49 protein-coding genes (1 of these 49 cut by a window edge) are annotated in these 40,967 nt (G+C 70.8%); 11 read left to right on the forward strand and 38 right to left on the reverse strand.

The window, feature by feature from the left end:
* A protein-coding gene (locus ACIBTV_RS27100; protein ID WP_396709320.1) for a hypothetical protein crosses the window boundary here: on the reverse strand, positions 1–332 show its 5' portion. 121 nt of this gene lie to the left of the window's left edge; 332 of the gene's 453 nt are visible here — the first part of the coding sequence; its start codon is at positions 330–332; its stop codon lies off the left edge, out of view.
* A complete protein-coding gene (locus ACIBTV_RS27105) occupies positions 332–823 on the reverse strand; it encodes a hypothetical protein (RefSeq protein ID WP_396709322.1) in 492 nt (163 codons plus the stop codon). Before ACIBTV_RS27105 ends, ACIBTV_RS27100 begins: the two co-directional genes overlap by 1 nt.
* Before the next feature lie 780 nt (positions 824–1,603).
* Between ACIBTV_RS27105 and ACIBTV_RS27110 the strand changes: the two genes are divergently transcribed.
* From ACIBTV_RS27110 to ACIBTV_RS27150, 9 genes are all read left to right on the forward strand, one after another.
* A complete protein-coding gene (locus ACIBTV_RS27110) occupies positions 1,604–2,629 on the forward strand; it encodes a tyrosine-type recombinase/integrase (protein ID WP_396709324.1) in 1,026 nt (341 codons plus the stop codon).
* Between the two features lie 3 nt (positions 2,630–2,632).
* A complete protein-coding gene (locus ACIBTV_RS27115) occupies positions 2,633–2,863 on the forward strand; it encodes a hypothetical protein (RefSeq protein WP_396709326.1) in 231 nt (76 codons plus the stop codon).
* A gap of 136 nt (positions 2,864–2,999) precedes the next feature.
* The gene (locus tag ACIBTV_RS27120; protein WP_396709327.1) at positions 3,000–3,269 is read left to right on the forward strand and encodes a hypothetical protein; all 270 of its coding nucleotides are present in this window, start codon (positions 3,000–3,002) and stop codon (positions 3,267–3,269) included.
* A 10-nt stretch (positions 3,270–3,279) separates the two neighbouring features.
* Positions 3,280–3,558 (forward strand): hypothetical protein, encoded by a 279-nt coding sequence (locus ACIBTV_RS27125; RefSeq protein WP_396709329.1) that lies wholly within the window; start codon positions 3,280–3,282, stop codon positions 3,556–3,558.
* A 75-nt stretch (positions 3,559–3,633) separates the two neighbouring features.
* Positions 3,634–3,822 carry a hypothetical protein gene (locus tag ACIBTV_RS27130; RefSeq protein ID WP_396709331.1) on the forward strand — a complete coding sequence of 63 codons (189 nt, stop codon included), beginning with the start codon at positions 3,634–3,636 and terminating at the stop codon, positions 3,820–3,822.
* Positions 3,823–3,889: 67 nt separating this feature from the next.
* Positions 3,890–5,407 carry a hypothetical protein gene (locus ACIBTV_RS27135; protein WP_396709333.1) on the forward strand — a complete coding sequence of 506 codons (1,518 nt, stop codon included), beginning with the start codon at positions 3,890–3,892 and terminating at the stop codon, positions 5,405–5,407.
* Positions 5,404–5,562 (forward strand): hypothetical protein, encoded by a 159-nt coding sequence (locus tag ACIBTV_RS27140; protein ID WP_396709334.1) that lies wholly within the window; start codon positions 5,404–5,406, stop codon positions 5,560–5,562. Before ACIBTV_RS27135 ends, ACIBTV_RS27140 begins: the two co-directional genes overlap by 4 nt.
* Before the next feature lie 127 nt (positions 5,563–5,689).
* Positions 5,690–6,712: a hypothetical protein gene (locus ACIBTV_RS27145; protein WP_396709336.1), complete on the forward strand. Its 1,023-nt coding sequence runs from the start codon at positions 5,690–5,692 to the stop codon at positions 6,710–6,712.
* A 33-nt stretch (positions 6,713–6,745) separates the two neighbouring features.
* Complete coding sequence (locus ACIBTV_RS27150; RefSeq protein WP_396709338.1) at positions 6,746–6,976, forward strand: hypothetical protein; 231 nt, start codon at positions 6,746–6,748, stop codon at positions 6,974–6,976.
* Positions 6,977–7,051: 75 nt separating this feature from the next.
* Here the strand turns inward: ACIBTV_RS27150 and ACIBTV_RS27155 are convergent, their stop codons facing one another.
* Both ACIBTV_RS27155 and ACIBTV_RS27160 read right to left on the reverse strand, forming a co-directional pair.
* Positions 7,052–7,312 (reverse strand): hypothetical protein, encoded by a 261-nt coding sequence (locus ACIBTV_RS27155; protein ID WP_396709340.1) that lies wholly within the window; start codon positions 7,310–7,312, stop codon positions 7,052–7,054.
* A complete protein-coding gene (locus ACIBTV_RS27160; protein WP_396709342.1) occupies positions 7,309–7,581 on the reverse strand; it encodes a hypothetical protein in 273 nt (90 codons plus the stop codon). The genes ACIBTV_RS27155 and ACIBTV_RS27160 overlap by 4 nt, the downstream gene beginning before the upstream one ends.
* A gap of 33 nt (positions 7,582–7,614) precedes the next feature.
* Here ACIBTV_RS27160 and ACIBTV_RS27165 point away from each other — a divergent pair, with 33 nt between their 5' ends.
* On the forward strand, positions 7,615–7,950 hold the full coding sequence (locus ACIBTV_RS27165) for a hypothetical protein (protein WP_396709343.1): 336 nt from the start codon (positions 7,615–7,617) through the stop codon (positions 7,948–7,950).
* A gap of 21 nt (positions 7,951–7,971) precedes the next feature.
* On the opposite strand, the gene ACIBTV_RS27170 is transcribed toward ACIBTV_RS27165, so the two are convergent.
* The 34 genes from ACIBTV_RS27170 to ACIBTV_RS27335 all read right to left on the reverse strand — a co-directional run bounded on the left by ACIBTV_RS27170 (position 7,972) and on the right by ACIBTV_RS27335 (position 39,292).
* Positions 7,972–8,511: a hypothetical protein gene (locus ACIBTV_RS27170; RefSeq protein ID WP_396709345.1), complete on the reverse strand. Its 540-nt coding sequence runs from the start codon at positions 8,509–8,511 to the stop codon at positions 7,972–7,974.
* Between the two features lie 40 nt (positions 8,512–8,551).
* On the reverse strand, positions 8,552–8,923 hold the full coding sequence (locus tag ACIBTV_RS27175) for a hypothetical protein (protein ID WP_396709347.1): 372 nt from the start codon (positions 8,921–8,923) through the stop codon (positions 8,552–8,554).
* Positions 8,924–9,361 carry a hypothetical protein gene (locus tag ACIBTV_RS27180; RefSeq protein ID WP_396709349.1) on the reverse strand — a complete coding sequence of 146 codons (438 nt, stop codon included), beginning with the start codon at positions 9,359–9,361 and terminating at the stop codon, positions 8,924–8,926. It lies immediately after the preceding gene.
* Positions 9,361–10,266, reverse strand: a complete 906-nt coding sequence (locus ACIBTV_RS27185; protein WP_396709351.1) for a hypothetical protein — start codon at positions 10,264–10,266, stop codon at positions 9,361–9,363. Before ACIBTV_RS27185 ends, ACIBTV_RS27180 begins: the two co-directional genes overlap by 1 nt.
* 92 nt (positions 10,267–10,358) lie before the next feature.
* Positions 10,359–10,625, reverse strand: a complete 267-nt coding sequence (locus ACIBTV_RS27190; protein ID WP_396709353.1) for a hypothetical protein — start codon at positions 10,623–10,625, stop codon at positions 10,359–10,361.
* A gap of 72 nt (positions 10,626–10,697) precedes the next feature.
* Positions 10,698–13,733 carry a N,N-dimethylformamidase beta subunit family domain-containing protein gene (locus tag ACIBTV_RS27195; RefSeq protein ID WP_396709355.1) on the reverse strand — a complete coding sequence of 1,012 codons (3,036 nt, stop codon included), beginning with the start codon at positions 13,731–13,733 and terminating at the stop codon, positions 10,698–10,700.
* Positions 13,733–14,524, reverse strand: a complete 792-nt coding sequence (locus ACIBTV_RS27200; RefSeq protein WP_396709357.1) for a hypothetical protein — start codon at positions 14,522–14,524, stop codon at positions 13,733–13,735. Before ACIBTV_RS27200 ends, ACIBTV_RS27195 begins: the two co-directional genes overlap by 1 nt.
* A gap of 10 nt (positions 14,525–14,534) precedes the next feature.
* Positions 14,535–15,473, reverse strand: a complete 939-nt coding sequence (locus ACIBTV_RS27205) for a hypothetical protein (RefSeq protein WP_396709359.1) — start codon at positions 15,471–15,473, stop codon at positions 14,535–14,537.
* Positions 15,474–15,483: 10 nt separating this feature from the next.
* Positions 15,484–17,319 carry a siphovirus ReqiPepy6 Gp37-like family protein gene (locus tag ACIBTV_RS27210; RefSeq protein ID WP_396709361.1) on the reverse strand — a complete coding sequence of 612 codons (1,836 nt, stop codon included), beginning with the start codon at positions 17,317–17,319 and terminating at the stop codon, positions 15,484–15,486.
* A 35-nt stretch (positions 17,320–17,354) separates the two neighbouring features.
* Positions 17,355–18,302, reverse strand: a complete 948-nt coding sequence (locus ACIBTV_RS27215) for a phage distal tail protein (RefSeq protein ID WP_396709362.1) — start codon at positions 18,300–18,302, stop codon at positions 17,355–17,357.
* 32 nt (positions 18,303–18,334) lie between these two features.
* A complete protein-coding gene (locus ACIBTV_RS27220; protein WP_396709363.1) occupies positions 18,335–23,797 on the reverse strand; it encodes a hypothetical protein in 5,463 nt (1,820 codons plus the stop codon).
* A 42-nt stretch (positions 23,798–23,839) separates the two neighbouring features.
* The gene (locus ACIBTV_RS27225) at positions 23,840–24,115 is read right to left on the reverse strand and encodes a hypothetical protein (protein ID WP_396709365.1); all 276 of its coding nucleotides are present in this window, start codon (positions 24,113–24,115) and stop codon (positions 23,840–23,842) included.
* 176 nt (positions 24,116–24,291) lie between these two features.
* On the reverse strand, positions 24,292–24,633 hold the full coding sequence (locus tag ACIBTV_RS27230; protein ID WP_396709367.1) for a hypothetical protein: 342 nt from the start codon (positions 24,631–24,633) through the stop codon (positions 24,292–24,294).
* Positions 24,634–24,662: 29 nt separating this feature from the next.
* The gene (locus tag ACIBTV_RS27235; protein WP_396709369.1) at positions 24,663–24,860 is read right to left on the reverse strand and encodes a hypothetical protein; all 198 of its coding nucleotides are present in this window, start codon (positions 24,858–24,860) and stop codon (positions 24,663–24,665) included.
* Between the two features lie 135 nt (positions 24,861–24,995).
* Positions 24,996–25,655: a hypothetical protein gene (locus tag ACIBTV_RS27240; RefSeq protein ID WP_396709371.1), complete on the reverse strand. Its 660-nt coding sequence runs from the start codon at positions 25,653–25,655 to the stop codon at positions 24,996–24,998.
* A 66-nt stretch (positions 25,656–25,721) separates the two neighbouring features.
* Entirely contained in the window at positions 25,722–26,129 is a 408-nt protein-coding gene (locus ACIBTV_RS27245; protein ID WP_396709373.1) for a hypothetical protein, read from the reverse strand.
* Positions 26,126–26,518, reverse strand: coding sequence for a hypothetical protein (locus tag ACIBTV_RS27250; RefSeq protein ID WP_396709375.1), 393 nt, complete (start codon positions 26,516–26,518; stop codon positions 26,126–26,128). The genes ACIBTV_RS27245 and ACIBTV_RS27250 overlap by 4 nt, the downstream gene beginning before the upstream one ends.
* Positions 26,519–26,531: 13 nt before the next feature.
* Complete coding sequence (locus ACIBTV_RS27255; RefSeq protein ID WP_396709377.1) at positions 26,532–26,846, reverse strand: hypothetical protein; 315 nt, start codon at positions 26,844–26,846, stop codon at positions 26,532–26,534.
* The gene (locus ACIBTV_RS27260) at positions 26,830–27,537 is read right to left on the reverse strand and encodes a hypothetical protein (protein ID WP_396709379.1); all 708 of its coding nucleotides are present in this window, start codon (positions 27,535–27,537) and stop codon (positions 26,830–26,832) included. The genes ACIBTV_RS27255 and ACIBTV_RS27260 overlap by 17 nt, the downstream gene beginning before the upstream one ends.
* A 66-nt stretch (positions 27,538–27,603) precedes the next feature.
* Positions 27,604–27,939, reverse strand: coding sequence for a hypothetical protein (locus ACIBTV_RS27265; RefSeq protein WP_396709381.1), 336 nt, complete (start codon positions 27,937–27,939; stop codon positions 27,604–27,606).
* A gap of 14 nt (positions 27,940–27,953) precedes the next feature.
* Positions 27,954–28,976, reverse strand: a complete 1,023-nt coding sequence (locus ACIBTV_RS27270; RefSeq protein ID WP_396709383.1) for a major capsid protein — start codon at positions 28,974–28,976, stop codon at positions 27,954–27,956.
* A 14-nt stretch (positions 28,977–28,990) separates the two neighbouring features.
* The gene (locus tag ACIBTV_RS27275; RefSeq protein WP_396709385.1) at positions 28,991–29,383 is read right to left on the reverse strand and encodes a head decoration protein; all 393 of its coding nucleotides are present in this window, start codon (positions 29,381–29,383) and stop codon (positions 28,991–28,993) included.
* A gap of 61 nt (positions 29,384–29,444) precedes the next feature.
* Entirely contained in the window at positions 29,445–30,317 is an 873-nt protein-coding gene (locus ACIBTV_RS27280; protein WP_396709387.1) for a hypothetical protein, read from the reverse strand.
* A gap of 92 nt (positions 30,318–30,409) precedes the next feature.
* Positions 30,410–30,556, reverse strand: a complete 147-nt coding sequence (locus ACIBTV_RS27285) for a hypothetical protein (RefSeq protein WP_396709388.1) — start codon at positions 30,554–30,556, stop codon at positions 30,410–30,412.
* Entirely contained in the window at positions 30,553–31,593 is a 1,041-nt protein-coding gene (locus ACIBTV_RS27290; RefSeq protein ID WP_396709390.1) for a hypothetical protein, read from the reverse strand. The genes ACIBTV_RS27285 and ACIBTV_RS27290 overlap by 4 nt, the downstream gene beginning before the upstream one ends.
* Before the next feature lie 3 nt (positions 31,594–31,596).
* The gene (locus ACIBTV_RS27295) at positions 31,597–32,001 is read right to left on the reverse strand and encodes a hypothetical protein (RefSeq protein ID WP_396709392.1); all 405 of its coding nucleotides are present in this window, start codon (positions 31,999–32,001) and stop codon (positions 31,597–31,599) included.
* Between the two features lie 95 nt (positions 32,002–32,096).
* Complete coding sequence (locus ACIBTV_RS27300) at positions 32,097–33,332, reverse strand: hypothetical protein (RefSeq protein ID WP_396709394.1); 1,236 nt, start codon at positions 33,330–33,332, stop codon at positions 32,097–32,099.
* Between the two features lies 1 nt (position 33,333).
* Positions 33,334–34,944, reverse strand: a complete 1,611-nt coding sequence (locus ACIBTV_RS27305; RefSeq protein ID WP_396709396.1) for a phage portal protein — start codon at positions 34,942–34,944, stop codon at positions 33,334–33,336.
* A gap of 17 nt (positions 34,945–34,961) precedes the next feature.
* Positions 34,962–35,354, reverse strand: coding sequence for a hypothetical protein (locus tag ACIBTV_RS27310; protein WP_396709398.1), 393 nt, complete (start codon positions 35,352–35,354; stop codon positions 34,962–34,964).
* 13 nt (positions 35,355–35,367) lie between these two features.
* Positions 35,368–37,062 (reverse strand): hypothetical protein, encoded by a 1,695-nt coding sequence (locus tag ACIBTV_RS27315; RefSeq protein WP_396709400.1) that lies wholly within the window; start codon positions 37,060–37,062, stop codon positions 35,368–35,370.
* Between the two features lie 3 nt (positions 37,063–37,065).
* Positions 37,066–37,548, reverse strand: coding sequence for a hypothetical protein (locus tag ACIBTV_RS27320; protein WP_396709402.1), 483 nt, complete (start codon positions 37,546–37,548; stop codon positions 37,066–37,068).
* Positions 37,549–37,627: 79 nt separating this feature from the next.
* Positions 37,628–37,996, reverse strand: coding sequence for a hypothetical protein (locus ACIBTV_RS27325; protein ID WP_396709403.1), 369 nt, complete (start codon positions 37,994–37,996; stop codon positions 37,628–37,630).
* Positions 37,993–38,559, reverse strand: coding sequence for a hypothetical protein (locus ACIBTV_RS27330; RefSeq protein ID WP_396709405.1), 567 nt, complete (start codon positions 38,557–38,559; stop codon positions 37,993–37,995). The genes ACIBTV_RS27325 and ACIBTV_RS27330 overlap by 4 nt, the downstream gene beginning before the upstream one ends.
* Positions 38,560–38,917: 358 nt before the next feature.
* Positions 38,918–39,292: a hypothetical protein gene (locus tag ACIBTV_RS27335; protein WP_396709407.1), complete on the reverse strand. Its 375-nt coding sequence runs from the start codon at positions 39,290–39,292 to the stop codon at positions 38,918–38,920.
* Positions 39,293–39,668: 376 nt separating this feature from the next.
* Here ACIBTV_RS27335 and ACIBTV_RS27340 point away from each other — a divergent pair, with 376 nt between their 5' ends.
* On the forward strand, positions 39,669–40,520 hold the full coding sequence (locus ACIBTV_RS27340) for a hypothetical protein (RefSeq protein ID WP_396709408.1): 852 nt from the start codon (positions 39,669–39,671) through the stop codon (positions 40,518–40,520).
* Positions 40,521–40,967: the final 447 nt, after the last annotated feature.

Genomic DNA, 40,967 nt, shown 5'->3' on the forward strand with positions numbered 1-40,967 from the left:
AACGCGCGCAGGCAGGGCCAGCAGATCCGATCGTCGAGGAAGGTGGGCAGTAGACCGCCCCGGAGCGCGGGCATCGACAGGGTGTGCCCGCACACGGTGCGGAACCGCTTGAACAGCAGCTGCTCGACCACGTCGCCGCGCTGCGGCTGGTCCTCGTCCGGGCCGACGACGTGAACGGCGCCGCGCTCGTGTGTCGCGACGAACTCCAGGATCCGCCCGTGCTCGTTCTTCTCGGCGAGGAGCTTGGCGACCCGGGCGGCCGGGGACCAGGTGGACGGCCGCAGCCACGGCATGTCGTCGGTGAGCGATCTGCCGGGGGAGGTGTCGGTCATCAGAAGCTTCCTTCGGCGACCTGGAAGACGGTCAGGCCGTTGGCGCGCCACATCCGGACGACCTGCTCGCGGTCGTCGAACACGCCGAGGACGTCGTACTGCTTGCGGATGTGCTCGTTGAAGAACTCCTGCTTGACCACGGAGTCGCGGCGGCCGTCGCCGAGCCGGCGCATGTACAGCGCGAGGTACGGCACCTGGACGTGCCGGTCCAGCCAGGTCATGGTGTCGGCGCGGGCGGACTCGTCCCGGCCGGAGCAGAAGATCACGCCGTAGCCTGCGGCGTGCATGGCGCGGACGACGAGGATCACCGGTCGGTTCGGTCCGTCCTCGAGAACCCGAGTCATGTCGTACGGACTCCGGTCCACCTTCAGCGCGACGGTGCCGTCGATGTCGACGAGCACGACCACGGGGGTGCCGGGAACCGGTCGGTACGGGACCAGGGTGTCGACGATCGTGACCTTCGGCCGCCGCCGCGTCGCGGGTGTCTGCATGGCGCTCTCCGGAATCCGAATAGGGGAGAGGAGTGTAACGCATTGTAGCAGGCAATGCGTTACGATACGTTGCATGGGTAGGCGCCAGGGAACTTCCGCCGCGCCTCCGCTGCACGGACGCACCACCACCGTCCTGGCCCTCCGGATCACTCAAGGAGTAGCGGTGAACAGCGACATGCTCCGGGCCCAGCTGGCAGCAGCCGAGGACCGCAGGGCGCGAGCCGCTATGCGGCTGGCGGAGGCACAGAGGGTGCTCGACAAGGAGGCCCGGCGCATCAGCCTGATCACGGGACACATGACGGCCGGGCCCGGTCACGTCTTCACACCGAACCCCGACCTTGACGCATGGCGGGCTACTTTTCCCTCCTGTCGGTTCTGCTCCCTGGACATCACGGCGATCAAGACCGCCAAACCATGCGCCGGGGACCAGCACGTCTGCCCAACTGCGGTGACCGAGGGCGCTACAGCGACCGCCTACCAGGTCTGGGGCAGGGAGGGGTGGTTCTGCGGCCAGAGCGGCCGATTCCTGCGCGGCTTCCGAGCCTGGGTCTGCGCGGCGGGTCACCGCACCGAGCAGCAGCACAGGCAGTGCCCGGCGCCGGCGTGCCCCTGCCGATTCCTGATTCTCCCGTCGGCCCGACGGAGCAAGCCTTGACGGCCCACGCCGACGGGACGCTGCCGAGCGACCCGGTTGCCGGCACCGCCTAGCCCCCTTTCCGTCATAACTAGCGTTACGAAGGTGCCATGAGCGAGCTAGAAACGGTGAGGTCCGTCGATGGCTTGACGGACGCTGTGAAGGTCGCGCTCGCCCTGATCGAGCTGAAGCGCAACCCGAACACCAAGGAGGCGTACAGCCGCGACTTGTTCGGCTGCGCCCACCCGGACCCCACCTCCTGCGAGCACCCCGACCCGAAACGGCAGCCGAACCCGTACGCGTGGCTGCGGTGGTGCGCCGCGCGGAGCATCGATCCCCTGCGGGTCCACCCCGTGCAGATCGAGGCTTGGCAGCGTGATCTTGAACTGCGGGCCCGCGAATCCGGCAGCACCAGGGCGCGCCGGCTCGGCGCCGTCCAGTCGTACTACAAGCTGGCCTTCCGCCTCGACAAGGTGCCCTTCAACCCCGTCGACAAGCTCGACCCCAACCAACGGCCGGAGCGACGCGCTGGCGGCACCACCGGCACCGCGCTCGATGGCGAGCAGCGCCTGGACCTCATCGACGCGGCAGACAGCTCCAGCGTCCGTGACGCCGCCCTGATCGCGGTCGCGCTCTACACCGGCCTGCGCGCGTCCGAGCTGGCCGGCATCAACATCGAGGACATCTCCGTGCAGGGCCGGCGAATGGTCATCACGGTGAAGGGCAAGGGCAGCAAGCACCGCCGCGTCTGGCTCAACGCCGAAGCCCGCCAGCGGGTGGAACGCCTGCTCGCCCAGCCGCGCCCGGACACCGAGCAGCTCCCCGCGGTCGCCGCCGGCGGCCGGCCCGAACCGCGCCCGCTGTTCCTCGGCAAGCGGGGCAAGCGGATGAGCCGCCAGACCATCTACGACGTCGTCGAGAAGCTGACCACCGGGCTCGGACTCCCCCAGCGCATCGGCGTGCACGACCTGCGCCGCACCTTCGGCACGAGCGCCAACAAGGTCACCGACCTGAACACGGTCCGGATCGCGATGGGCCACGCCGACGTGAAGACCACCACCGTCTACATCCATGGCGACCCGAGCGAGCACCCCGGCGAGCTGATCGGCGACCAGGACGCCGAGCTGCGCCGCCGCCGCGCCGCCGCCACCGTCAGCGAAGACGAGGACTGACCTATGGACGATCAGGCACGCTCGGCGGCTGAGGAGGTTGTGGCCGCCGCGATCACCCTCGTCGCGACGACCAGTCCCCGCGCGATCCAACGGAGGGACCAGGTCGGCGACCGTATCGTGGTGCGCCGCAGCGCGCTGCTCAAGCTGCGCGAGGCCATCGAGGTCGCGCACCCGGGCTGCGAGGGTGCTGTGCGCCGCGAGCTGACGAAGCTGGGCATCATCTCGGGCCGCTGACCTGCAATAACGGCGTGAGAGCGTCTGTGAGCGTCGCGTGGGCGCGTGGTCCCTGCACCATGCGCCCACGCTCGTTCGTGCCGCAGCGGCGACGGCGAATTTGCCACCCCGGGCCATGATCGCGACGCTCCCCGGCATGGCCATGACCGAGTACGCCGGGCAGCAGCGTTTCGTCGCTGGCCGCCTCCGCTACCCCACCCCGCCCGAGCCTGGCGCGATCGTCGGGCCGAACACGACGAGCGAGTACATGGTGGTGCTCCGGCAGGACGGCGCCGACACGCTGGTCGGGTTTGCGACCACCGAGGACCGGGTCTCGGCCATGCGCCGAGCCGTCATCGAAAGCGACCCGCGCAGCCTCACCGAGTACCGAATGGTCGACTGGTCGAGCGAGTATTTCCCCAGGTAGCGCAGGCAGCGTGACCTCGCCGCAGCACCCCGGCTACCTGGCGCTGCTCGCCGCCGCCGAGGGACCGCTCCGCGCTGTGGTCGAGCACCACCGGCCGCATCCCGTGATGTCCGGGTGGGATGCCGACCGCGTCGGGTACTGGCAGTGCCACGGCTGCGACCCCGACCGCGGTTTCGAGGACTACCCCGATGGGCCGTGCAGCACCATCCAGCTGATCGCCGAGCAGCTCGGTGAGCCCATGACCGAAGACGGGATTCAGCCGAACCCACCCGCTACCGCCCATCCGTAGCCGATCATCGGCGTGTGTGGGAGCACGTCGACATCCCCCGCTGTTGGCGGCCCGGTCGACGGCCGGTCCCTGCTCGTGCGGGTCGACGAGGACGGCTACCCACCTGAGCGGATCGGCCAGTCGTGGCTGTGGGTGGAGTACGGCGGCGAGCTGCTCGACGCGGACGTTGACGGCGTGTACGAGCTGGAACCGGTCGCCGGCAGCGGCCCTCCATGGCTGTACGTGTGGGTACCGAACGGCGGAAGCGCCAGCGTGAGCAGCTGACGCGCCCCGTGCCGGAGCCGACACCTCGAACTTGCCCGCGCTGGTCATGATCGCCACCCTCTGCGCCATGACCACGCCGACTCCCCCGGCGTCCACGTCCGCGAACGATCCGGACGGGGACGTCGTCGCCCGCATCGACGCCGCGGTGAGCAACGCCCGCGACGACGTATGCGCCTGCGGCTGCGGCGTGACGCTGACCTCGGACGCGGCGAGCCTCTACTTCGCTACCGAGGCGTGCCAGCGCAGCTTCGCTCTTCAGCAGAACGCCCAAGCGGCCGGTGACCACGAGCTCGCCGAGAATCTTCGTGCGCAGCGTCGGGGGACTCCGCCGCCCCGAGTGGTCTCCTTCGACGACGTGCTCTTCCCCCGGCGCGAGCGGGTAGCGCGCTGGCTGCGCGCCAACGGCATTCCCGCGCTCAACGTCGCGGCCGGCGACCCGATCGTCACCACGCCCACCACCGTCACCGTGTTCGAGTACATCCGCAACGAGGACGGTGCGATTCTCGTCCTTCCTGGCCGCGACGCGCAGACCACTGCTCGGACCTACCCGCTCGTGGAGCCATGGCCGGATGGGCTGGAGTGGGAGCACCACTACCACGAAGAGCAGCCTCCAGGCGGTGAGCCGCCGTCGGCGGCCGACGTGCCGGACAGCGAGCCCAGCATGACCGTTGACGAGGCGGTCGCGCTGATGGCGGTCGACGAGCCGGTCGACGCGGTTGCGCTGCCGGACGAGCACCCGCTCGCCTACCGGGTGCTCTGCTCGCGTTGCCGCCGCCGCGGTGCGCCGTACGGCTACGGGATCCACGCGATCGGGGTAGCTGAGCCCGTCCGGGAGATCCTGGTGTGCGAGCACTGCGGTGCCCACTCGGGGGGTCGACCGTTCACCGCGACCGTCCGGCGGTCGCAGCGCCGGCAGGGCCTGTCGTTGACGCTGAGCGTCCTCGACGAGACCGTCAACTGGGTCATCCCGGATGGCCGCCTGACGGCGTACCGGGATCTGCGCGGGGTGTGGGACCAGATGCACCACCAGTTGAGCGAACAGGTGGAGAACCCGCGCCGGCCGTGGAGTGACCCGCAGTCGAATCCGCTTGCGGACGTCCGGGAGGTGGCGGCTCAGGCGTACGCCGTGGGGCAGCGCGGGCCGGTATCCGTCGCGCCGGTTGGTACGCCTCTGGGCGGGCCTGGCTGGGTGGACGTCGGCTACGTCGACGCCGACGGCGACGGGGTGACGTTCGGCTTCGACGGCGCCACCGCCGACGAGCACCGGCTCGCGTTGAATGGCTACCACACTGCGCGCTGGGTCAGCGCGATCGACGTGGGCAGGCAGGGCACGCACGCCGAGTGGCTTGCACGCTGGCGGCGGCTCAACGACGCGTTCTTCCACCGGATGCACGTCCACTTCGCGATCGTCGGCGAGCAGGCCAAGCAGCTCAGCAAGCAGATGGAACGACTCTTCGCCGCCGCACGACCGGAGCCGAACGACCCGATGCTGCGCGCGATCGAGGCGAAGAAGCACCGCAACACCGGGCCGCAGCACAGGCAGCGCGCGCCGAAGAGGATCGACCCGCGCCGGGGCCGCCGGTGAGCGACCCGGACGAGGACTGGCTGGTCGACGCGGCCGGCGCGACTCAGCTGGACCCATGGGACTGCGTCCGCGAACACCCGGACGAGCCGTGCGTGCGGCCGGGCCACAACCTGCTGCCGTGCCAGTGGAAGAACCCCGCGGAGTGGCCCTGGTGAGCACGGATCACGAGGGCGCGGGCACCGAACCCTCCTAGAGCGCCCGCCGATCCCCCAGGTGCGCCCTCGTGGCGCTGGATCACCACCGACGATAGCTGCTCCGCGACCAGCGGGATCGGAGATCAACATGACTGAGCACGCATGCGTGCTGTGCGCCGTGTACCGGCGCGACGCCGAACCGAGGCCGTACGAACGCGCCCAGGTCGACGAAGGCTGCCGCCGGCGGCTGGACAGCGAGATCGTCGAGGTGCGGGACCTGTTCTGGCGGCTGGCGAGCAAGGAGCCGGTGCTGGTCGACGTGCGTGTCTACGAGCGGCTTGACAGGGACGGGGAGCCGACCGGCGAGTACCGGTACGCCGACCCGACCGCCGCGGTGGGCGGCATGGCGCCGACGCCCGCCCGGTCGAACCAGCCGATCGTGTCGGGCTCACGCGAGCGGTCGCTGCCCGTCAACACCGACGTGATCGACCTGCTCGCCCCAGCGCGCCCGGCCACGGTGCACGACACCCTCGTGCCGGCTACGCGCGTCGAGCACGGCGTGGTGACCCACCGCCGGACCGTGCCGGGCCCGGACGGTCCGCAGGTCGTCGAGGCATCGTACGAGGTCCGCTACACCAGGCTCGTGCTCGACGAGAACAACCAGCCCATCATGGTCGCAGCCGGCGATCAGACCGGCCAGCTTTCCGTCGCCACGGTCCTCGACCAGATCGTCCGCGACTGGCGGGACACCCTGTTCCCGGGCCACCAGCTGCCGGTGCCGACGGTTCCGGGCCTCGCCGGGTGGCTGCTCAACCGCTCCTCGGCGGCATGCGATCGGCACCCGGCCATCACCGACCACGCCGTCGAGATCCGCCAGCTGCGTACCGCCCTCTACCGGGCCCTCGGCGAGGGTGAGCCGCTCCCCCAGGTCATGTGGGGCGTGCTCTGCCGCACCGACGGCTGCGACGACGTCTCCCAGCTCGTGCGCCGACCGGAGAACGAGTACATCGAGTGCGACGCGTGCGGCCGGCTCTACACCGAGCAGGAGTACCAGGAGTGGACGCGACTGCTGGCGAAGCAGGTCCGGCCGAAGGGGCGGCGGCGTGCTGGCGGGCTGCCCGACTGGGCGACCGTCACGGCCGCAGCGGCGGAGCAGGAGCGGCAGCGGTGACGCCAGCCCTGCTGCGCTGTGCCATTCGAGGCTGTGGCTGACTGGCGGTACCGGCCAGCGGTGCTGCACCCGACGCACCGCCCGGAGCCGGACGGTGAGCGCCTGGTCGACGACGTCCGCTACTGCACGGTCTGTTCGTGGGCGGTCGAGACGAACTTGCGGGGTGTGACGCGGACCGGCCGCGCCGGGTGCGAGGGTCCGCGCGACGTCGGGCTGCGGTTCCGCGTACAGGTGGTCGTCGGGGAGATTGTTGACGCCAGGTGACGACTCCACCAACGACGAAAGCGCCCTCTCGTCCGGACCACGCGGTCCGGACGAGAGGGCGCTCATGGTGCTGGGCTACACCCAGCCTCCGGTCATGAAGTGCAGTACCAGCCAGGCGAGGAAGGACAGTAGGACGAATCGGCGCAGCTGCGTCCACCCTGAGCGGGGCCGCTCCGGCTCGCCGGGCTTGCGCCGCTGCGTACCGAACCAGGCCCACACGTGCTCGGAGAGGGTGTCGCCGGGCTTGGAGTTGAACAGGGCCATGCCCTCGATCGCGAGGAACGCCGCGATCCAGATCAGCCAGGCCCACGTCCAGCCGGACAGCTCGATCGTCACTGCACCTCCTCGTGGAGGTCGGGCCGGTGGGTGTGCTTGGCCTTGTACCCGGCGATCCAGGCGAGGCCGGCTGCGACCGCGAGCGGCACCGCGACGGACACCTGCGCCGGCAGGTCCCCGACGATCTTCGGGGTGATCAGGTAGTAGTCGAGGATCCAGCAGAGCAACTCGGCCAGGGCCACACCGGCACCGGCGCCGGTCGCTGCGGCCGTCACCTTGGTTTCGACCTTGCGCTGCGGGGCAGCGTGCTGGGGACCGTCGAGGGTCATCCTTGTGCTCCTTGCGTTCAGTAGCGTGGTGGCGTGGATGTCGAGCGCGGCGAGCCGATCCGGATCTGGGAGCACCCAGGCGCCCGGCGGACCCGGCGGTGGCAGAGCGGCCACACAGCCGCCTCTGACTGCGTGCACGTGGCGATCGGGCAGCTGCCGCCGCCTGATGGCCGCTGGTTCGCCGAGCGCGGCATCGAGACCCGCGCCTACGGCAGCGAAGCCGCAGCCCTCGTCGTGGCGGAGCGGCTGAGGGCCGGCCGTGATGACTGGCGCGAGGTTCCGGCCGAGGTGGGTGCGGACCTGCAGCCGCCCGGGTGGCACCGCAGCGGGCAGAACTGGATGCCTGACGAAGCAGTGCCGCCGTCGTAGGCCCGACTTGGCCTCACTTGGTCAGAGCACGCAGCCGAGCAGTGGCAGGCAGATCAGCCCGCCGTCTTCCGGGTCGGCAGCCGGCGGCTGGGTCGGTGCGGGCGTCGGCTCCGGAGTCACCGGCGCAGGGGTGTGCGGGCGGTCCGGCTGGCCCCTCGATGGATCGGGCGAGGGGCGTTCGTGCCCACCGTTTGGGCCCGGAGCGGTCGAGCGGCCCGGATCGGTCGACGGTGCGGCGTCTCCGGTGCAGCCGTAGCGTCGGCGCAGTTCCTGCAGTTCCGCGTCGCGGGGGAGAACCCGGTCTGCCAGGGTGCAGGCGTCCTTGCGGAGCTGGCGCAGCTCCGCGTCTTGGCGGGCCACTTCTGCGTCGCGCGCCTTCCGCCGTTCATCCAGGTCGGTGGCGAACTCACGCTCCAGGGTGCCGACCCGGGCGCGGGTATCCTGCTCGGCTTCGCTGCGGACGGTCTGCCCGATCAGGTAGGAGGTGAGGTTGGTCAGCGCGAAGGCGAGCGTCACGGCGATGAGGACGATGCGGAAGCGTCGCCTGAGGCTCTCCCCCACCAACGGTTCGTCGGCGAGGACTGGCGACAGCTGTCGCCGCTTACCCCGATGCATCGGGTACCTCCCGCCGTCCGGTCTCGAGGTCGATGCCGTGTCGCAGTAGGTACCGCTCGTACCGCAGTGTCTTCTCGTGCTCTGCGGTCCACGCCTCCTGCCACTGGCGCGTCAGGTTGCGCTGATCGTCCAGCTCCTCGTCGAGGCGCTGCTCGAAGCGGGCCTGTCGGGAGTCCCCGACCTCGGTCTTCTTGCTGCGCAGCGCGCCCCATGCGGTGACGAGGGCGACCAGCAAGGTGACTGCCTGGCCAACCCAGAGCAGTTCGACCGGCGGCTGCGATCCACCGGCGCTAGCGGCGGTCACCCAGAGCAGTTCGACCGCTGCCCGGGCCCGGGGCGGCAGGGCGTCGGTCCACACTCAGCCACCCCCCACCTGCCGCGGTGTTGCGCGCGCGGCGAGGATGGCCAGCACGGCGACGACGAGCACGGACGCTGGTGCGCCCCAGGACAAGATCCGGCCGTGGTAAAGCCACGAACTGGCCAGGCCGGCGGCCCAGCTCATGTACCAGACGGCGTAGAGCCAGAGGCAGACTCGCAGCAGTTCCCCGCCGCCGCGGTCCGACCGATAGGCGGCCAGCAGCGACGTGATCGTGAGGGCGGTGAGGAAGACGCCTTGGAGCCTCATGCCCCCGATGGGAATGAAGCTCCGCAGCACGTCGTACGACGGTCCCCGGTAGGCGACGTCGCCGGCGAGCAGTCCGACGCAGTCCCACGCTGCCTTGGCGATCACGACCGCGACGATGGTGCGCCAGGGCACCGAGGGTGCCGGCAGACGGGCGATCGGGATCGTGACCATCAGGCGGCGAGGCGGGCGGCCAGCTCTTCGGCGACCTGCTTCGCCTGGTCAGCGGGCATCGCGTCGACGACGGCCTGAGCGACCTTCTCGGGAGTGAGCTGCGCCAGCGCCGTGGTCGCGGCGTCTGCGGCGCCCGCCCGGGCGGCTGCCGCGATCTGCTCCAGCTCGGCGGGGCTGATGCCGGCGGCCTCGGCGATGCGGGCGAGGGTCTTGCCGGCCCAGGCGCCGGAGGCTTCTGGGCCCTTGACGAGCACCCAGGCCACGTCCTTGATCATCTGCACGACGCTTGCGGGGTAGGAGCTGGGGCCCTTGCCGAGCATGGCCGCGTGCAGTTCGTTGATCTTGCGCTCGGCGTCTGCCGACATGTCGTCCTCCAGGAGTCCGATCGTGGTGAGGTAGCGACGGAACAGCGGCGTCTGGTCGCGGCCGGCCTTGATCGCGTCGCGGAAGAAGCTGAAGTGGGTGTGCCAGAGGTGGGAGCTGTCGCCGCTGGTGCGGCGGCCGAGGCGGTCCCAGCGCCGGACGGTCTTGCCGTCGGGGCTGTAGATGATCTCCCTGATGTCGCGGGTGTCCGCCGCGTTCGCCTGGCACTGGGCGACACACCAGGTGGAGAAGGACCGCAGGTCGTGGTTGCGCCCGGCGACCGCGACCTTGAACTGGCCGACGTCCAGCGCCGCCGCGTCCAGAGTCAGACCGCTGCGGTCCCGCGACGACTCGACCACCGAGTAGTCGTTGGAGACCACCCGGTCGGAGCCGCAGTGGTAGCCGCCGCGGTGGGCGGAATCGCCGACGATGCCGACCTCGGCCGGCTCCAAGTCCTGGTCGCGGACGGCCTTCTTGTCGACGTTGAGGTGTGCGAGCAGCAGGCTGCGGACGGCCTGCAGGTTGGTGGGGGCCCGCGTCATGGGCTACTCCTCGACGGGATTGGGCGCAGACGACCGAGGGCGCCCCCTCGCGGGAGCGCCCTCGGTGTCGGCTGGACGGGAAAGAGGCCCGGCTACTGCGGCGTGGCGATGTACCGGGACGGGTCGACCTGGTCCTGCTCGACCGTGTACCCGTCGGCGACGAACGTGCCGTAGGCGATCTCGTCGACGACGCTGGCCAGCCCGGTCACCGGAACCACGTTGGCACCGGGCAGCACGACCGAGCCGCTGACCGCCACCTCCCTGGAGACCACGGTCTGCTCGCCCTCGACGATGACCTGGAAGTGGATCTGCTCGTCGGGCCGGTACGCGGTCTTGCTGAACTGCAGACGGACGGACATCGGGACTCCTGTCGATCGGATGGGAAGGGGCACCGCTCGCTCCTCTGGTTGCGCTGCGCTGCGCGGCGCTGGTCAGGCGTCGAACTCGATGAGCGGTGCGACGTGGAAGAACAGCGAAGTGTCGGTGGCCGGCGGGACCGTGCCGGGTTCCGTCTCGTACCGGTACAGGCCGACCGACACGAAACCGGACGCGGAGTAGATGCGCTCACTGCCCGACAGCAAGGGCAAGCTCATCCCGGAGGTGGCCGTGGCGGCGTACCGGCTGGAGTGCACAGCCGCCATGTACGTGGAGCCAGGCGCGACCGGGATAGGCGCGTTCGGGCTGGCCCACAACACGTCGTGGTACTGGCCCCGGCTGCTCGGTTCGGTGTACTGCTGGACGGCCAGACGAGCGTCGGTGTCGTCGTTGTAGGCGACGATCCGTGGGGTGATGGTGGGCGCGGTGGGAGTGACCCACACCCGCATCCCAACCCAACTCCCCGGTGCCGTGACGGAGAACCGGGTGGCGACCGTGATGTTCTGCCCATCGGCACCGTCCGCAGCGCCCGGCGTGTCCATTGGGAACGTTTCCCGGACCGCCGGTTCACCGCCGCCCCACCAGTCGTGCGGGGTGGGCATCGTCAGCCCGGCCATCAGTGTCGCCGGCGGGGCACCCATGTCGGTGAGCATGTTGATGGTGGCCTGCTGGATCACGCTGCTGACGTTGTCGCCGCCCTGCTGGTAGACGTTGGCGTTGTCGAGCCCCAGCGCCCAGTTGACGGTGCCGGTCCCGAAGGCAATGGCGCCGTTGCCGCCGGGGTGCACGACCAGCCGGTGGCTCGCCGTGCCGCCGCTGGTGTACTCGTCACCGGCGTCGGTGAGCAGCAGACCGGACGGGATTGTGTAGGTGGCGTCGGAGCAGTAGATCGCCTCGGGGTGCGGGTCGGCCAGGTACGCCGCGCCGGGGCTCGACGTGCCGCCCGGCCCGTAGGTGTCCCACTCGAAGCCGAGAATCTGGCCGGGGCTCGACCAGGACTGGCCGACGCCCAGAGCGGCGACGGGGGTGTGCCGCCACAGCGGCGTCGCCGAGTAGCCGCCGGCCTGGGGCACCACGAGGCTCCGCAGATCCGGCCCGTTGACCACGAAGATCGTGCCGGTCAGCTCGTTCTCCGGCCGCCCGCCGCCCTTACCGGAGCCGGCCGGGTCACGCCACGCGCCCGTCCACTCGGGGCGATCGCTGCCGCGACCGCCGATGGTCGACTTCTGGCACTCCCACGTGCGCGGCCGGCCGTCGCTGTCGGCGGCCGACCCGACGCACCGCCAGAACACCTCGTTGCCGGCGCACGAGAAGATGCTGGTGCCCGCCGCCTTGGCGGCCTCCCAGCCGCTCCTCATCCCGTCCGACCAGTATTCGTTGTGGCCGACGAACATCGCCGCGTTCACGTTGGCGAGCAGGTCACCGTCCGGGTCGCCGGCCGCGTCGAGGCACGAGTACCACTTCGCGTCGATCCCGTTGCGCTCCAGGAACCGCAGCATCGGGTACTCGCCGGTGAACCAGGTGCTCCACTCCACCGCCCCGTAGTTGCGGCCCGGGTCGCAGGCCCCGCGGTTGATGATCGGCCGGTTGTAGGAGATGAAGCGGGCGGCATCGTCGTTGTACTGGTACACCGACGTGCCGTAGTAGAGGCTGTTGCCGGCGTACTGGCCGGAGCCCAGCCCGCCCCACGCGTTGTACGCCTGCCAGGTGCTGTCCGCCGGCATCACCATGAGGTCCGCGACGCGGTCGTCGTCACGCAGCACGAACAGCACATGACTGGCGCCGCCGCCGGTGCGGTCGAGCCGCAGCACGTACATTCCGCTCGGCGCCCACGCCGGCGGTGTCCACTCCAGGGTGGTGGCCCACGCGGCGCAGTCCGCGGACAGCAGCGTCGTGCTCGGGTCGGCGTCGGCGGGCGCGGGCTGGCTCTGGCTGGCGGCGAGCTGCCCGGAGGTGGGCGTGAGGTTGGCGTACAGGCGTGCGCCGTTGCCGCCGTACCAGCCGAGCCGGTAGATCGACGCCGTCCACCCCGCACCATCGGACTGGCCGATCTTGAAGGCGACGGTTTCGGACTTGTCGGCGGAGAACCCGTCGCAGAAACCTTGCAGCGAGTCGACGCCGCCGAGCGCGCCGACGGGCAGGTCCCACACCGCGCGGGGGGTGCCCGGCAGGGCGTTCTCCGCGGCGACCGGGTTGGCACCCCGGCTCACCTTGAGGTCGAGGTAGCCGATGTTGCCGAGGTTGGTGGTGACGGCGGCGCGTACGACGGCCACGCCGGTACCCGACGGAGCCGTGTACGTCGGGGTGGCGGTGCTGGCGCCGGTCAGCGATCCGCCCCCGGACTGCACCGACCAGGTGTAGCTGGCGATCGTCTCCCCTGCGGCGAGGTTCGTCGCGACCACGTCCAGGCCGACCGTCTGACCGGGCAGGACCGGACGGTCCGGGCCGACCAGGGTGATGCTGCCGCCGGAGACCACCGGCACCGCAAACAACAAGTCGACGTAGTAGCTCGACGCGTTGTACGAGTCGCCGGGGAAGCCATCCCCGTTGTAGAACCTCCCGTTCCCGACCGGGTCAGCGGTCGAGGCAGGCGCCGTGAGGTTGCCGTTCGTGCGACCCGTGGCGAAGAAGCCATGCCGAGACGGGTAGGCGATCTGGGTGCCACCACCGATGTGCACAGCCGCAACCAGGCGGGCGCCGGCCGTCACCGGGTACGGGGTGATCGGCACGGTGTTCCAGGCCCCACCGGTCGGGTTGGTGAAGGTGGCGCGCCGCAGTTCGGCGCGGGTGACGGCGTCGTACAGCACGAACTGCGCGACCATGCCCGTCGGGATGACGGTGGGGAACAGCCACCGGCCGCCCAGGATCTCCCCATTGGTGGTGGGCGTGATCAGGGTGCCGAGCGTCAGGGAGGTGCCGGCCTCACTCCAGTTCGGGTTGTCCGGTGCCTCCATGCTGGCGCTGAACAGGAACTCCGTCTGGGCCGGCTGCTCGGTGGGGCCGACGTCGATCCACTGGCCGCCGTAGCGGACCCGCTCGGTGATGGTCGAGTCGACCCACTGCCCGCCCAGGCGGGCCTTCGCGACGGCCATCAGGCGCCCACCGGGATCCACACCGAGCCCTCGGCGACGCTGCCGAGGGTTGCCGGATCGACGGGCCCGACGTACACGGCGGCGTTGGTGGAGGCCACGTACGCCGAACCGGTCCACCGGTAGCCGTTCACCTTGCCCGAATGGTCGTGGGCAGTCGGTGCCTTGCCGGCCAGGGCGGTGTCCAGGCCACTCACCTGCGAGGTGGTGTGGGTGTGCGCGGTAGGGGCAGCGCCGACGTCGGCCGCGTCCAAGACGACGACGCCGGTCTCGCCGTTGACCGACGCGACGCCACCGCCCCCGCCACCGAGCGAATCGACGTACTGCTTGGTGGCGGCGTGCGACGGTGCGGTCGGCGTCGGGACGCTCAGCGGGCCAACCATCGTGTCGCCTGCCCGCGACACGGCGTACGCCTGGCTGGCCGCTGGAGATCCGTCGGCCAGCAGCAACGACCCGAGCATCTGGTCGCCGTTGCGGTCGACGGCGTCGACCCGGCCGGCCATGAGCATCCGGGGCCCGCCGCCGGCCGACGCCCACATCCACTTGATGTTGTCGGGGCCGCGCAGCGGCGGGATGGTTCCGATGGCCCTGTTGCCGCCCGTGGACGACAGCACCGACGTGGTCGGCGCGCCGTCGGCGTCCAGCAGGTCGATGTACTGCGTACCGCCGGTCTCGGCGTTCCAGAAGGTGATGGGAGCACCACCGCTGGCCTGCACCACGTTGGGCGTCTCGCCCACCGTCGTGAGCAGCAGCGTCCAGTCGGCGAGGCTCATCCCGTACCAGTAGCGAGCCAAGATCTTCTCCTTACGCGACGGGATACGTCATGGTGTTGAGGACCAGCGGCCGGTTGGTGGCGATCGGCGTGGTGCCGGGATTCATCAAGATCACTCCGGCGTCGCTGATCGAGTAGGTGAACACCGACTGGTTCGAGGGGCAGATGCCGCCGTTGCTGAACCCCGGCGCAGGCGGGCGGAAGCCCGGGGGGACGCTGCCCAGCACGTACTCGGTGCCGGCATTGAACGGGGCAGCGGGCCGCCAGACGGTGAGCGCGAACGTCACGAGCCCGTTGCGGCGGCGGAGCCGAGCCGCGGTGAAGGTGAGGCCGGACGCCGGTGTGATCACACCGTCGGCGTCGTCGACCGTGCGGATCCACTCGTCCCCGGTGGAGATGAACCCGGACCCGGTCGGGTGCTCCCAGATCCGCCGGCCGGCCTCATGGCGTGGACGCGAGTCGGGAGTGCAGCGGATCTGCCCGTCGGACCCGAGGTACCAGGTCCGGATCGTGATGGTGTTGGAGGCGAGGGTGGTGGCGTTGTGCGCGACGCGAACCTCACCGATCGGGTGGTCGTAGAAGCCCGTGGGCCCCGCGTTGCGCTGCGGCGACGGCGCGATGGGGCTGGCCGCCGGGACGCCGGTGATGATCGCCGGTGTGATGGTGTAGTCCGAGCGGTTCAGGCGAAGCACGATCAGGTCGATGCGCGGCTGGCCACTGGTGTTCGGGGCCAACTGCTCCAAGGTCAGGTCGGTCGGCCCGGAGCTGAAGATGCTGCCGCGGACGGTCGCGTAGATGTTGGCGCGCATGCGGATGGTCCGGATGCCGCTCGGGTCGGCGTAGATGGGCGGCGGGTCGGTGGGATACCCGTGCACGCCGTCCGGGGTCGCCTTGTGCGTGAGCAGTTCGTGCTCGTAGTTGGTGATGGACCCGCCGTTGTGCCCCGGGCGGGGAAGGGAGGACGATGCCACTGGGCTCCTTTCACGCCGCGGGCACGGAGGTGCGCTCCAGCCGGGCAAGGCGGCGGCCGATCTCGCGCATCTGGTGGATCCACTTCGGGTCGGTCGAGGCCTCCTGGCCGCCGACCATGGCGCTGACCAACTCGCCGGCGGTCGCCCACGCCTGCAGGTGCACCAGCCGGACCAGGTCGCTGACCTGCTCGCCGGGGCCGACCTCGACGGACACGCGGTCTCCGAGGCCGTAGTGCTCGCCGTAGCGCTGGTCCTCGGTGTCCCAGGCGGAGGACTGCAGTCGGGCGGTGGCTGCCTCACGGGCGAGGACCTCGTCGCCGGCCTGCTGCAGTTCTTCGGGAGGGTCGTTGCCGGGGCGCGGCACGGGCACCTCGCGGCGCCCCCACACGGACTCCAGCGCGGTGTCGGTGCGGGTCATCAGCAGCCGGTCGGCGCCTTCGCCCTGGCCGCCGACGATGGCCGTGGTGGTGCTCGGCGCGTTCTCCTCGTAGGCCAGGTACCGCAGGTTTCCCAACCCGAAGCCGAAGCGCACGCTGCTGGTGAGGTCGCGCGGGCCGTAGGTCTCGAAGCGGATATCGGTGCCGACCTGACGGGTGCGGAAACCGAGTCCGCCCCCGGCGAGGGCGATCGACCGCATGGCGTCGCCCAGTTGGTCGAGGCGGAGCTTCCCGCTGACGCTCGTGCCAACCCCGGTCGGCCCGGCCATCACAAGACGCGGGATACGCCGCTCCGCCCGGGCGCCCGGCCCGGCGCTGACGTTGGCCAGGTTCTGGAGTACGACCTCGGCGTTGCCGCTGTACTCCCAGTAGTCGACGGCCTGGTCTTCGGGCGCCTTCGTCGGGTCGGGGTAGGCATTGCGCGAGACGACCAGGGACAAGTCGTCGGCGAACTCGACGGTGAGCTTGCCGATGCCGGCGTTCTCGCCGTCATCGCTGCGCTCGATCAGGCGCCTTTCCCAGGGGCCGGCCATGAAGATCTTGCCGTCGCGAACGACGACGATCCGGTTGCCCGGTTCCAGCTGCTCGCGAATCCACGGGTGTGCGGGGCAGGTGAACTGTCCGGAGGAGACCTCGTTGAACCGCAAGGTGACGTCGACGGTGTCCCAGCAGTAGATGGGGTCGCCTACGACGTTGAGGAACCGGTCCGTCACGAGCAGGTGGATCGGCGGGACGGGCCGCGGCGGGGTGAGGACCTGCCCGACGTGTGCGGGGCCGAGCTGCGCGCTGAAGTCGTCGTAGGTGAACGTCACGGGCCCGTTGACGGTGCTGCCCGTGTCGATGAGGCTTCGCAAGCCCACTCGGCCTGGGGTCATCCAGACGTCGGAGGCGGTGGTGACGTGCCAGACCGTGGGCTGGGGCTCGGCGGGGTCCCAGATACGCATCCGCAGGCCGAACCCGGTGGCCTGCGCGCGGACCCGCAGCTTGCCGCCGACGGTGTGGGTCAGCCCGGCGATGGTCGCTACGGGCGCGAGGCTCTGCTCCTCGGCGTTGATCCGCGCTGCGATCCGCGCCTGCACCGTCTGCGTGGGCGTTAGCCGGACCTGGAACATGATCAGGTTCTGCAGGTCGGCGGAGCGCATCATGATCGCTGGTGTCAGCGGTGCGCCGGCTGCGAGCTTGTCCGTGGAGACGGTCACCGTGACGTCGGCGTCGACAGTCTCGGCGCCGATGGACGAACGTCGGGAGAGTCCGGCTGACGTCACCGAGTGGATGCCAGACGAGCCGGTGGTCGCGTGATCGGCCGGGTTCGGGCCTTCGCTGGTCCACGGCTCACCCGTCGTGGCAGTTCCCCACTGGGATTCCTGAGCGGCCCGGTTGAAGTCGTCGCGGATCAGTGCCACAGCCACCTCCCCGTCACCTCTCGATGGCTGGGCGGGGGTGGCTACGCGGTCTCGTAGCGGGGGTAGTACGACAGCTCGACCTGGGAACCGAGGCCGGAGCCGTTGACTTCGAAGTTCACGTCGTTGACGCCCGGCAGCAGCGCCCACAGCGAGGCGCCGGGCCAGTTGAGGGAGCCGACGAGGTTCTGGCCCGCAGGACCACGGACCAGGGCTCGGTCCGGCGTGATCGTGATGGTCGCGACTTCCCCGGCGAGCAGGGTGTAGGTCAGCGTGAACGACTCGCCGGTGGTCCGGTTCGTGGCGACCAGTTCGGTGGCGGGGCCGGTGATGCGCCAGCTGGGCCACGTCGCGATGTCGCCAGGGTTGTTGATCGTCGACTCGCCCAGCACCTGCGCGCTGGACACCGTTCGGTAGGGGTTCAAGTACGACTTGGTGGTGCTGACGTACTCCCGGCGGACGAACTGGACCTCGGTGTCCCGCCAGTAACCGTCGGGACAGAACAGCGTCAGGGTGGGGTTGGCGAACCGCAGGTTCTCCCCTGGTTCACCGCCGAACCCGTCCTCCAGGAGACACTCGATGGCACGGGCTCCACCGTCCGGGCGTGTGATCGTGAGTAGGCCCGGGCCGCGGTACTTCGTCATCGTGAAGGCCCGCATGAGCCGGCGGTAGCGCTCGACGAACTCCATGTGGGTGTCGCCGTAGACGTGCAGCGGCCAGGTCAGGCGGCGCGGCTCGGCGCGCTGGTGGCGGACGCTGACGCCACCACGGGCCAGCGGGTCCGTCACGATCGTGACGGGGTTCGCGCCCCACCCCGCGATCTGCGGGCGGGTCAGCCATCCGTGGACCGTGTGCGGGCCCGTCAGGTCGATGGTGTCGCCGTCGGGGGTCGTCCACGTGGCCCGCATGGTGCCGACCTGCGGGGTCGGCGTGCCGGGGCCGCCGGAGCCCGGCGGAGGAGGGGCCTGGATGGCTCGTGCGAGGAGCGGCAACCTTGCTCCCTCCCCCGCCGGTCAGGCGGTATTCAGTTGGGTCGACCTGGACGGCCTCGTGCGTCACGGGCGTTGGCCCACGCGTTGAGGCGCGGAATGTCCAGGTCGGTCTTGGCGAAGTGCCAGTGGTGGGTTTCGCCGCGCGGTTCGGCGTGGTTGTTGCGCACGAGGGAACTGATTTCGCTCCACTGGGTGTCGGTGAATACCGGCTCCGGCTTTCCGGTGCCGTTGTAGACCGTGGTCACGCCGGGCGGAAGGTATCCGCCCTGGTCGTAGGCCCAGTGGATGTGCGCGTTTGGCATTCCAGCAACACCGTGGTTGGCCAGCAGAGAATCGCTGTACTTGTGGTGCTTGCCGTTCCAGATGTTGCGGTACTTATCGCCGAGCCAAATCAGTTCCCGGGTGCCGGAAAAGTAGTTGTCGTGGATCCAGTTGAAGACGTCCCGCCTCGGCGGCAGGTCGACCGCGCGGCCCTTGTCGCCGTCGGCCGCCGTCATCGCGTGGTACGACAGGTTCCCGGACGGGGTGCGCGAACCAGCCCGGAAGCCGGAGTAGAGCGGCAGTCCGGGGAACACTGCCCGGAGGAGCCGCATCATGTCTGCGGCGCCGATGCCCCCGGTGCCGCCGCCGTTGTTGGCGATCTGGTCGAGGATCACCTTGCGGACCTCGTCCATGCCGGGGATCCGGGTCATCGCCGCCGTGACGTTGACGGGCCAGGTCACCGAGCCGCCGGTCGCGAAGCCGGGGAACATCTCCCGGGGCAGCACCCGGTGCCGGATGGCTTCCATGAAGCCCTGGCCGTAGTAGTCGACCGACGAGACGGGCTGCACGAACTCCCGGTTCGACAGCCGAGCGAACACCGAGTCGGACGTCGACGTGCCCGCGCCCCAGACCCGACCGTCGCCGGTGAACTCCGTTGCGGCACCCAGCCCGTCGCCGCGCGGCGGGAGACCGCCGCTGCCGCTGCCCTGCGGGTACTGGCCCCTGGCTGCGGCCTTCGCGCGGTTGTACTCCGCCCATGCGTTCTTCGGGTCGATGCCGTGCTTCAGGGCGTACTGGGCGACCTGAAGCATCTCCAGTTCCTTGTAGACCTGGTCGAAGTTCTTCGTCTCGATCGAGGTCTTGACGTTCTCCGGAATGTCCCCGTACGCCTTGATCAGCTTCCGGGCTTCCGTCTCGTCGAGCCCGAGCTTCTCGGCTTCCTTGATGAGCGCGGCGATCCGGTCGTTGTGCAGCCGGGTCGCTTCCTCCATCGGCTTGCCGGCTTCGATGTCGGCCAGGTACCGATCGCGGACGGCGCCGGCCGCCGCCTCCAGGGCGTCCCGGTTGCGCAGGCCAGCCGCCGTGTTGGTGCTCAGCGAGGTGGTGCCGTTGTTCTTGATCGCCTCGGCGAGGTCGATCGTCTTCGACCGGAGGTTCTCCTCCGCCTCGATCTCGCTGACGACCGCGCTGGTCTCCAGCTCGATCGCCTCACGCAACGCGTCGGCCCGCTCCTTCGCCGTCGCCTTCGCGTTGCTGAAAGCGTCGACGAACCCGGTGAGGACCGCGATCCGGCGGGCATTGACGTCGTACTGAGCCGCCAGATTCCGGTACACGTCGAGGGATGCGGGCCCAACAATCGTCCCGAAGATCTTGCTCAGTTCGTTGGCGCGGCTCTGCGACCCGCTCATCGCATCCTGAGCCGCCTGAGCGGTCTTCGTGGCTTCGGCGTTCTTGACGATCGCCTCGCGCAGCTGCCGCAGCCGCTCCAGCCGCTCGCTGGTGCTGGTCGCTGCCTCGATCGGGTCGGTGAAGAACTGCTTGCGCCACTTGTCGCCGACCACGTCGATCTCACGGTCGAGGACCGCGAGGACCTTCTCCATGTCCGCCTGCGAGCCGGTCGCGGCGGCGGAGAACTCGTCGAAGCCGACGCCCAACTCCCTGAGCGTGACGACTGCTTCCTGCAGCTCCGGGTTCGACGCGACGATGCCGGCCAGGGCGTCCTGCGTGCCCTGCGACGCCGCCTTGCCCGCCTTGGTGGCCTCGTCGTACGCCTGGCCGAGCTCACCGAGCGCGACCTTCAGCGTGTCGACCTTCTGGTTGTATTCGATCGTGGCGGCAACGAGCCCACCGACGACGATCGTTGCGGCGGTGACAGCTGCGCCGACGGGTCCGCCGAGGAACCCGACCAGCGAGTTCAGGCCACGCTTGGCGAGGCCGGCGGACGCGTTGATCCGGGTCAGCGTGGTGCCGAACTGGCCGGTGGCTGTGTGGGCCAGCGCCATCTGCGTCCGGGTCGCGAGGACCGCGCCGTTGAGGGTGCGGAAGACGGTGGTCCCCCGGGCGACGACGGCGTTGACGGTGCCCTGCACCAGGCCGAACAGGCGCTGTGCGCCGCTGACGACCAGCATCGCTGCGGCGAAGGTGCCGATGATGAACACGAGCGTGGTGAGCACGCTCATGGGGATGGCGTTCAGCGCCTCGGTGAAGGCAACGAATCCGCGCAGCACCAGCTCACCGACGGGCGCCGCCGCGACGATGAACCGGCCGACGAAGGTGACCAACTCGCCGATCAGGTCAACGACCCGGGGTCCGTTCTCCTGGATGTAGCCCAGGAACTGCTGGAACGACGCGTTGGTCCGCAGCGTTGCCGCCCACTTCGCGAACCGCTCGGTGAGCGAGACGAGCCCGCCGCCGATGTTCTTGTTGAAGGGCGACAGCGCGACGATCAGCCCGACAAGACCGGTCGCGACGTTGCGGCCCGTCAGGTACAGCTGCTGCAGGGTCGGCACGGCCTCGTCGCCGATGTAGCCGAAGAACTCCCGCCAGGTGCTGTCGGTGGTGAGGAATCGGGTGGTGGCGGCGAACATGTCGCCGACCGCGCCCGCGACCTCACCCAGCCACCGGCTGAAGACCGGCAGGTAGGGCAGGACGTTCTCGATGGAGGCCTGCACTCCCGGCAGCAGGTTGTCCGCCGTGGAGGCGCGCAGCCGCCGGAAGTCGTCGCCGAGACGGAAGACGAACCCGGCGAACGCTGCCGCGGTGGGCGACAGCTTCGACAGGGCGTCGTTGAGGTTGTCGTAGGCCTCGCCGCCGGCGATGCCGGCGCGGGTCTGGGCCTGCTCGGCCTGCCGTGCCGCCGACGCAACGGCGTCGTTGGCCTGCGCCAACGCGAACGCCGCCCGCCGGCCCTGCTCCTGCTGGGCCTGCCGGGCGTCGGCGAGCCGTGTCTCCGCGTCGGAGATGCGGCGGGCGCCGTCCAGCTGTGCCCTGAGCACCGCCTCGTGCGCCCGCGCGACCGTGCGCTGCGCGTCGGAGACACGCTCCTCCGCGTCGGCGATGCGCTCACGCGCCGCAACGACCTGATCCGAACCTTCGACGCCCTTGCGGTTCGCTTCAGCCTGCTCGTCGGCGAGCTGCTTGCCCTGCCGCTGCAGTTCCTGCATCTGCAGCAGCCGCAGTTCGTACGTGACGCGGGCCTGCTCCCGCTCTTCCTCGGTGGCGCGGGGGTTGAGCAGGAACTTGTCCAGCTCAGCCTTGGCTTCCTTGAGGTCGAGCGCGGCCTGACGCTGGTTGAGGGAGTTCCGCTTGACTGCAGCGTCGAGGTCGGCGTAGGCGTCGAGTGCGTCCTTGTATGCCTGGGTCAGCGCCTCACGCGCCTCCCGCACGTCGACCTGGGCCCTGGTCAGGGTCCGTTCGGCGTCGGCCTGCCGCTCGATGGCGGCCTTCGTCGCCTCGGCTGCGTCCCGGCGGGCATCACCGACGGCACGCTCGGCGTCGGCCACCGCCCGGGCAGCCCGCCGAGCGGCCTCAGCGTTGTTGGCGCGGGTGTTGGCCAGGGACCGCTCCGCAGCGGTGATGGCCTGCAGCGCCGACTCCTGCTGGGTCGCGGTGCGGGCGAAGCTGGCCTGCGACTTGCTGTTGTCGTCCTCCAGCTGCTGCATGGACTTGACGGCGTCACCGATGCCGCTGAAGCCGAGAACCAGAGTCCCGATGGCGGCACCGGACGCGGCGGCGGCCGTGCCGATGAAGCCCACCGCGGCGGCGGCAGCTGCGGCGGCCGGCACCAGCACGGTGCCGAGAGACAGGCTGCCGGCGACGAGCTGCTCGACCCGGGACAGCGACAGCCGGGCCGCGTCGCCGATCGCGTCGACGTCACCCTTGCCCGAGGTCTTAACGTCGATCCCGATCTGATCGCCGTCGAGCCTGGTGGCCAACGTCTCGATCTGCGCCAGCTCTGCGGCTGCGGCTGCGGCGTCGGTGTGGACCTGGATGGACGGGTCGCTGGCGGCAAGCTCGACGAGTGCGGCCTTCAGCTCGGCAATCCGCCGCATCGCCTCTGCCTCGTCGATGTCGACGCCGACGGTGTACTGCGACAGGTCCCGCAGGTTGTCGCGGATCACCGCGATGGCCAGCAACCCCTGGGTCGGGTTCACGGGCAGGTCGAAGTCGGGCAGCGACTCCAACGCCGACCTCAGCTGAGCGGCGATCTTCCCGGCGAAGGTCCGCCCGAACGCCTCTTCGGCGACCCGGGCGGCCCGCTCGGCGTCCCGCTGCGCCTCCCGGACGGCCCGCTCGGCGTCGCGCTCCCGCTTGGCCTGGGCCCGCTGCTCGGCCCGCTGTTCGGCGACAGCGTCGGCCTTCTCCTGTGCGGCGGCGGCGTCCTTGGCCGCCTTTTCAGCGGAGGTGACCATCGAGTCGTAGAAGCCGTCGATGACGGTCATCGCCCGGTCGGCGTTGACGCGCAGCTCGACGGAGTCGGACTCGGCGGCGATGCGGGCCAGGGCCTTGCGGACCGTGGCAAGGCGCTCCAGCGCCTTCTCCTCGGTGATGTTGACGCCGACCTGCAGCTCGGACAGACGCATCAGCTCACGGCGCAGCGTCTGCAGCTTCTGCGCGGCCGGGTCCACATCCGCGTCGACCTCGGCGGCCGGCAGCGCGCTGATAGCGGCCTTCAGGTCCTCGTTGAGCTTCCGCGCGAAGGCACCGGCTCGCCGGTCGATGCCGTCGAGGAACGCCTCCGCCTCTGCCCGCGCCGCGGCGGCGTCGAGCTTCAGCTGGATCGTCGGGGCGTTCTCTTCCAGCCGGCGCAGGTCCTCCCGTAGCCGGCGGACCCGTCGGAGGATGTCGGCGTCGTTGACGCCGACCTTCACCTCCTGGTCGCGCAGCTTCTCCAGCCGCGTGCGGATGCTGGCGATGGCCCGGTCGACGGCCGACGAGTCGGCGTCGATCTCCACCTCTGGCAGCGACTGGAACGCCGCTGCCATGCGCTGCTTGAGGGTGGTTTCGAAGTGGTCGCCGAAGGCCTGCGCCGAGCGGCTGCCACCGCGACGGGCCTCACCCTCGCCGCGCTTGCTGCCCTCCTGGACCGCCTTGGCGAACGCCTGCGGGATGGCCTTCTCCGCCGCCGCGCCGACCTTGTCGGCGAGATCCTTCGCGCCCTTCTCCAGCTCCCGGTCGATGTACTCGAACGACGGGACGATCTGGATGTAGGCGGTGCCGATCTCGTACGCCACCGGTCCACCTCGCTTTCAGGCGGGCCGGCCGCGTCGTCGCGCTCAGGCCGGAGGGCTGTCGCCGTGCTGCACGTGCGGCAACATCCGGGCGACGAGGGATCGGTGCTTGGCCTGCCGCTTGCGGGCCTTGGCGCGGTCGAGGGCGCTGACCGGACGCGGGAGCGGTTTGCTGTTGCCGGGCTTGCCGCCCTTGAGGGCCACGAGCACCCGGATGACCTCGTTGACCAGGTCGTAAAGGTCGGTGAGCCGCTCCATCTCCGGCGTCCACTCCGAGAGGCGCTGCCGCGGCGGCGCGCTCTTCGGGTTGGTGGCGAGCACCTGCTCCGCCCAGGCGTCGTCGGAGGCGAGCGCCTCGACGAAGTGGGAGTTGCGGGGCAGGTGGTCGATCAGGTTCAGCAGTCGGCGCCAGCGGCGCGACCGCCACTCCGTGCCCAGGTCGGTGCCCGGGTAGAAGCGGGGTAGGTCTGCCTCGATGGCCCGCCCGTACCTGGCGATCAGGCTGGCGAGCCGGCGGCTTCCCCCGGGCTCGTGAGCCCGTAGTGCTTCACGTACCGCTCCATCAGCTTGTTCATCTTCCAGCCGGGCATCTCGCTGGCGAAGAACGCCTCACGGTCGTCGGCCGGCAGGGCGAGGGTGATGAAGTACACCGGGTCGCGCTGGGCGATGAGCAGCCGCTGCCAGTCGATCTCCTGCGGGTCGCTGAGCAGGTAGCGGCGGCCCTTGTGGCGGAACGGAAACGGTCCCTTGGAGTCTTCACGCTCCAGGCTGTCCAGGTCGAGCGCGACGTTCGGCTCGTCCGTGACGGCGTCGGGGCTGTTCGGGGTCTCGTCGGTCATGAGCTGTGGGCTCCCTCTGCTGGGTAGGGCTACTTGCTGCTGCCGCCGCCGGCGGCCTGCTGCTTCTGGGCGGGGGTGGCGTCCGGCTGACGGGCCGGCTTCGCCGCGGGCTTCTCGGTCCAGCCGTCGAAGCGAAGGGCGACCGCGTCGGCGGGCGAGTACGCCGCCCGCTCCTTGCCGTCCTTCTCGAAGGTCTTCAGGGGGTAGGCGCTGCGCTGGCGGGCCATCGCGGACTCCTCGTGTTCGGGGTGTGGGCTGCGGTGGTGCACCGGGGCGGCCCGAGCCCACAGCGGGCCGCCCCGGCGGTCGTGGGCATGCGAAGAGGGGGCGACGGTGATCCGTCGCCCCCTCGATCGCGTGCGTCAGCTGGTGGCCTGGGTGATGCCCATGTCCGCGAGCAGCGCGAGCCAGCCCGGGCCGCCGAAGATCCAGCGGTGGCTGTAGCCGGCGTCGCTGTCGTCGAACCCGGTGAAGGTCATCGGGTACGAGATCGGGTCGTCGCCCTCGCCGTACTGCTGCTCGCCGAACTCCGTGATGCGGGCGTTCGGCATGTACCTCGCCAGGTAGATCTCGCCGTCGCTGGACTGGTCGACGAAGAGCCCGAGCACGTGGTAGTAGCGCGGGTTCGGCAAGGTCGGCTTCTCGATCGACACCTCGCCGGTCGTGACGGCGCCCTTCAGGTTGGCGGTGTCGACACCCGTGTACAGGCCGATCGTGAGCAGGGACGTCTGCTGTGCGACGACCTGCATGGTGATGGTGTCCCGGGTGATGTCCTCACGGGTCGGCTCGGTCGAGCCGAAGGACTGCACCTGCGACGACTCGGTGGTGCGGCCGAAGGTGGCACCCGCGGTGGACATCCACCCGAGGTCCTCCCACTCGGTCGGCAGGGTCACCAGGTCGGCGGTCGCGCCGGTGGTGAGGGTGGTGAGCAGCGCTGCGGACTTCGGCGCGATGAACACGGAGCCGTCGCGCGCCTTGCGGATCAGCTCCTGCTTCTTGTCCCGGAGTGCGGAGTACGGCATGCCGTGCCTTTCTGGGTCGAGGCATGAAAAAAGCCCCGACAAGGCGGGGCGGAGGGTGGAGTGGGCTTAGCTCGCGGCGTAGCGCCGCGAGACGACCTGGTACGTCGCGCCGATACGGCGCACGTCCGGCGCCCACGGCCGCTCGGCCGGGGCGCTCGTGCAGGTGATCCGGTCGAGCACCACGGGCCCGATGGCGTGTGGCTGGCCGGTGAGGAACTGGCGGACCCGCTCGGAGAGGGCCTCCGCGCCGCTGTCCCCGCCGTACGTGGCGGCGAAGACGTCGACCTCGACGCTGGCGTAGTCGTTGAAGCGGTCACTGCTGCCGCCGCGGCGGTAGACACGGATGAACGGCAGGACCTGCTGCAGGTTCTCCGGCGTCTGCGCGCCGGTGTGCCCGGCCCCACCGGCCAGCGGTTCCAGCAGGGCCGCGAGTGCGCGCTGTACGTCCGGGAACCGGCTCCAGGGCGCGGTCACTCCGGACTCAGCCGGTGGTCGAGGGAATGCAGGAAGTCCAGCGTGCGGCCCAGGATGTGTTGGCCTTCGGTGACGACCACGTCGCCGTTCTTGGTGGTCCGGACGCTGCCGAACTCGACCATGTTGGCGTGTGGGGCGCTGTTGGACAGGCGGGCCGCGATCCGGGTCAGCGGCCACTCCGGGGTGATGCCGTGCACCACCTTGACCTCGACCTCGAAGGAGTCCTGGTAGTGCTGGTGCTCCTCGTTGCTGCGCAGGCCGGTGGACAGGGTCTCGGCGAACGTCTTCGCCAGGTCGGCGTGGTCGGCGACCATCTGCCGGCACTCGGGTCCGACTGCGATGGCCTTCACGGTCTTGCGGTTGAGCTGGAACCTGAGCAGGCGCGCCACGGGACACCTCCCGTCAGCCGGTGACCTGCCGCAGCAGGATCACGACGCCTGCGCGGCCCCAGTCCTGCGGCTTGCCGGCTACCTCGTAGACGCCGCCGCGTACGCGGATGCGGTCCGTGGGCAGCACGTCGGTGCCGGGTGGGGCGTAGACGGTGGCGTCGCTGTCGACCTGCATCGCGGCCACGAGGTTCTCGGCGCTGGGACCGGGCGCGAACAGGCAGCCAGGCACGATCGTTTCCACGTCGGTGCCGGGCAGCGGATCCCCGAAGCCGTCCTTGGCGGGCGGCCGGATCACGGCGATGGTTACCTGGTCACCACCAAGGGCCATGGCGCAAGCCCTTCTGGTACTCGATGCTGTCGCCCCAGGTGTTGCTGGCCAGGCCCGGGCGGCCGATCACGACGCTGACGGGCAGAGCGCCCGCCTCGGCGGTGCCGGGCGTCATCAGCGCCAACTCGCTGTCGCTGACGACGAGCAGGCCGGCCGCCACGGTGGTGTCGTAGGTCCTCGAGAACGGACCGGTGGTTTCAGCGCGGAGGCCGTCCGGGTTGCGCAGCACGCGCAGCACCATGTTGATGACGGCCATCGCGGGCGCGTCCGCGCTGAGCTGCCCGCTGGCCACCCGGGCGGCCAGGTCGGGGAACTGCCCCCGCAGCATCTCCGACGCACGGCGTAGCAGCGCGGCCGTCAGGGTCTCCTGCGCGGGCGTCATGGTGCCGTACAGCTCGCCCACCTCGCCGACCGTCGCGAGCGGTGGCGGACCGTCGATCGACCGGGCCCGCACGAAGTACCGCTCCACTGCGGTCGCGGCTCCGGTCGCCCGGAACCGGGCTTCCCAGACACCAGCGACGGTCGGTAGAAGCGTCACCACGTACCGGCCGGGCTCGGTGGGCGATTCGGGCACTGGCGTGTCGGCAGTGACCGGCGTGCCGGCCGGGTCGATCCAGGTCACCGACACGGTGGCGTCTGCGGCGCTGGTGAAGGCGACTTCGACCTGGTCTCCGACGTCGACGACGCTCACCGGCACCCCTTTCCGAGCTGCCCCGCCCGGGGGTCAGGACGGGCCTGACCCCCGGGCGGGTGCGAGCTACTCGGCGTCGATCGCGCCCGCCTTCTCGGCGGCGGCGATGATGTCGTCGCGGGTGGCATCGTCGGCGAACTCCAGGCCGGCGGCCTTCGCGAAGGTCTGCCAGGCGTCGAGGCCGGAGCCCCGTCCGGACCGCGGCGGAGCCGGGACGCGGGCCGGCCCGTCACCCGAACCGGCCGGGGCCGGGGTCGGGTCGGGTGCCGGCGCGAAGGTGGGCGCCTGGCCGCCCTCCCATGCCTTGGGATTGGTGATGAGCCGAGCGATGTCGGCGGGCACGTCGTCGTCGGGGCCGTAGACCCCGCCGTGGACGTGCACGTATCCCTGCAGTCGTGCCATGTCAGGACCGCCGATCAGAGGACGTCGGCGACGAACAGCCGCCGGCCGTCCTCGATGACGGGCATGCCGACTGCGGCGACCTTGGTCCAGGTGCGGACCGGGTCGCCCTCCTTCATCACCACGCCGACGAGGCCGGGCAGCTGGGTGAACTCCAGGCTCGGGTTCTCGCCGGAGGCGAGGGCCAGGCCCTCGGCGGTGATGCCCCAGGCGGTGTAGCCGACGGGGCCCTGCGGCAGGTAGATCATCCGGTCGGTCGGGATCGGCCGGGCGCTGGCGCCGTCGACGTCGATCTGGGTGTTGTACTCCACGATCTGCGGCAGGTCGTGGGCGTCCAGGATCGCGTTGAGCTGCTGGCGGGTCAGGATCGGCGGGATGCCGTTGACGTTGCCGGCCATGGCGCGCAGCGTGTCGTTGCGCAGCAGGTGCCCCACGACACTGCGCGAGGTCAGCGCGTACGCGGGCTCCTCACCGGCGGTGTCGGTGTAGGTGTCGGCCCACGACCGCATCTCGGTCAGCGGGTCCGAGTCCGTGTAGTTGCTCCACACGGTTCCGGCGGTGACCTTGTTGCCGGCCGGGACGCCGAAGTCGGCCTCGATGGTGAGCCCGTTCTCGGTGATGGACACGATGCCGTCGGTGAGGACGTCGCCGCGGGCCAGCTCCATCCGCAGCAGGGTCGCGCGGGTGTTCAGCTCGGCCTCGTTGTAGACGGCCTCCACCAGGCGGGCGGTGTTGTCGCCACCGGAGCGCACGCGCTCCAGCTGCAGCTGCTCCTCCTCGCCGATGACGGTCTTCTGGCCGACGGGCGGGAGAGCGACGCGCTGCCGCTGGAAAGAATCACGCTTGCCGATGGGCGTTTCGGCATCGAATGCCCGGAACTTGGCCGCACGGTTGGTGCGGAACAGCGTGTTCCAGGCCACCTCGATGTCGCCGATGGTGCGGTCGGGCAGCCACCGGTTCAGGGTCAGGTTCGCCGGACCGGGCAGGTTCCGGACGTAGCCGGTCAGGACCGCCGGCTCCACGAGATCGAAGTCGATCATTTTTCAGGGGCTCCTCAGCGGTACTTGATCCAGCCGGCCAGGTCCGCCTTCGCGGCGGCGTCCAGGCCGTGGTTGGCGGGGAGCTTCGACTCCAGGACGAAGCCGTGCTCCAGCAGCGGCGCGCCCCGCTTGGGGCCGCCGGTCTTCATCCGCACGCTGTTGAAGAGGTGGCCGGCGGCGACCTCCTGGCCGTTGGCCAGCGCGTTGTTGTAGGGGCCGTAGAGGCCCGTCGCGGTCACCCGGGCGAGGACGGTGCCGGACTTGAGGACACCGTTCGGGAAGTGGGTGGCGGCGGTGAACAGAGCGGGATCGAGGGTGATGGTGCGGGTGGCGTCGGCGCCGTGTGCGGACGCGAGCCACGACCTGTCCTCCACCCCGAAGGACTCGGTACGGACAGTGATGTCCATAGTGGACAGTTCCTTTCAGCAGGAAGATGCGTGTGCGCCCAGCGCGCGGAGAGATGGCCTGCTACGCGGCGGGCTGGTTGGTGCTCGTCTGGCCGTGGCGCTGCAGGGCGAGCAGTCGGCCCGCTTCCAGCCCGGACGGCTTCGTGACGGTGGGGGTCCCCTGGCCCATGTCGAGCCGTGCGGCCGGCACGCCCGTGGCGGGCGCGGCGGCGGGGGCGGGAGTTGCCGGGGGCGCGGCCTGCGCCGGAGGCACGGCCGGGGCGGCCGGGGCGACGGGGGCGGCGACGGCGGCCCAGGCGTTCACCTTGTCGGTGTCGACCCGGAGCCCATCGGCGGTGAGGAACTGCTTGCGGTCCAGCGGGGAGATCAGCGCGGTGATCTGCGCCGTGTCCAGCCGGCCGTGCAGGGCCGCGGTCATGAACTGCTCGACCAGGGCGGCCCCGGACTCGTCCAGCGCGGCCCGACGGCCTTCGACGCGGGCGGCCTCGACGGCCCGCTCCTGCTCGCTCATGGCTGCCTGGCGCAGCTGGTCGGCCTCGGCGGCCTTGGCCTTCAGCTGCTCGTAGTCGGACATCGAGTTGGCGCGGGCCTCGTGCTTGCGGGCGTGGTAGCGCCAGTACGCGGCCTGCTGCGCGTCGTTCATCTGCGCCAGCGGCGTGTTCTCCGGGAATCCGTGCTCACCGTTGCCCGTGGCGGGCGCCGGGTTGGGCTGCGGAACCGGGGCGTTCGCCGGCGGCGTGGGCACCGGCGGCTGCGGGGTCGGCGCGGGCGGCGCGGGTGCGGGCGGGTTGGTCGCTGCCGGCGGCTCACCGATCGGCTGCGATCCGCCCATGACGGGCCAGATCGGCTGCGGACCGGTCTCCCCCACACGCGGCTTGCGCCAACCGATGGCGGCCAGGCCGGTGCGGGCGTGGATGGGCAGGCTGATGTGCATGATCTCCCCATGTCGGGTTGGTCGGATAAGCGCCCATGCCGGGCATGAAAAAACCCGCCTCTAAGGGCGGGTGGTCTATGTGTTTGCGCTGGTCAGGTTGCGTGGTCACCTCGGCCGCAGCGGGTGCAGTACCAGCAGCCCGGCACGCAACCCCGGCCCAGGCCGGCGGCGAGGCGGTGCCCCACGACGAGGCAGATCAGGTCCAGCAGCAGCCGGACCATTCGGACCCGTACGGTCATCCCCGCTGCTCCGCGCTCGGCTTCCAGCCGTTGCGGGTGCGTTCGCGGATCACCCAGTCGCAGATGCGGGCGCGGGCGGCGGCCGGCCAGAGACCGGAGGCGACGGCCATGTCGGACACGTCGACGGCGGACCCGTAGACCCGGCCGCGGTTGCCGGCCTTGGTGGGGAGGCCGCGCGGGGCTTCCCAGGCGGCCGACCAGGACTCGCGCTTGCGCCACCGCTTGCGGCCGTACGCCCGGCGCTGCAGTTGCAGCACCACGGGGTGCTGCTCACCGTCGGGCAGGTACACGGTCTCGGTGACCTTCGCGCCAACGTCGGCGTACGCGTACCGCTTCGGCCCGAGCAGGAGCGTGCGCGGGTCGATCTGCAGGTTGCCGCGCTGCCAGCGCGGGTCGGAGGCGGACGAACTGTCGCGGCGGGCCCAGAGCTTCCACCAGATCCGGCCGGCGAACGCTTCGAGCTCGATCACTCGGGACTCGTAGCCGGTCGGGTTGAGGCGCCGTTGCAGCCAGGTGCCGAACCGCTCGGTGTGCAGGTACAGGGACCCCCACCAGAGGTGCAGCGCTGCGGCGAGGGTGTGCTCCGACCCGGCGTTGCCGACCTTCAGGGAGAACCCCACGATCCGGATGTCCTTGTGGCCGACGGCGACCTCACCGCCGATCGAACCGGTCGACGACTTCGGCAGCGGGCCCGGCACCTGCCGGGGCGCGCCGAACCCGGCCGCATCGGCTTGGGCGTCGTCGACGCCGTCGGGCTGGCCAGCGGACCACGGCCCGGTGTAGCGGTCGCCGATGTTCCATCGCTGCGCGTTCAGGCTGCCCTGCGGCTCGCCGCGTACCCCGCACCGGTCGCACACGACCCACCGGGCGGGGGTGTCGTGGCGGCTGACGGCCTGAGTGCCGTCGACGACGGGCCGGTGCCCGAGGAGCCGGCAGGCGAGCATCAGCCGGGGCAGGCTGTGCACCCAGAAGCCGCGGTGCAGGCGGGGTGAGCGCTTGCCGTCACGCTCGCGGTAGTTGATGGAGAACGCGTACATGGCTCACCGCACCTGCGCGTGGCGCCGCTCCGCAGCGGTCCACTGCTGCAGGAAGGTCCCGTTGGTCACGGTGGCCGGCTGGCTGAAGTGGTGGGTTACCTGGTCGCGGGCGGCGACGTGCTCGTTGAGCCGGTTGCCGATCACTTGGTCGAGCTGCGTGACGACGTCCGTGATGAACTCCGCCGGCATCGTGCTCTCGACGATCTCGACGCGACGGTCGACCACGAGGCCGTCCTGCGCACCGCAGTGCAGCGCGAAGGCCCGGAACCTCTCCGCGGCCTTGTCGGCTTCGCTGTCGGTGGCCTCGGCGGCGAGGCCCTCCCCGTATTCGTCGAGGACGAGCGCGAAGCGGGGAACGTCGTGGCCGTCGGCGACGTCGTCGGGCAGGTGCAGGACCTGGATACGCATAGGTAGTGGGCTCCAAGCTGGGGACGCTGGGGATGTGGAGAGGGCCGGCCGGCGTGCATCCCCTCACCCCGGCCGGCCCGGTCTGTGGTGGCCGGCTACACGCCGGCCATCTGGGCGCGAACCTCGTCGATGATTCGGTCGAGGTAGTCGATGGCGGGCGCGAGTCGCGTCTCGCCTGCCTCGTACCTGCGGCGCGCGTTGTCGGCTTGCCTGAGCAGGCCTGGTAGCCGTTCCTCGGGCGTGAGGATCCGCCCCAGGCGGGACTGCTCGACCGCCTGCCGGGCGCTGCGCCGGGACTTCCGCGTGCGGACGCTCTGCGGTGCTTCGGCGAGGATCGGGCCGAGCTCGCCGTCTTCGGTGATGACCGCGCGCACGTACTTCAGCGCGCCGCCCTGCCGCTTCCCGCCGCCGGTGCTGCCAGCCGCCTTGTACAGCCGGTCCAGGTCCTCGCGGTTGAGCTGGAACCCGGGGTCCGCGGCGCTGCCGACGGGCACGACGATGCAGTGGCAGTTGTTGTGGATGGCCTTCAGGTCCCGCTTCCGGTAGATCCGGTCAGCGGCGACGATGCACAGGCCACACGAGCCGCCCTTGGACAGCTCGGGCCGCAGCACCCGCCGCCACCCGATCGCGTCCGTCTCCGGCACGCGGCCCATCACCACGTACTCCTGCTGCTGCGCAGCCAGGGAGATGTCCGTTTCCGCGAGCGCCCGGGCCCGCGCCAGCGCGGCCTCCCGCGCACGGGCGAGGTGCTCGCCGTTGGACACCCGCCACCGGTACTCGGCGGCGACCCGGGAGTACACCTCGACCATGTCCGCCGGCCGGGCGACCTGCCGCAGCCGGTCGCGGGTGCGAATCACAGGCAGGTCGTCCACCGGTTCGGCCGGCGCCCGGTCGGGCCGGGATTCGATGCTCTCGCCCGGCTCACGGAACAGCCGGTCTACGTCCAGGTCGCCGTCGGGGATGATCTCCTCGTCGGCGACCTCGTCGATGACGTCGAGCAGGTCCTCGGTCAGCTCCCGCCGCAACCGGGTGACGTCCACCGCGCCGATCGGCCGGTACGGCCGCCCGGTCATGGTGGTGAGCACCCGCGACAGGTACGCGTCGGTCACTTCAGCCATGCGCCGCTGCGCCGGCTGGACGATCCGCAGCGCCTGCAGCGCGGCGAGGATGACCTCCAGCCCGTCGTACCAGTCGTGCAGGGCACGGAACGCGGCGACCACGCCGCCGGCGGCCAGGTCGACCAACTGCTGCCGGATCGCGGCTTGGGTCTGCACCAGGGCGTAGACGGCGGCGAGTTCGGCTGCGGTGAGCTGACCGTCGGCGGTGGGCATGTCACCTCACCCCCGCGTTACCTCCGGAAGGCCGGGGCAGGCCCTGCAACGGGTCCGCGAGCGGGTCGGCCGGCGTGGGCACCTGCGGCGCGTTGGCCGCCGCGGCGGCCGGCGTCGGCCGCTGGCCGGGCCGGCCCGTCGGCGGGCCCTGCGGCGCCAGGTCGGTGCCGGCGAGCGCGGCGGCCTGCGCGGCCAACTGCGCCTCGAACAGCATCTCGTCGGCCCGCTCGACTGCCATTCGGTCGATGTCACCGGGCCGGAACTCCCAGATGGTCGCCATGCGGGTCCGCCACGGGATATCAGTGGCCTTGGTAGCCGCGTCCGCGCGCTCTTGAAGCGACAGCCGCTGCGGGGAACGCCAGAGGACCTCCAGGCTCGCGAGGTCAGCGCGGTCGCGCTGCCCAACCTCCTCAAACGCGAGGCTCATCACCCACGCCCACGGGTGACTGGTGCGAGTGATCCTGTCTTCGCACTTGAAGACCAGGTCCTCGCGCTGCGCGTTCGCGCCCTCCGCGCTCTGGTTCTGACCGGACGGCATGAACTGCGACATCGGGGTCTTCGACACCGCGCTGAGCGTCTGGATATCGTCCTTGGCCTCCTGGAGGATGCCGTCCAGGTTGACCTGCCCGGACTCCCAGATATCAGCGCTGGCCGGCAGCAGCCACAGCGCCGCCGGGTCCATGGTGAAGACCTCGGAGTAGTCGATCGTCTGCCCAGCCTTCGGGTGCCCCGCCGGGTAGGTCGTCGGCACGCCCTTGACCGCGCGCTGCTTGTACGCCTGCAGCGTGCTGATCGTCATGCGGTGCAGGATCACGTTGTTGATCCGGTTGAGCAGGTCGATGTGCTCTTCGAACTCGCCCCGGCCGTCCTCGTTGAGGAACCGGACCACCGGCATCCGGCCGTGCGTCAGCTGCTGCCCGGCCGCGCCTCCCCGCTCGGTGTCCCAGTCCCAACTGCGTGGGTCGAACGACAACATCAGCGACGACAACGCCCGGCCGGGTGTCCGGTCAGTCGGCGCCCACCCCACCATTCCGAGCTGGTTGCGGCGGGTCGCCACGAACACCTGCCCGGGCAGGTACACGTACGCGCGGTCGACGCCTTCGACGTCGTCGTGCACGACCTTCAGCGCCGCCTGCAGCCGCCACGGGATCGCAGGGTCCGGCTCCCCGACCATCGTGCGGGGATCCTCGGCGGTGATGACAGGCGCTCCGGTCTCCGCGTCGACGGGCCCGACGATGACGTAGGCCTCGCCCATCGTGAGCATCAGCTTGTGCAGGTCGGTCGAGCGGACGTCCATGCCCGCGCGCTTCCACAGCGCCGCGGCGTCGGCGTCACCGGTCTCGTCGTCGTCGACGGCTGTGCGGAACCCGGTCGGCGTCATCCGCTGCGCGACCGCGTTGACGATCAGGCCGGCGAAGTTGCTCCGGCTCTGCTTCAGGAAGATCCGGAAGGATTCCCGGGCGGCTTCCAGCCCGTCGGGCAGCGGCGCCTCACCGCGACCGAAGTCGAACAGCAACTGCAGCCGGTTGCGGCGCTCACGGTCTGCGAGCTGGCTGAACAAGCGGTGCAGCCACCACCCTGGGGAGCGTCGCTGACTGACGTCGATCGCCACCGACACCCCCTCTCGGGTCAGCCCCTACGGGCGGTCCGGTCCTGAAAGCGCAGCTCGACGAAACGCTCCAGCGCCCGGGCACACGGGCGATGACGGATCGGCCGCCCGGCGTGCCAGCGGGCCGAGCACAGCGGGCACCAGCCAGGCACCTCGATGCTGTCGTCGGCGAAGCCGGGGTGGCACTCGATGAGGCGGCGGCGGTCCCACCAGCTCAGCGCGATGTCCCACGCCGCCGGCAGCGGCACGTACATGTCGAACGCGTTGCGGATCCCGTAGCGCGCGCTCTGCAGCTCGTCGATCAGCGCCCACCACAGCCAGTCGCGAGGCCGGCCCGCCCCGTACGCCCGGCCCCGCTCGGCGAGGATCCGGCCGCGGCGGCGGTACTCCCGGTAGCGGCGAAGAACGATCACCCGGCACCTCCGTTCAGCGGACGCGCACGGGCACGAAGCCACCATCGTCGCCGCCGACACCGGCCGCGACGCAGTCGCCGCGCGCCTCGTAGCTGAGCACGGCAGCCATGGCCCCATCGATCTTCTTCGAGCTTTTTGGGTAATCCTTCGAGATGGTGATGCCCGCCCGGCCCACCCGGCGGCGAGCATTAAGCAGGTGAGTGCGCAGGGTCGACGCCCGGGCCTTCGCGTCCTCGTCGTCGAGGGCGTAGTCCGGCGTGTAGCTGACCGATAGGGCACGTACGGCCTCGTAGAACCGCTCCAGCGCGGACACGATCGCCCGGGGCCGGTTGGTCCACCACTCCAGGGGCTTGCCCTGGGTGGCCTTGACCTGCATCTGCTCCCCGTACTCCGCCGTCCACTTGTCGCAGAGCTCCTGCATGTACGGCGGATCCATGTAGAACGCGGCCACCCGGAAGCGGGCCATGGCCTTCGCCACCGCCGCGTCGACCGCGATGGTGTCAACTCGCCAGTCGTCGCCGTGGTAGTCGGCCGGCTTCTGCCAGAACCCGAGCAGTTCCAGGTGCCCGTCGGAGATGCGGCAGCCGACGAGCGCGACGGCATCATCCCGGACGGCGCCGTCCAGGCCGAGGGTGACGAGGTCCCCGTCGACGAGATGCTTGTCCGGGGAGGCACACGCGGCCCACTCCTGGGCGGTAAGCCACGCGTCGCTTGCGCTGGTCTGCGCGTTCAGGAAGTAACGCCGCGAGTCCGCGACCTGCTTACGCGGGTCGTAGAACTCGTCGATGATCGCTTCGATGTCCTGCCAGGCAATCGCCTCGCCGAACGCCTCTTCGATCGCCTTGCGCAGCTGGTCGGCCTTGGTCAGGTCGCTGCACTCGCCCCAGCGGTGGTCATACAGCAGCCGGTGCCGCCGCGTGCGGCCTTCCTTGATCGCCTCGGCCAGCTCGAAGGTGCTCTCCGCGACGCTGTTCTCCCCGGGGGCGAACATGGTCGTGGTTTCGAGGTACCAGGTGCCCTCGGACTTCCGCTTGAGCAGGTTACGGGTGACGGTCTCGTACATCCGCCGCAGCTCAGGCGTGTTGTAGATGTGCGTCTCATCGAGCGCCACGAATGTTTCGAGCCCGCCGTCCTTACTGGCAGAACTGGCTGTACTGGGGCGAATCTCCCCACCACCGGGCAAATACACCCGAGTCAGGCCAGCGTCAACACCAGGGACCTGCGAGAGCGGGCACTCGTCGTCGGTGAGGTTGTAGTAGATGGAGTCGTAGATGTTGCCGGTCTGGCCCTCTTCCGTGGCCATGATCCGGACCATCGGGTACGCCACCGGCTTGCCCATCGGCTCGCCCGGCTCGTACCGGTACACGAACCCGAGCCCCCACGGATCCCGGTAGACCTCGCCGCCCTTCGCCCATCCGGCGAACCGGCACGGGCCGAGGGCCTCGAACAGCGCGAACCGGGCGGCCAGCCCGGACTTGTCGCAGCCCTTCGGCCGCGAGAAGAACACCGAGTCGTAGGGCGAGCGCCCGTTCTCGTCGAGCGCGTAGCAGTCGACGACGAAGCCCATCATCTCGTCGCCGTGCACGATCGGCAGGCCAATGACGCCGCCGCGGCCGTGCCGGACGAAGAACTCCATCCAGGCGTTCGCGAGCCATCCCAAGCTGCGCGTGCGGGTGGTGCCGGGGGCGCGCACCAGAGTGCGCGGCACGGGTCAGCCCGCCGCTACGCGCGCGCGCCGCGAGTCGATCCCGATGACGTTCCCACCGCCCTGCGCGACCGGCGCCGTCCCGGGCGTCGTCTCCTCGTCTGTCTCGTCGACCGGCTCGACGTACCGGATCAGCAGCTTCCGCCGCGCCTCCCGCGTCGTGCCCATCTGGTCCTCGCGCCGGCGGATCTCCGTGCTCTTCGTCGAGTGCACGACGCCGCCGTGGTACTCCATCCACCAGTCGTTCTTCATGTACGCCGTCTCCAGCGCGAACACCCAGTCGGACGGCTCCCAGAGCGCGCAGTGCGGCATCTTCCGCACCTGCTCCCACCACGCCTCCACCTCGGGCAGCCACTTCGGGCCGCCGCGCCTCGGCTTCGGCAGGTCCAGCGACGGACCCTCGTACGGCAGGTTGACGACCTCGGTCCAGTCCCCCGAGGGGGCGCGGCCGTGCTTGTTGGCCTTGGCGGCCGGGCCGGGCTTGGCCATGCTGATCAACTCCCATGTCGGGAAGGGAGCAGCAGCACCCCCATGCCGGGGACGGCCGCTCGCGAGAAGTGCAGAAGGGTCAGAACTCGACGACCGGCGTGGGCGCGATGAGCGGCACCTCGTCCAGGGCGTCGCCCTCGATCACCACGTGCAGCACCTGCGGGTCGTCGGACACGAACATCCGCGCGACGCGGATGCCGTGGGGCAGCCGCAGCGCGGTGGCAAGCTGCGGAATCGAGATGCGGAGCTGCGCTCGCCGCGACGTCTCGGGCGCCAGTTCGCGGGTCAGATCCAGGCAGGTCGAGCAGTCGCGGTGGGCTTCGACGACGGCGGGCTGCAGAAGGATGCTGCGCATCGCCGTGGCCGGATCGGTCCGCAGGTCGGCGTGGACTTCGTCAGGGTCGAAAGGGCTGTACCTCTTGCCGTCTCTCACCACTCGACCGCTCACACCGACTCGCTTGCGGGCCGGAGGACCTCCAGCCAGACGGGTGGCTCGGAGTAGCGGTCGCGGCGGCACGCGATCGTGGCCGCGCGACGCACCGCGCTCTCCGGGTGCCATTCGGTTTCGTCGAGCAGTGCGTCCAGTGCGCCCATCGCCGGGCCTTCGCCGGAGCCGAGCGCGGCGCGGCCGTCAGGGTGCGCGCAGGCGGTGGAGTGGCCGATCGACCAGAGCCGGCCGTCCCAGCCGAGCAGCACGCCGCCGTCCATCTTCCCGTCGTCGACCAGGCCAGCCTGGCTGGCGATCTCGCTGATCGCGCACGCGACGGCATGTGCCCACGCGTTGACGTCCTCGCCCGGCTGTGGCACGCCGTCGATCTTCAGGCTCGCCGCGATGCAGCCGGGCAACCCGCCGGAGCCGCAGACGCCGATCAGCACCTCGCCACCCTCACCTGCGGGCATGCGCAGCAGCTTCCGGATGCCGCCGATGATCGGACGCTCGTAGACGTTGGTGGCGCTGTCGGCCGCCATGTAGACGGTGCCGTTGACTGCGGCTGCGACTACGGTCGTCACCCGCACCTCCTTGGGGATGGGTCGGAACTACAGCAGTCCCGGGTGCTTCTCCGGTGGCCGGCGCTCACGCGGTCGGGCCGCGGCGCCCTCTCGCCCGCTCTTCGAGCTGTGATGTCCCGGGCAGAGCCACTGGAGGTTGGCGAGAGAGTCGTCATCGCCAGGGGTGACGTGGTCGCAGTCCCGGCCAGCGAGCGGGCACCGGCGCCCGTCGTCGTCGACGTGTTCGCACCGGCCGCCCGCACGGTCGCGCACTTCGGCGCGGAGCTGCTCCCAGTTCGGTGGCAGCCGCTTGCGGCGGGTGCTTCCCGCCCACTTCCCCGACATCGCCACCCCCTCGTCGTGCCGAGCCGGCGCAGCGTCAGGCAGCCGCCGGGAGGTGGAAGGGAGTACGCGGCGGGCAGCTCTCCTGCGGGGCCGCCCCGGTGCTCGGCGCCTGCCGACCCTCGCGCGCGTGCGCGCGAGAAGGAGAAGGAGTCGCTCGGAGCTGGGTCGCGGACCTCTTGCTGCCGCGCCGCGAGTTTGGGTTGCGCGCGGTGTCACGCTCGGCGTCGAGGATGTCCCCGAGCCGGTAGAGCAGGTTGCCGTTCGGGAGGCGCTTGACGGTCAGGTGCTGACGCGCTCCATCGGCGTTCAACCACCCTCGGGCGTGCCACTTGCCGATCGCGTCGGCGCTCACGCGCGTCACGATCGCGGCCTGGGCGCGGGTCAGGTAGGCGTCGCGGTTGATACGCATCTGCACCTCCCCCGCGTACGACGAAGCCCCAGACCATCGCTGGCCTGGGGCTTCACCCGCCGTGTGGATACAGATCACCCGTGCGGCCACGATGACACGAAGATCGTCAGGGGGCAAAAGCACCCGAAAATTCGGCACTCGAAGTTTTCGAACCTGCACGCGCCGCGAGGCCCAGAACGTACCGGTGCCCTCGCGCATGCGCGCGGGGGTCCCCCCCTACCCCTACGCGGGCACGAGCCGTGATGATCATGGGACATGCGGCCTGACCTGCGGTTTTGCAAGATCGATTTGACAGACCGGCCGGTCGTTTGACACCTTGGCGGCTCAACGTTGTTCGGACGGTCCGAACGACACCCGACCGATGGAGGCACACACCATGGCTCGCACCGCTACCCGCACCGCCCGCACCGCCACCGCCACCGCCAAGGCGGCCACCCCGACGCTGGCCCGCACCGCCGACGGGGGCGTGATCCTGACCGGTCTGCCGTTCCACATTGACGGGGTCGGCCGCACGTTCCTCGTGATGGGCGGGAAGGGTCTCGGCTGGACCCACGACAAGGCGGCGGGCGGCTGGGTGTCCGCCACCCCGGGCGCGGCGGCTGAGTGCCTGGCCACGTGGGCGGACAAGAACGTGGAGATCATCGATCTCACGGGGCGCGCCCCCGCCAAGGCGGCCACCGCCAAGGCGACCGGCACCCGCACCGCCACCGCCAAGGCGGCCAGCGCACCCGCCAAGGCGGCCACCGCCAAGGCAGACGCCACGCTCGCCGAGATCATCCGCACCGCGCTCGCCAAGGCGGACGTTCCCGCCGACGTGGTCGCCGAAATCATCGGGCACGCGGAAACGGTCGCGTCCCGCACCGCCAAGGCGGCCACCGCCAAGGCGACCGGCACCCGCACCGCCAAGGCGGCCACCGCCAAGACGACCGGCACCCGCACCGCCAAGGCGGCCACCGCCAAGGCGACCATGCGCGCCAAGATGGACGACGACGGGGCGCGGCGATTCGGGTTGATCGCTGGCATTCCGGTCAAGGCTGCCGCAAAGGCGGTGCGGCAGGCTATCGCTGCGGACGTCCGCAACGGGGGCGTGTGCGCCGGGGCGGCGTGGCACGTGATGACGGACCGGGCCGCCCGCGCGATCATGGTTCACCGCGTGGCGGATGACGCGCGCCCCGCCGGGGCGGAGATTGACGCGATCGTTGCCGGGGCGGTGGCCACGCTCGCCTGACACACGGGGGCGCGTCCCACACGGGGCGCGCCCCCGCTAGCGCTACCCACACGGGGGCGCGTCCCACACGGGGCGCGCCCCTTTTTCGTGCCCGCTGGCCGCCCCTCCAGCCGCCCGCTGGCGCGCCCCTCCAGCCGCCCGCTGGCCGCCCGCTGGCCGCCCCCACGCGCGCCCCTCCAGCCGCCCGCTGGCCGCCCGCTGGCCGCCCCCACGCGCGCCCCTCCAGCCGCCCGCTGGCCGCCCCTACGCGCGCCCCTCCAGCCGCCCGCTGGCCGCCCGCTGGCCGCCCCTACGCGCGCCCCTCCAGCCGCCCGCTGGCCGCCCGCTGGCCGCCCCCACGCGCGCCCCTCCAGCCGCCCCCACGCGCGCCCCTCCAGCCGCCCGCTGGCCGCCCCTACGCGCGCCCCTCCAGCCGCCCGCTGGCCGCCCGCTGGCCGCCCCTACGCG

The sequence above is a fragment of the Micromonospora sp. NPDC049366 genome, assembly GCF_044466625.1.
Taxonomy (GTDB): domain Bacteria; phylum Actinomycetota; class Actinomycetes; order Mycobacteriales; family Micromonosporaceae; genus Micromonospora.

Coding starts and splice junctions, on each gene's coding strand:
- ACIBTV_RS27340 (WP_396709408.1), top strand. CDS start 39,669: ATGGCTCGCACCGCTACCCGCACCGCCCGCACCGCCACCGCCACCGCC.
- ACIBTV_RS27255 (WP_396709377.1), bottom strand. CDS start 26,846: ATGGCCCTTGGTGGTGACCAGGTAACCATCGCCGTGATCCGGCCGCCC.
- ACIBTV_RS27230 (WP_396709367.1), bottom strand. CDS start 24,633: ATGACCGACGAGACCCCGAACAGCCCCGACGCCGTCACGGACGAGCCG.
- ACIBTV_RS27290 (WP_396709390.1), bottom strand. CDS start 31,593: ATGTACGCGTTCTCCATCAACTACCGCGAGCGTGACGGCAAGCGCTCA.
- ACIBTV_RS27195 (WP_396709355.1), bottom strand. CDS start 13,733: ATGGCCGTCGCGAAGGCCCGCCTGGGCGGGCAGTGGGTCGACTCGACC.
- ACIBTV_RS27320 (WP_396709402.1), bottom strand. CDS start 37,548: ATGGCCAAGCCCGGCCCGGCCGCCAAGGCCAACAAGCACGGCCGCGCC.
- ACIBTV_RS27295 (WP_396709392.1), bottom strand. CDS start 32,001: ATGCGTATCCAGGTCCTGCACCTGCCCGACGACGTCGCCGACGGCCAC.
- ACIBTV_RS27235 (WP_396709369.1), bottom strand. CDS start 24,860: ATGGCCCGCCAGCGCAGCGCCTACCCCCTGAAGACCTTCGAGAAGGAC.
- ACIBTV_RS27115 (WP_396709326.1), top strand. CDS start 2,633: ATGGACGATCAGGCACGCTCGGCGGCTGAGGAGGTTGTGGCCGCCGCG.
- ACIBTV_RS27300 (WP_396709394.1), bottom strand. CDS start 33,332: ATGCCCACCGCCGACGGTCAGCTCACCGCAGCCGAACTCGCCGCCGTC.
- ACIBTV_RS27280 (WP_396709387.1), bottom strand. CDS start 30,317: ATGCACATCAGCCTGCCCATCCACGCCCGCACCGGCCTGGCCGCCATC.
- ACIBTV_RS27190 (WP_396709353.1), bottom strand. CDS start 10,625: ATGTCCGTCCGTCTGCAGTTCAGCAAGACCGCGTACCGGCCCGACGAG.
- ACIBTV_RS27285 (WP_396709388.1), bottom strand. CDS start 30,556: ATGACCGTACGGGTCCGAATGGTCCGGCTGCTGCTGGACCTGATCTGC.
- ACIBTV_RS27180 (WP_396709349.1), bottom strand. CDS start 9,361: ATGGTCACGATCCCGATCGCCCGTCTGCCGGCACCCTCGGTGCCCTGG.
- ACIBTV_RS27120 (WP_396709327.1), top strand. CDS start 3,000: ATGGCCATGACCGAGTACGCCGGGCAGCAGCGTTTCGTCGCTGGCCGC.
- ACIBTV_RS27135 (WP_396709333.1), top strand. CDS start 3,890: ATGACCACGCCGACTCCCCCGGCGTCCACGTCCGCGAACGATCCGGAC.
- ACIBTV_RS27185 (WP_396709351.1), bottom strand. CDS start 10,266: ATGACGCGGGCCCCCACCAACCTGCAGGCCGTCCGCAGCCTGCTGCTC.
- ACIBTV_RS27265 (WP_396709381.1), bottom strand. CDS start 27,939: ATGGCACGACTGCAGGGATACGTGCACGTCCACGGCGGGGTCTACGGC.
- ACIBTV_RS27160 (WP_396709342.1), bottom strand. CDS start 7,581: ATGACCCTCGACGGTCCCCAGCACGCTGCCCCGCAGCGCAAGGTCGAA.
- ACIBTV_RS27105 (WP_396709322.1), bottom strand. CDS start 823: ATGCAGACACCCGCGACGCGGCGGCGGCCGAAGGTCACGATCGTCGAC.
- ACIBTV_RS27145 (WP_396709336.1), top strand. CDS start 5,690: ATGACTGAGCACGCATGCGTGCTGTGCGCCGTGTACCGGCGCGACGCC.
- ACIBTV_RS27240 (WP_396709371.1), bottom strand. CDS start 25,655: ATGCCGTACTCCGCACTCCGGGACAAGAAGCAGGAGCTGATCCGCAAG.
- ACIBTV_RS27335 (WP_396709407.1), bottom strand. CDS start 39,292: ATGCGTATCAACCGCGACGCCTACCTGACCCGCGCCCAGGCCGCGATC.
- ACIBTV_RS27270 (WP_396709383.1), bottom strand. CDS start 28,976: ATGATCGACTTCGATCTCGTGGAGCCGGCGGTCCTGACCGGCTACGTC.
- ACIBTV_RS27275 (WP_396709385.1), bottom strand. CDS start 29,383: ATGGACATCACTGTCCGTACCGAGTCCTTCGGGGTGGAGGACAGGTCG.